The sequence below is a fragment of the Acidovorax sp. GW821-FHT09B03 genome, from assembly GCF_059418305.1.
In genome coordinates, this window is record NZ_JBWKPP010000001.1 from 224285 (window position 1) to 280330 (window position 56046).

Sequence of the window (56046 nt, forward strand, 5' to 3'; positions counted from 1 at the left end):
GGCATCGTCCCTGAACCCCTCCCCCAAATGGGTCAATTGTCCTTGAAGTGTTTCCCGGTGCTCCTCAGGAGGCCCGCCGCGACATTTTTGTCGTGCCACGAACGTCACCAACTGCAACACAGTGGTCAGAACACGAACTCGTCCCCGGCCTTGAGCCAATAAATGTCATGCGGAGCGGCGCCCAGCGGCCCTGCGCTTTGGTCGAAGCGGCGGATCTCCTCCATGATGAGTTCGGTCTCTGAGGGCTTGGTGTGGGTGATGTAGATGGGGCAGCGCTTGCCAGGGGTCAGTTGCGCCAGTTCCTGGGCCAGGGTGTGGGGTGACAGGTGCAGGCTGCGCTGGGCCAGGGAGGTTTCGCGGTTGCTGAAGGCCGTCTCGATGACGAGCATGGCGACGGGCAGGGAGTTGACGCGCGTCCAGAAATCCGGGTTGCGGCCAGTGTCACCGCTGAACACCCACCATCCCGTGCTGCCGGCCACTGCGTAGCCCACGGCTGGCACCGTGTGCACGGCGGGCAGGACCTCCAGGTGCATGCCTTCGACCTGTAGACGTTCGCCCACCGCGATGGTCTGGTACTGCAGGAAGGGCTGGTCAGACGTGGGGATGCTGCTGAAATCCGGCCAGATGACGTTGTTGAACACATGCGCCTGCAGGGCGGCGATGGTGCCGGGCAGCGCATGGACCTGCACCGGGCTGCTGCGCAGGGAAGAGACCGCATCGAGCATCAACGGCAGCGCCGCGATATGGTCCAGGTGCGAATGCGTGAGGAACACGTGGTCGATGCGGCGCATTTCGTCCAGTGTCAGGTCGCCCACCCCCGTCCCAGCATCGATGAGGATGTTGTCGTTGACCAGGAACGAGGTGGTCCGGCAGTCTTTGGCAATGGCCCCGGAGCACCCCAGTACGCGAACCTTCATGTCATGCAGTCCTGTTTGCTGTCGTCTCTTGGTTTTTTGTCGGTGCAGGTTGCGGCCATTGTCCTACTTGGTGTCGAACTGGGTGGCACCGTCCCAATCCGGCTGGAAGGGTAACACCCGCAGGGCCTGAATGCGGCCCGCATACAGCGAATACAGGATGTTTCCAGGTTCCGATGCGTGCAAATTCCGCAAAAGCAGGGCAGATGCATCCCATTCCTGGGCCCGGTAGGCGCCAAGGAACTGGTGCCACAGGGCCAGTTGCTGCTCCCGCTCGGGCGACAGCGGCTCGGCCACCGTGCCCACGGGCGTGTAGATGGCGACGGCCTGGGCCTTGCCCTTGACGCGCACCCGGTCCAGTTCCTGCCAGATGAAGCCCGGGGCCATGGCCCGCGTGCTGTCGCTGACCACCATGGTCACGCCATAGGTCTTGGACAGCCCCTCCAGCCGGGAGCCCAGGTTCACCGCATCGCCGATCACGGTGTAGCTGCGCCGGATGTTCGAGCCCATGTCGCCCACGCACATGGTGCCGGTGTTCAGGCCGATGCCCACGCCGATCTCCGGCAGCCCCTTGCGGCGGTGCTCCTCGTTGAGCTGGGCAACCGCCCGGGTCATGTCCAGCGCCGCCGCCACGGCGGACTCGGCGTGCCCGGGTGTGGCCACGGGAGCCCCCCAGAAGGCCATCACACAGTCCCCCATGTACTTGTCGATGGTGCCCTGGCGACGGCCGCGGATGATCTGGGTCAGGCGGCTGAACACGCCATTGAGCAGGGCCTGCAGTTGCAGGGGCTCCATGCGCTCGGACAATGCCGTGAAGCCGCGCATGTCGCAGAACATCACCGTCAGCTCCTGGTTGATGGCATCCATGGTGTAGCGCTCAGGCTCCTTGAGCATCTCATCCACCAACTCCGGGGGCACATAGGTGCCGAACAGGGCGGCAAGCTCCCGCTTGGAGCGGCTCTCCACAAAGTACCCATAGACCATGTTCAGCGTGAAAGCGGACAGCGCCAGCACCAGGGCCGTCGCCAGAGGCATCACCAGGCCATGCGACTGGTACAGCCAGAGGTTCAGCCCCACCAGCCCGGCAAACACCCCGGCGCTGAGCAGCACGGCCCAGCCCGCCGTCAGCAAGGGCAATGAGAATGCCAGCAGCAGCCCTGTCACCACCAACTGCAGCACATCGAAATCGGGGGCGTAGTCCGGTTGGAGCACGTTCGCGCCGTCCAGGAAGGCGGACAGCAGATTGGCATGCGTCTCCACACCAGGGTAGGTGCGCCCCACGGGTGTCACCCGCAGGTCGACCAGGCCTGGCGCCGTGGACCCCACCAACACCAGCTGGCCTTTCAGGCTGCCCTGCGGCAAGCGCCCTTCCAGCACGTCGCTGGCGGAGATGTAGCGAAACGAGCCGCCGGCAACGTCACCCGGCCCGCGGTAGGGCACCAGGGTTGCCAGATTGGGATCGACCGGCAAGCGGATCCCGCGCTGGCCTTGGCGCAACAGGATGCCCTGCAACACGTCGTGGTCGAATTCCGACGAGGCATAGAGGGGCTCCACGTCCTTCACCCCCGTCGCCACACGCAGCATCGCCAAAGCCAGCGACTCGTAGTAGCGGCCCTGGAACTCGGCCAGCAGCGGCAGGGAGCGCACGACCCCATCGGGATCGGTGATGGAATTGAAAAACCCCGCCGCAGGCGCCGCCTGTGCCAGCACCCCGATATTGCTGCCATGGCCCTGCCAAGAGGTGGCCCTCAAGGGCTTGCCACGCAGCCGGTCCAGGGGCAGGGCAGGCTCGGGCAGGACGCCCCGGGCCTGTCCGTCCCGGTCGCTCGTGAAATAGTAGCCCAGCACCACGGGCCGACCCTGCAGCGACTGGGCAAACAAGGCGTCGTAGTCCAGCTCCGGTGACAGCCGTGCCAGCTGTTCGGCAAAACCGGGATTCCCATTCAGCGGGCCCTGCGCCAGCCGCTGCAGGCTGGCCAGGCCCGAACTGCCGTCGGGCTCGGCAAAGACCACGTCGAAGCCGAGCACGGACACCTGTTGGCGCTCCAGCAACTCGCCCGCGAAGCGGGCCATCTTGTCGCGGCCCCAGGGCCACTGCCCGATGCGTTCCAGGCTGCGCTCGTCGATGTCGACGATGGTGATGCGCTCGTCCGTCGTCCCCGGCATGGTGGCGCGCAGGCGGGTGTCGTAGATGATGTTTTCCAGCCGCTCGAGCACCTGCAGGTGCAGGACTCCGCCCACGTGCAGCAGGGCGAACAGCAGTGGCAACAGGGTGACGGCGATGCGGCGCCAGCGGCGCGTCAACCAGGAGCCAGTCCGTGGCCGCATCAGAATGGCTCAGTGTGGTGGCGCCCGGCGCGGGGCAGACAGGGGGCCGAGCCAGGCTAGCGGCACGGCGCGCCCCCGTCCGTCAGGTCTGCTCGAACTGCATCTCGGTGCCGGCCAGCTCCAGCTTGTCGCCGTGCTTGAGCGGTACCGGCGACAAGCCGATGGCCGAGCCGTTGAGCAGCGGCATGTCCGGGCCTTCCACATGCGCCAGCACGAAACCGTGGTGGCGCTTGGTGATCGAGGCCACGGCCACGCCCGGCTTGCCGATGGTGGTCACCACCTTGAGCAGCGAGACCTCGCGCCCGGCGGCGGCGCCGGACATCACCTTGATCACGGCCGTGATCGGTGCGGGCGCGGGCGCTGCCGGCAGACCGGCAGGGCGCGACGCCGTGCCCAGCGGCGGCACCATGCCGGGCTTGAAGATCATGGTCTTCTCGAAGTTCTCGCCCTCGGCCTCGTGCAGGAAGCGGATCTTGTACTTGCCCACTTCCACCGTATCGCCATTGCGCAGTTCCTGGCGCTTGACGGCCTTGGCATTCACATAGGTGCCATTGGTGCTACCCAGGTCCTCGATCTCGACGTCATGCCCGACCATGTGGAAGATCGCGTGCTCGCCGCTCACCGCCAGGTTGTCGATCACGATATCGTTGTACGGCCTGCGTCCAAGGGTGGTGCGGTCCTTGGTCAACTGAACTTCCTTGATGACGACGCCGTCGATCGAAACGATCATTCTGGGCATGATCCACTCCTGATTTGAGATTTGTTATGGGGTCGGCACCGTCAGGCAGCGCCCAGCAGGCGGGACATGAGGCCGCGTTTCTTGCCCCCCGCGCCAGCCTGTACCAGCAGTACGCTAACGTTATCACGACCACCGTGTGCATTGGCGGTATCAATAAGCAATGTGGTTTTTTCCTCCAGCGGGAGGGCTGCACGCACCATCTCCGCCAGATCGGCATCCGACACCATGTCCGTGAGCCCGTCCGAGCACATCAGGAACAGGTCGTGCGGCGCCACCTGGAATTCATTGACTTCCATGAGCACGTTGGGCTCCACGCCCAGGGCGCGGGTGACCAGGTTGCGGTTGGAAGAGATCGCCGCCTGGTGCGGCGTGAGGATGCCGGCATCCACCTGTTCCTGCAGCCAGGAGTGGTCGCGCGTGATCTGCTGCAGCACCCCGCCACGCAGGCGGTAGCAGCGTGAATCTCCGATGTGCCCCAGGATCAGCCGTGATCCCTGGAAGATGCCAGCCACCAGCGTGGTGCCCATGCCGGCATACTGGGGGTTCGACAGCGATGCCCCCAGAATGGCGTGATTGGCGTTTTCCACGCAGATTTCCAGCGCCCGGCGCACATCCGTCGACTGTGGCGTGCTTCCAGCCTGGGCCAGCCAGCGGGCCATTTCCGTGCGGATGAAGGTCGTGGCCATGCCGCTGGCCACTTCACCCGCGTTGTAGCCCCCCATGCCATCGGCCAGGATGGCCAGCTGGGCATCCCGGTCGATCGCGACGGCGTCTTCATTGTTGCTGCGCACCCGCCCCCGATCGGTGCGCGCAAAAAAATCGTAATTCATGGATAAAGCGGCACAGGCCTCATCGGGCGCTGGATGGCGGCAGTGAAGGATCCTTCTCTACAGGATATTCCATCACCGTTTCCTGAAAATCCGCCATGTCGTGCCCTGTTGCCTTGCGAGCCGCATCATAGACGACTGTCCGCTGCTTTGTGGCGCTTTCAGCGCCCACCAGCGCCGCCAGCGCACGCCGTATCTCGGCCGCAAACTGGCGCCCGGTCTGGTAACGGGCCTCGGGGCGCTTCATCATCGACAGCGCCACCACCTCGGCCACCTCGGCCGACAGCTCGGGCCGCAGCGTGCGCACATCGGGGGCCTGCACGCTGGCGATCTTGTGCATCAGCTCGGGCATGGAAGCCCCGCGCAAGGGCAGCGAGCCGGTGAGCATCTGGAACAGGGTCACGCCCAGCGAGTACAGATCCGAGCGCCCGTCCACCTTCTTGCCGGCCAGCTGTTCGGGCGACATGAAGCTCGGCGTGCCCAGCACCAGCCCCGTGCGGGTCTTGCTGGAGTCGGTGATGCGCGCGATGCCGAAGTCGGTCACCTTGACCGCGTCGGTCGCCGCGTCGAACATGACGTTGGCCGGCTTGATATCACGGTGCACCACCTGGTTGGCGTGGGCATAGTCCAGCGCCTCGGCCACGCGGGCCGCCACCGACAGCGCCAGCGGCACCGGCAGCAGGTTGCCTTCCTTGCAGAAAGGCGACAGATCGGTGCCCTTGAGGAACTCCATGGAGATGTAGGCCAGGTCATGCTCCTCGCCCGCGTCAAAGATGGTCACGATATAGGGGTGCTGCAGCCGCCCCGCCGTCTCGGCCTCACGGAAGAAGCGCGAGCGCGCGTCGATCAGCCCATCGCCCTCGAACTCCTGGCCCAGGGCCAGCGTCTTGATGGCGACCATGCGGCCGATCTTGGGATCGCGCCCCAGGTACACCACACCCATGGAGCCCTTGCCGATCTCCTTGGTGATCTCGTAGCGGCCCAGCATCGGCAGGCCGATGGTCGCGTCGCCCGGCAGGCGCGGCTTGGCGGACCCGCTGGGCATGGGCATCGGTGCCGAACTGGGCGGTGCCGTGTCAGGCTGACCCGAAACGGACTTGGCCCGGGCACGCATCTTCCGGTAGCGCAGCTTGGCATCCTTGTACTGGCGGTCATGGCGCAGGATGCGTTCGTACACCAGCTTGGCCATGGCGTAGTTGCGTTTGCGCTCGAAATCCTGGGCCAGGTGGTAGAGGTTGTCCTTGAGTGCCTCGGTCATCGGCAGGCGGCGAAAGTGCTCGAACGCCTGCTCCAGCTTGCCCTGGCCATGCAGCGCCAGGCCCAGCATGCGCCGGGACTCGGCGGCCTCGGCCGACTTCGCGCGCGAAGCACCGCCGCTGCCGCGCAACTTCAGCGCCAGCATGACAAGCTGCCCCACGGCCACGGCCAAAGCGGCTCCCAGCAGCGAGAACGACAGCAGCGCATGCTCCAGCGCCAGCCACTGGGCACCGGCCAGCGCTAGCAGCAAGGCCACGCTCACGGCCAGGCCGGCCAAGGCGCTCACCTGGGGCAGGGCCAATGCCAGGTAAACCAGGGCGACCACGATGGCCAGCCATGCCGCCGGAGCCGCCCAGTCAGGGGCCGTCACGGCATGGCCCTGCCGGATGGCCGACACCATCTGCGCCAGCACCTCCACCGGGTACAGCGACTGGCCGCCCGGCGTCACCATGGGCGCCGCCTGCGCGGCCGAGGTGAAACCCACCAGCACCGTCTTGCCCTGGAAACCGGGGGCGCCGGGCGCCGCAGAGAGCGCCTGCGCGAAGGCCGTTCGGGCAAACACCGGCTGCCCTCCTTCCGGCGCATGGAACAGGGGCCGCAGCACCGAGGTGCTGTCGGTGGCAATGCCCAGACTGCCCAGGCGCAACCAGGGCGCGCTGGCCTGCAGGCGCAGATCGGTCTGCCCCAACTGCAGGCTGCGCAGCGCCGTCAGCAGGGCGACCGATGGCACGGCGGCCTTGTCATGGGCCAGCAGCAGGGGCATGTGGCGCAGCACGCCATCCGGGTCGGGGGTCAACTGCAGGTGGCCAATCGCGGATGCCGCGGCCCCCAGCACGGCAGGAGGATGCCGCCCGGAGGCGGCAGGCACGGCATGCTCGCCCGGGTCCGCCAGCACACTGCGGCGCACGTACGACGGCAGCGCGGCAGCCGGGCCAGAGGCCGCGTACTGCGACACCAACACCACATTGCCCGCGCGCTGCAGGCTCAGGGCCAGCCGGGCATCGCCGGTCGGTGCAGCGACTTCCGCGCCGGGCACGCCTCCAGCCGCCGGTGGCTCGCCAGGCACGGCGGGGACGGGCAGGGGGCGGGCTGGCGTTTCCGGCAGCGGCATGGTGTAGACGATGGCCCGGGCGCCAGCCGCAGTGAGCTGGTCCACAAAGCGCGCGTGTACCTCGGGTTGCCAGGGCCAGGGGCCCAGGGTCTTGAAGCTGCGGTCATCGATGCCCACGACCACCAGGTCCGCCGCAGGCTCGGCCGACGCACTGCCGACGGCCGCGTCGTACATGGCCAGATCCAGCCGGTGCACCCAGCCCATCGTGCTGGCAAGGGCCACCACGACGGCGGCCACCAGTGCGCAGACAAAGCCATCGGTACGCCACCAAACCAGCTGCTGTGCCGATGTTGTTCTGCCCACTTGCGATCGATCCACGGAGGTAATGAGATACCTTTAGAAGCAATTTCCAAGCCCGGCGTCCACCAGCCCCGATCAGCCCCTTGCAGTGGTCCCAAACCCTGTGGTGGCGGGTCTTGCCTGCCGTTCTTGTCGTTGGCCTGCAGCGCCTGGCGCTGCAAATGCCATTTTTGTCAGGTCGATGCGGCGGCGCGGCTGGCGCGGCGCTGCCAGAGCTTGCCACCACCCACCACCAGGATGGCACCCAGTGCCGCAGCCACGTAGTGCAGCGACGGATGGGCGGCCACCAGGCCTTGCAGTGCCGTGTCGCCGGCGATGGTCTCGCCCGCCACCCAACCGATGAGGGCCGCGCCCAGCACCACGATCACGGGGAAACGCTCCATCAGCTTGATCATCATCGTGCTGCCGAACACCACCAGCGGAATGCTGATGGCCAGGCCCAGGACCAGCAGCGTGGTGCTGCCCTGCGCCGCCGCGGCCACGGCGATCACGTTGTCCAGGCTCATGACCAGGTCGGCCATGAGGATGGTGCGCACCGCCGCCATCAGGCTGCCATAGGTCTTGGATTCGCCCTCGTCCTCGTCGCTGTCGCTGAGCAGCTGGAAGCCGATCCACAGCAGCAGGCAGCCGCCCACGACCTGCAGGAAGGACAGCGCCAGCAGCTTGGCCGCCACCACCGTGAGCAGAACGCGCAGCACCACGGCCGCGCCCGAGCCCCAGAACACCGCCTTGCGCTGCTGCTCAGGAGGCAGCGAGCGGGCGGCCAGGGCGATCACCACCGCGTTGTCACCCGAGAGGATGATGTTGATCCAGACGATCTTGACCAGGCCGATCCAGAAATCGGCCGCTTGCAGAAATTCCATTGTCGATGACTCCACTGTTATGAATGCAAGAAGCGCCCGGAACCGGGGTTCCGGGCGCTTCTCTTTTTTGGAGCGGCCAGTGTATCGGGCGCTTGCGCCCGAAGCGTCCGTAATTGTGCTTACGAACGGATGCGCGTGGCTTACTTCAGCTGGGCCTTGAGCAGCTTGCCCAGTTCCGAGGGGTTGCGCGTGATGATGAAGCCGGACTCTTCCATGATGGCCAGCTTGGCATCGGCCGTGTCGGCACCACCGGAGATCAGCGCGCCGGCATGGCCCATGCGCTTGCCGGGAGGCGCCGTCACGCCAGCGATGAAGCCCACGATAGGCTTCCTCATGTTGGCCTTGCACCACTGGGCGGCCTCGGCTTCATCGGGTCCGCCGATTTCGCCGATCATGATCACGGCGTCGGTGTCCGGATCGTCGTTGAACGCCTTCATCACATCGATGTGCTTGAGGCCATTGATGGGGTCGCCACCAATGCCCACGGCGCTCGACTGGCCCAGGCCCACTTCGGTCAGCATGGCCACGGCTTCGTAGGTCAGAGTGCCGGAACGGCTCACCACGCCGATGCGGCCCTTGCGGTGGATATGACCGGGCATGATGCCGATCTTGATCTCGTCGGGCGTGATCAGGCCGGGGCAGTTGGGGCCCAGCAGCAGGGTCTTCTTGCCACCGGCGGCTTCCTTGGCCTTCATCTTGTTGCGCACTTCGAGCATGTCGCGCACGGGGATGCCTTCGGTGATGCAGATGGCCAGGTCCAGGTCGGCTTCGACGGCTTCCCAGATCGCGGCAGCAGCGCCTGCGGGCGGCACGTAGATCACCGACACGGTGGCGCCGGTCTGCGTCGCAGCTTCCTTGACGGAGGCGTAGATCGGGATGTTGAAGATCGACTCGCCGGCCTTCTTGGGGTTCACGCCTGCCACGAAGGCGTTCTTGCCGTTCGCGTATTCCTGGCACTTTTCAGTGTGGAACTGGCCCGTCTTGCCCGTGATGCCCTGGGTGATGACCTTGGTGTCTTTGTTGATGTAGATCGACATGTGTGTTCTCCGGGCTTACTTGACGGCAGCAACGATCTTGGTCGCAGCTTCGGCCATGGTGTCTGCGGCGATGATGGGCAGGCCGGACTCGGCCAGCATCTTCTTGCCCAGCTCTTCGTTGGTGCCCTTCATGCGCACGACCAGCGGCACGTTCAGGTTCACGGCCTTGCAGGCGGTGATCACGCCGGTGGCGATGGTGTCGCACTTCATGATGCCGCCGAAGATGTTGACCAGGATGCCTTCGACCTTGGGGTTCTTGAGCATGATCTTGAAGGCTTCGGTGACCTTCTCGGGGGTGGCACCGCCGCCCACATCCAGGAAGTTGGCCGGCTCGCCGCCGAACAGCTTGATGGTGTCCATGGTGGCCATGGCCAGGCCGGCACCGTTCACCAGGCAGCCGATGTTGCCGTCCAGGCTGATGTAGGCCAGGTCGAACTTGGAAGCTTCCACTTCGGCCGGATCTTCTTCGTCCAGGTCACGGAAGGCCACGATCTCGGGGTGGCGGAACAGCGCGTTGGCGTCGAAGTTGAACTTCGCGTCCAGGGCCATCAGGTCACCCTTGGAGTCGCAGTTCAGCGGGTTGATTTCCACCAGCGACGCATCGGTTTCCATGTAGCACTTGTAGATCTTCGCGAAGATGTCCAGGGCCTGGTCAACTGAAGCACCGGTCAGGCCGATGGCTGCAGCCACCTTCTTGCCTTGCTCGGGGGTGATGCCGGTCAGGGGATCGATCATCTCGGTGATGATCTTCTCGGGCGTGGAGTGGGCCACTTCCTCGATGTCCATGCCGCCTTCGCTCGAAGCGATCAGGGCGACCTTCTGCGTGGCGCGGTCGGTGACCAGCGAGACGTACAGTTCGTTCTTGATGTCGGCGCCGTCTTCGATGTACAGGCGGCGGACCTTCTGGCCTTCGGGGCCGGTCTGGTGCGTCTTGAGCTGCATGCCCAGGATCTCACCGGAGATGCGCTTGACGTCTTCAATGGTCTTGGCGACCTTGACGCCGCCGCCCTTGCCACGGCCACCGGCGTGGATCTGGGCCTTGACGACCCACACGGGGCCGCCGAGTTTCTGGGCTGCTTCGACGGCTTCTTGCACCGTGAACGCGGGAATGCCACGCGGAACGGGCACACCAAAATTGCGCAAGATTTCCTTGCCTTGGTATTCGTGAATCTTCATGAGGTCTCTCTCAGGGAAGGGTGGTATTTACCCGTTTACCATGAACAGGTGTCTGGCCGCGGGCTTGGGGCATGGCAACCTTCGACTGTATCATGCTGCGACGCACCATCCCTTGTGCCTAACACGTACAGCGTTTACGTCCATCCATTCTTACCCGGCAGTCCACGCTGCCAGACCAGCAGGAGCAACCCATGTCCAGAGTCTTTATTGATGGCGAAGCCGGCACCACGGGCCTGCAGATCCGCGAGCGCCTGCAGGCCACGCCCGAGGTCGAGCTGGTCAGCATCGCGCCCGAGCTGCGCAAGGACCCCGCCGCCAAGCGCGAGCTGATCGCCGGCGTGGACCTGGTGGTGTTGTGCCTGCACGACGACGCCGCGCGCGAGACCGTGGCCATGGTGGACGGTATCGAGCAGGCCGGCGGCCGCAAGATCAAGATCATCGACGCCAGCACCGCGCACCGCATCGCGCCCGGCTGGGTGTTCGGCTTTCCCGAACTCACCGCCGGCCAGCCCGAGGCCGTGGCCGCCGCCACGCGCGTGGCCAACCCCGGCTGCTATGCCACGGGCGCCATCGCCCTGTTGCGCCCCCTGGTCGACGCCGGCCTCATCCCTGCGGACTTCCCGCTGGCCCTGCCCTCGGTCAGTGGCTATTCGGGCGGCGGGCGCACCATGATCGAGGCCTACCAGAAAGGCGAGGCCCCGCTGTTCGAGCTGTATGCCCTGGGCCTGGCGCACAAGCACCTGCCCGAGATCATGCGCTACACCGGCATCACGCGCCGGCCCATCTTCGTGCCCTCGGTGGGGAATTTCGAGCAGGGCATGCTGGTGCAATTGCCCCTGCACCTCGACACCCTGCCTGGCGCCCCCAAGGCCAGCGACCTGCACGACGCGCTGGCCGCCCACTACGCCAAGAGCAACACGCCCGAGCAGTGGGTCAGCGTGCTGCCGGCCACGGCCGACGGCAAGCTCGATGCCCTGGCGCTCAACGACACCAACAAGCTGGAGCTGCGCGTGTTCGCCAACGAGACCTACCGCCACGCGGTGCTGGTGGCGCGCCTCGATAACCTGGGCAAGGGCGCCAGCGGCGCCGCGGTGCAGAACCTCAAGCTGATGCTGGGCATCTAAACTTCATCATCCCCCACGCCGCGCACCACGCGGCGCACCACATCGCTGGAAAAACCGCGCGCCATCAGGAACCTGACCTGCTTGGCGCGCCCCTGGGGATCGGCAGCCGGCTCGCCGAAGCGGCGCCGCCACACCTCGCGGGCGCGGGCCAGCTCCGTGTCCTGCAGCTGTGCCAGGGCCTGCTGCACGGCCTCGCCGCCGATGCCCTTGGACTGCAGCTCCTGGCGGATGCGCGCCGCGCCCATGCGGCCTGCGCGCTGGTGCACCACCGAGGCCACCACACGCTCCTCGCTGATGAAGTCCCTGGCCTCCAGCTCGTTCAGCACGGCCTCGAGGTCCTCGCCCTCCTGCACATGCGGGCGCAGCTTGCGCAGCAGCTCGGCGCGCGAGTGCTCGCGCTGGCCCAGCAGCCGCAGCGCACGGCCCTTCAGGGAAACGGTGTCAAAGCCCATGGGTTTGGTTGGCAGGCAGCCAGGCAATGGTCCAATGCACAGCGGCCATTGCCGCAATACTGCGCAATGGCCGCCCAGGTGTGTTGCGGTGGCGCCCAATGCGCCGCCGCATCACTCGTCCGAATCGCCTGCCGGGGCAGCCGCTTGCAGCCCGTCGGGCAGCAGCGCAATGCCCAGCCCTTCGCGCACCTTGTTCTCGATCTCGCGGGCGAGGTCGGGGTTCTCGCGCAGGAACTCGCGCGCGTTGTCACGGCCCTGGCCGATCTTCTCGCCGTTGTAGGCGTACCAGGCGCCCGACTTCTCGACGATCTTGGCCGTCACGCCCATGTCGATGATCTCGCCCTCGCGGCTGATGCCCTCACCGAACAGGATGTCGAACTCGGCCGTCTTGAAGGGCGGGCTCACCTTGTTCTTGACCACCTTGACCTTGGTCTCGTTGCCGATGGCTTCGTCGCCCTTCTTGATGGTGCCGGTGCGGCGGATGTCCAGGCGCACCGAGGCGTAGAACTTGAGCGCATTGCCGCCGGTGGTGGTTTCGGGGCTGCCGAACATCACGCCGATCTTCATGCGGATCTGGTTGATGAAGATGACCGTGCAGTTGGTCTTCTTGATCGTGGCCGTGAGCTTGCGCAGCGCCTGGCTCATCAGGCGGGCCTGCAGGCCCGGCAGGGCATCGCCCATCTCGCCTTCGATTTCGGCCTTGGGCGTGAGCGCGGCGACCGAGTCGATGACGATCAGGTCCACGGCGCCCGAGCGCACCAGGCTGTCCACGATTTCCAGGGCCTGCTCACCCGTGTCGGGCTGGCTGATCAGCATGTCGGACAGCTGCACGCCGAGCTTCTGGGCGTACTGCACGTCCAGCGCGTGCTCGGCGTCCACGAAGGCGCAGGTACCACCCAGTTTTTGCATCTCGGCAATCACCTGCAGGGTGAGCGTGGTCTTGCCCGAGGATTCCGGGCCGTAGATCTCGACCACACGGCCACGTGGCAGTCCGCCCACGCCCAGGGCGATGTCCAGACCCAGCGAGCCGGTGGAGACGACCTGGATGTCCTCGATCACCTCGCCTTCGCCCAGGCGCATGATGGTGCCCTTGCCGAATTGCTTCTCGATCTGGGCGAGCGCAGCCGCCAGCGCCTTGGCCTTTTCGGTGTTGACGGGGAGGGGGGGATTGGTGCCTTTGACTGCGACGTCCATGAAAAAACTCCTTGAGAAACAACGGGTTGGGTGTTTGCACTTCGTCTGCAATTAACTACAGGCTGGATGCTTGAACAGTAGTTTATGCGAGTCGTTGCACGGCAGCAATGCACTATTTAGTCAGTTTGCCTGACAATATTACATGCCTGATTTCTTGCCTGCGGCACCGCCGCCCACCCCCGCCGAGGACGGCTGGCGCCAGACCCACCTGGGTCGCCTGCTCGGCCATGCCATGCGCCGCTTCGACGCCCGGGTGCTGCAGCTCATGGCGCACAACGTGGAGGTGCCGCTGGCGCTGTCCAATCTGGCCGCGCGCGACCAGGTGAGTGCGGCGCACGTGCACATCACGCGCCATCTGGCGCTGCAGGGCGACCGTCTGACCGATCTGGCCCAGCGCGCCGGCATGACCAAGCAGGCCATGGCCACCCTGGTGGACCAGTGCGAGGCCTGGGGCCTGGTCACGCGCGCGGCGGACCCGCTGGACGCGCGCGCGCGCCGCGTGTGCTTCACCTCCACAGGCCTGGCGTGGCTGCAGGCCTTTCGCGATGCGGTGGCCCAGGCCGAGGCGGAGTTCCGCAGCGAGGTGGGCAAGGACGTGGCCACGGTGGTGGCCATCGGGCTGGAGGCCTATGCAGGCGGCGATGCCGCCGGCATGCAGGCGCCGTGAACCCCGCTCAGGCGGCCGACGGCACCTGGGCCCGGGCGGCAGCCACCAGCCTCGCGGCATCGATCCCCAGGGCCCGCAGCGTGCGCGCGGCCACGCCCTGCGGCATGGCCGCGATGGCGGCCACCACATGCGCCCCCAGCAAGGGGCCCGTCTGCTCCTTGCTCGAACGGGCGAGGGCCTGCACCAGTTCCTGGCCCGAGGGCTGGGCGCGGTAGAGGCCGGCCGCCGCAGGGGCGTCCAGAGCGGCCGCGGGCGCCAAAGGGCCTTGCACGCCCACGGCCTGCAAGGCCTCACGGTACTGGCGCTCGATGGCCTCACCCACGGCCGCCGGATCGGCACCGACACTCTCGAAGGCACGCCGCGCCGAGCCGTCGGGCAGGTCCATGGCAGCGAGCAGAAAGTGCTCGGCGCCCGGCGCGGGCTGGCCACGCGAACGGGCATGGGCCTCGGCATCCGTGCACAGCCGGCTCAAGGTGCGCATGCTCTGGAAACGGTGCTGCAGCTTGCGGAACATGGTGGAACTCCTTTGTCTCAGGATCGGGGAACATGGGCGGACAGCCGCTTGTGCGCGGCCTGCTTGCTGACACCCAGCGCCTGCGCGATCTGCGCCCAGGACCAGCCCTGCCGCAGCGCCGCAGCGACGGCATTGGCTTCGAGCCGGTCGGCCATCTGGCGCAAGGCCACCACGGAAGCGAGCGCGGCTTCGGGATCTTCGGGCGAAGGAAGGGAAGGGGGTGCCTGCATGACGTCAACTGTAGTTGACGATTCGAAATCCGTCAACAACAGTTGACGTCGGGCCAGCCAAGGTGCCTATGCAGGCGGCAGCAGTGCAGCGGCGGACGCAGGCTCGGCACAGGCCAGCAGCCACTGGCGGAACTGCTGCAGGGTCTGCAGCTGGTTGCGCCCCTCGGGATAGCAGAACCAGTAGCCCACCTCGCTCTGGTAGCCGCAGCCGGGCAGGGGCTCGCGCACCAGGCCGCTGGTGATCTCGTCCTGCACCAGGCAGCGCGGCACCAGTGCCAGGCCCATGCCGGCCATCACCGCACGGATCATCGACTGGAACTGGTCGAACTGCGGGCCGGCCAGCGGGTTGAGCCCCTGCACCCCATGCGTTTCGCTCCAGCGCAGCCAGGCCTCGGGCACCGTGACATGGCGCAGCAAGGTGTGGCGCGCCACATCGCGCGGGTGGTCGATGGCCCAGTCCGCCACGCGGGTGCGCGGTGCGATCAGCGCCACGTCCTGACCCGTGAGGTAGTGGGCATGGGCTCCAGGCCAGTGGCCGTCGCCGAAGAGGATGGCGCAATCGAGCTCGGGCCGCTCGAAGTTGTAGCTGTGCACATAGGGCACGAAGTGCAGCGTGACCTGCGGGTGCTGCTGCTGGAACTGCGGCAGCCGCGGGATGAGCCACTTGGCCGCGAAGGTCGGCAGGCTCGACAGGTGCAGCGCGCCACCCCCATCGTCGCTGGTGATCAGCTCCAGCGTGGCCGCTTCGAGCTGCGCGAGCACGGCGCGCACGGCCTTTTCATAGCGCTCGCCCGCCGGGGTCAGGGCCAGGCGCTTGCGGCTGCGCTCGAACAGCGGCACACCCACCCAGCCCTCCAGCTCCTTGACCTGCTTGCTCACAGCGCTCTGGGTCAGGTGCAGCGCTTCGGCTGCGCGCGAGACGCCCCCGAACCGGGTCACGGTGGAGAACGCACGCAGCAGGTGCAGGGGTGGAGACAGGCGGCGAAGAGACGACATAGTAAGTTCTCAAATCATTCCATATTGGAATGTTATCAGGCACATCCATTGCTTGGTAGAGGGTACCGGATCCATTAACCTCAAAGCCCCTCCATAGGAAAACCGCCCATGAAACGCCGTCATCTGCTCACCACCCTGGCTGCCGCATCTTTCGTTCCTGGAATATCCCTGGCGCAAGATGCCAAGCCCCTGCGCATCGTCGTGCCCTTTCCGCCCGGGGGTGCCACCGACATCACCGTGCGCGCACTGCAGGAGTCGCTGGTGCGCATCCTCAAGCAACCCGTGGTGCTGGACAACCGCGCCGGCGCAGGCGGATCCATTGGCATGGCCGAGGTGGCGCGCGCCCCGGCCGACGGCCTCACGCTGGGCGTGGCCACCTTGTCCACCCATGGCGTGAACCCGGCCGTGTACAGCAAGCTGCCCTACAACCCGATCAAGGATTTCGTGGGCGTGACCGAGATCGTCAAGGCCCCCGGCGTGGTCGTGGTGAATCCGACCGCACTGCCCGTCAAGGACTTCGCCGACCTGGTGAAGTACCTCAAGGCCAACCCCGGCCGCGTGTCGTTCGCGACGCCCGGCAACGGCACCATCGGCCATATGTGGGGCGAGCTGTTCAAGAGCAGCACGGGCACCTCCATGGTGCACATCCCCTACCGTGGTGCAGGCCCGGCCATCAACGACGTGCTGGCCGGACAAGTGGCCGTGTACTTCGACCAGGTGGCCTCCTCGCTGCCGCACATCAAGGCCGGCAAGCTCAAGGCGCTGGCGGTCTCGTGGCCCACGCGGCTTGACGTGCTGCCCGACGTCCCCACCTATGCACAGCTGGGTTTTGCCAACAACAACGACCCGTCGTGGTTCGGCCTGGTGGCCCCTGCGGGCACGCCCGCGGCCGCCGTGGACCGCATCCAGCAGGCCGTGGCCCAGGCATTGCAGGAACCTGCGGTGCGCGAGCGCCTGGCCGGCCAGGGCCTGTACCCCTCGGGCACCACGCCCAAGGACTTCTCGGCCCAGCTGGTGCGCGAGATCGAGAAGATGAAGCGCGTGGCGGCCTACGCCAGGATCGCGCTGGACTGATTTTCCCCAGGTCCCCGACAGGGGGCCTGCAAAGGCCCTAGCTGGTGAGGCCCATGGCATCCCTTCAGGGATAACCATAGTCTCCAACCGGTCCGGGCGGCTAGGCCAGCCGCCCCTTATTGCGCACACTCTGCCTATGCATGCCGCTTTGAAACTGATCAACCGACGATTCCAGCAGGCCCAGCCCGGTGCCACCGGTTCCCCCGGCACCCCGCTGGCGCCTGCGACAACCTTCACCTACCTGCCCGGCACCACCGCCCTGGTGCTCGACTCGCCGCACAGCGGCACCCGCTACCCCGACGATTTCGGCTCCGCCTGCGAGCTGCCCACGCTGCGCCGCGCCGAAGACACCCACGTCGAAAAGATCTACGACTTCGCCCCGCCGCTGGGCGTGGCCTGGGTCGAAGCCCACTTCCCGCGCATCTACCTCGATGCCAACCGCGACACCACCGAACTCGACACCACGCTGCTCGACGGTGAGTGGCCCGACCCCATCTCCACCGACCCGCGCGTGCTCTCCAAGGTGCGTCTGGGCAAGGGCCTGATCTGGAAGTTCACCGACGAAGGCGAACCCATCTACCAGCGCCTGCTCACGGTGGACGAGGTGCGCGCGCGCATCGAGCGCTGCTGGCGCCCCTACCACGGCGCGGTGCAGCAGGCCATCGATGCCGCGCACGCACGCCACGGCTACAGCATCCACATCAACTGCCACTCCATGCCCGCCGTGGCCGCCAGCCACGCCACCGACTTCCCGGGCCTGGTGCATGCCGACTTCGTGGTCGGGGACCGCGACGGCACCACCGCCAGCCCCGCCCTCTCGGCCCTGGTCTGCGAACACCTGCGCGGCTGCGGCTACAGCGTGGAGCACAACCACCCCTACAAGGGCGTGGAGCTGGTGCGCCGCTACAGCGACCCGGCTGCGCACCGCCACAGCATCCAGCTCGAGATCAACCGCCGGCTGTACATGGACGAGACCACCCTGGCCCAGCACCCAGAGGGCATGGCACGGCTGCGCACCGACCTGCGGGCGCTGGTGGACAAGCTGCTGGCCCACGACCCGCGCTGACCCCTTCAGGAAAGCAGCCCGGTGACCGCCTGGAACAGCCGCGGCAGGCCATCCCCGGCGACGGCGTTGGAATGGGCCAGGCCGGCACGGGATCCGTCCAGGGCCACGACGGAGACGGCCTGGAATCCCAGCGTCTGCCCGGTGTGCACCAGCCACCCCGAACCCTGCTCGGTCTGCGCCACCCAGCCCAGCACATAGTTGTCGGCCGGTGTGCGGCCCAGCCCCTGCAGCGCCTGCACATAGCTTCGGGGCAGGGGTGTGGCCTCGCCGCGCAGGGCCCGCAGGTGCCACTGCAGCCACAGGGCATCGTCGCGCACGGCCAGGCTCACCGCTCCGGCGGGTTCCAGGATCTCGAACCAGGCCCGCTCCGGCGCCTCGGGCAGGGCCTGGGGCTGCAGGCGCCCACCCACGACCTCGTGGCCCTGGGGCTGGTGGCCCCCATGGCGCAGGGGGGCACCCACGAACAGGGCCAGGCCCAGGGGTTGGGCAACGCGCTGGCGCAGCAGGTCTGCCCAGCCGAGGCCCGTGGCAGCGCGCAGCATCCGGGCCGCCAGTGCATAGCCGGCGTTGGAGTAGGCATAGCCCGGCAACGCCCCCGTGGCAGGGATGGGCGGCTGCTGCAGCAGCCAGCGCAGAAAGAACGCCTCGACCTCGGCAGGCTGCTGCAGCCCCACCAGCACCGGCTCCCCGGCCTGCTGCTCGAACAGGCCAATGTCCGCCGGGGCCGTGAAGGCCATGACACCGGCACGGTGGTCCAGCAGAGCCCGCAGCGTGATGTGGCGGTAGGCGGGTAGCGCGTCGCGGGCCAGTTCAGGCAGCACCTGCGCCAGCGTGCTGTCCCAGCGCAGCAGCCCCTGGTCCACCACGCTGGCCGCCACGCAGGCCGTCATGGCCTTGGTGTTGGAGCCGATGGCCATCAGGTCGCCTGGCTCCAGCAGTGCACGGCCCCCCAGGCGGCGCAGGCCGGCCACCGCCGTGCGGACCTCACGGACATCGGCCCAGCCCACGGCGGTGCCGACCAGCCCCTCGGTCACCAGATCGCTGGCGCGGGACTGCAGGCCCGCCTGTTCCGGATCGAGAAGGAGGGGCTCACCCCCACTGCCCCCACAGGCGGTGAGCAGGGTACCCAGCCCCACGAAGGCCAGCCACTGGCGGCGAGGGAGGGCGGCACGGGGCGCCGCGGGAAGGATCGGAAGCTGCATGGCATCTCGTACAAAAAAAGAAGATGCCCGATTGTTGGAACCCGAACCTTGGGCTCAGCCAAAGGCCGTGGGCCAGCGCAGCGTGAACCCCACGCCGCGCCCGTGCAGGCCCGGCCCCAGGGTGACGCTGCCGCCCAGGTGGGCCACGGCCTGCTGCGCGATGGTGAGCCCCAGGCCCGATCCGCTGCTGCGCGCGCGCGGCGAGCGCCAGAAGCGCTCGAACACCTGCGCCTGTTCGTCCACACCGATGCCCGGCCCGTCGTCCGCAATCCAGACCACCACCTCCGCGCCCTCCTGCGTGGCCCGCACCAGCACCTCGCGCCCGGCGCCTGGCCCGCATCCATGCCGCAGGGCGTTGTCCAGCACATTGCCCAGCGCCGACCACAGCAGCTGGCGGTCAAGCGGCAGCACCCAGCGTTCCGGTGCCTCCAGGGACAGTTCCACGCCCAGGCCGTCGGCCCAGGGGCTGCGCTGCACCACGCAATCCTGGAGCAGGGCCACCAGGTCCAGTGGGCCCGCCCGCAGGCTGGGGGACTCCTCCAGTGCCGCCAGGGTGAGCAATTGCTCGCTCAGGTGTGCTGCACGCTGCAGGGCCTGCACCAGGGCGTCGGCGGCCTGCGCGCGCACCGGCCCCTCCGGTGCCTGCAGCAGGACATGGGCCTGGGCGGCGATCACCGCCATCGGCGTGCGCAATTCGTGGGCAGCGTCGTGCACCAGGGCTTTCTCACGCGCCAGGTGCCCGCGCAGCCGGCCCAGCAAGGCGTCGAAGGCCTGGGCCAGCCCCCGCAACTCCCGCTCGACCGGCAGGTTCTGCAAGGGCCGCAGGTCCTGCGCCGAGCGCGCGGCAATCTGCGCCCCCAGCCTTTCCAGCGGGCGCAGGCCGGTGCGCACGGCCAGCCACAAGGGCAGGCCCACCAGGGGCAGCGCCAGCAGCACCGACATCGCCAGGTCTTCGCCCATGAAGCCCAGCAGGCGCGCATCGGACAGGCGCGGCTCGGCCACCAGCACGCGCCAGGCGCCGGCGGATTCCCAGGCCGCCCAGTAGGTTCGGCCGGCAATCTCCATGGGCGCATGGCCCGACGGCCCGGCCAGGGCCACCCCGGGCACGTCGGCAGCGCTGCTGTGCACCAGCCGTCCCTGCGCGTCCTGCAGTTGCAGCACGACTGTATCGCCCTGCAGCAGGGCCACGTCGGTGCGCATGGCATTCAGGGCCTGGGCCATGCCGCGCACGAGCGCCCGCGCCTCGACCACATCGGGCATGGCCTTCAGAGGGACCGCCAGGCCCTGGGCCAGCTGGCGCACCCCCGGGTTGCTGTCCATCGCTGCGTAGTGGTTGCGAGCCTCCTGGGCCAGCAGCACCAGCCATACCAGCGCCATGGCCGCCAGCAGGGCCTGCAAGGTCCGGCGCGTGAGGCTGGGGCCCCACCAACGTGGCCGCAGCGCCGGCGCCGTCATGGCTGTTGCAGCCGGTAGCCGACGCCGCGCACGGTGGCGATGCGCTCCGCGCCGATCTTCTTGCGCAGGTTGGAGACATGCACCTCCAGCGTGGCGGCGTCCAGGGCATCGCCCAGCGGTTCGAGCCGCTGGGCCAGCACGTTCTTGGCGATCACCGTGCCGGGCTCGCGCGCCAGCTCCAGCAGCAGCCGGAATTCGCGCGGCGACAGCGCCAGGGGTACCTCGTCGAGCCAGGCTTCGTGCCGCCGCGGTGCGATCCGCAGGGCGCCCAGCATCCACTCGTCGCTGGTCTGCCGGGCGCTGCGCCGCAGCACGGCATGCAGCCGGGACAGCAGCTCGGGCACATGGAAGGGCTTGAGCACATAGTCATCGGCCCCGCCGTCCAGGCCGTCGATCCGGTCCTGCAGCGCCGTGCGGGCGGTGATGACGATCACGGGCAGCGCCAGGCCAGCGCGGCGCCAGCGGCGCAGCAGCGCCATGCCCTGGCCGTCGGGCAAGGTCAGGTCGAGCAGCACCGCGGCCACCTCGTCGGCATCGGGCACGGGCGGCGTCGCCGCCGCGCTGCGCAGCCATTGCACGGTGAAGCCATCGAGCTGCAGGGCCTGCAGCAGCGCCTGCCCCAGGTCCAGGTCGTCCTCGATGAGCAGGATGTGCATGGCGCGCATTGTCCATGCGCCAGGCTTGCACCCAGCCAAAGGCCGCGCGCTTTCGGCGCCAACCGGCGAGGGCCGGCACTGAACCGATGGCACGCCCTAGAATCCAACCCAAGAACCTGCCCTACAGGCCGCCCACCAGGAGACACCCGCATGCGCATCCTCATTGCCGAAGACGACCAGGTGCTGGCCGATGGCCTGCTGCGCACCTTGCGCAGCTCCGGTGCCGTGGTGGACCACGTGGCCAGCGGCAGCGAGGCCGATGCCGCGCTGCTGACCAACAACGAGTTCGACCTCCTGATCCTGGACCTGGGCCTGCCGCGCATGCACGGGCTGGAGGTGCTCAAGAAGCTGCGCAGCCGGGGTTCGGCCCTGCCGGTGCTGATCCTCACCGCGGCCGACAGCGTGGAAGAGCGCGTCAAGGGCCTGGATTTCGGCGCCGACGACTACATGGCCAAGCCCTTCAGCCTGCAGGAGCTCGAAGCGCGCGTGCGCGCCCTCACGCGCCGCGGCATGGGCGGCACCAGCAGCGCCATCAAGCATGGCCCGCTGGTCTACGACCAGGCCGGCCGGGTGGCCACCATCGACGGCAAGATGGTGGAGCTGTCCGCGCGCGAGCTCGGCCTGCTGGAGGTGCTGCTGCAGCGCGCCGGGCGCCTGGTGAGCAAGGAGCAACTGGTCGAGCGCCTGTGCGAATGGGGCGAGGAGGTGAGCAACAACGCCATCGAGGTCTACATCCACCGCCTGCGCAAGAAGATCGAGCGCGGCCCGATCCGCATTGCCACTGTGCGCGGCCTGGGTTACTGCCTCGAAAAGATCCCGGGCTAGTCCTTGAAAATCTTCCAGCGCGAGCAGCGCTCCCTGTTCGGCGAGATCCTGGACTGGATGCTCACCCCGCTGCTGCTGCTGTGGCCCGTGAGCCTGGCGCTGACCTGGCTGGTGGCCCAGGGCCTGGCCAACAAGCCGTTCGACCGGGCGCTGGAGTACAACGCCCATGCCCTGGCCCAGCTCGTGGGCGTGCAAAAAGGGGCCGTGCAGTTCAACCTGCCCCAGCCGGCCAGCGAAATCCTGCGTGCCGACGATTCCGACGTGGTGTACTACCAGGTCAAGGGCGTGGGCGGCGAGTTCCTCTCGGGCGAGCGCGAACTGCCGGCACCCCCTTCCGACGAAGTGCCCATGCCCGGCGAGGTGCGGTTGCGCGATGCCGAGCTGCGCGGCATCGACATCCGCGTGGCCTACATCTGGGTGCGCCTGCCCCTGAAGGACAGCCCCCTGGCGCTGGTGCAGGTGGCCGAGACGCGCGAGAAGCGCAGCGTGCTGGCCACCGAGATCATCAAGGGCGTGATGCTGCCGCAGTTCGTGATCCTGCCGCTGGCGGTGCTGCTGGTGTGGCTGGCGCTGGCGCGCGGCATCCAGCCGCTGAACCAGCTCGAGCAGCGCATCCGCGCGCGCAACCCCGACGACCTGTCACCGCTGGACGACCGCACCGTGCCGCTGGAGGTGGCGCCCCTGGTCTCCTCGGTGAACGACCTGCTCACGCGCCTGCACGATTCGCTGGCCACGCAAAAGCGCTTCCTGGCCGATGCGGCGCACCAGCTCAAGACCCCGCTGGCAGGCCTGCGCATGCAGGCCGACCTGGCCCAGCGCGAGGGCACCAGCACCGAGGAGCTCAAGCGCTCGCTGCAGCAGATCGGGCGCTCCAGCATCCGCGCCACGCACACCGTCAACCAGCTGCTGGCCCTGGCGCGCGCCGAGGGCAGCGGCGTGGGCTTTGCACGCCAGCCCTGCGACCTGGCGCGCCTGGCCATCGAGGTGGTGCGCGACTCGGTGCCGCGCGCGCTCGAAAAACGCATCGACCTGGGCTACGACGGGGCCGAGCCCGGCTCGCCCGGCGTCTGGGTGGACGGCAACCCCACGCTGCTCAAGGAACTGGTGCGCAACCTGGTGGACAACGCGCTCAACTACACCCCGTCGGCACCCGACCGGCCCGGCGTGGTGACCGCGCGCGTGCTGGCCGACACCTTCGGCCGGGTGCTGCTGCTGCAGGTGGAGGACTCGGGCCCGGGCGTGCCCGAATCCGAGCGCGATCTGGTCTTCCAGCCCTTCTACCGCGCGCTCGGCAGCGACGCCGACGGCTCGGGCCTGGGCCTGCCCATCGTGCTGGAGATCGCGCGCAAGCACGGGGCCGAGGTGCAGCTCGAAGACGCCCACCCAGGCATGCAGCCGCCAGGGGCACGTTTCAGCGTGCGCTTTGCAGCCAGCGAGCACGCCCCCACCTGAGCAAGCACCGGGAACGCCAGTCCAAGGCACCATGCAACCCCCTTCCGCCAGAGACCCCATGCCCCCTTCCGCTTCGCCGCCGCGCCGCTTTCGCAACACCGATGCCCAGGTCGTGATCGGCAACTTCCCCTGGTACGAGATGGCCTGGCGCTCGCTGCGCGGTGATTTCAAGCCGCGCACCGAGCCCGCCGGGGGTTACGCACGCTTCGTGCGCGACTGGACCCAGCCCGTGGACCATGCGCTGCTGGCGCAGCGGCACGGGGCGCCGGTGGTGACCTGGCTGGGCCATGTCTCCATGCTGCTGCAGGTGGCGGGCCTGAATGTGCTGATCGACCCCACGCTGGCCAGCCATGCCGGGCCGCTGGGCCGTTTTGGCGCGCCGCGGCGCGTACCGCCACCGCTCACGCCCGAGCAGCTGCCGCGCATCGACGCGGTGCTGGTCTCGCACAACCACTACGACCACCTGTGCAGCGCCACCTTGAAGCGTTTGCGCGCAGCGGGGCAAAACCCGCGCTTCATCGTGCCCCTGGGGCTCAGGGACTGGTTCCTGCGCCGCGGGATGGACAACACCACGGAGCTCGGCTGGTGGGACAGCGTGGAGCTGGCGCCCGGTGTGCGCGTGCACTTCACCCCGGCCCAGCACTGGAGCCGGCGCAGCCTGAACGACACCAATGCCTCGCTGTGGGGCGGCTACCTGCTGGAATGGAACCGGCCCGGTGCGGCGCAGCCCTGGCGCTTCCTGTTCCCGGGCGACACGGGCTACAGCGGCGATTTCAAGGCCATCCGCCAGCGCCTGGGCGCCGTGGACTTCCTGGCCCTGCCGATCGGCGCCTACCTGCCGCGCGACTTCATGAAGCCCATGCACGTGAACCCCGAGGATGCCGTGCAGCTGATGCTGGACGTCGAGGCGCGCCAGGCCATGGGCGTGCACTGGGGCACCTTTGCACTCACCCAGGAGGCCTTCGACCACCCGCCGCGCGACCTGGCCGCGGCGCTGGCCGAGCGCGGCGTGCCGGCCGAGCGCGTCTGGCTGCTGCGGCACGGGGAGACGCGGGCGATCCCGCTGTAGCCAGGGCGCCGCACCAGGCGGCCCTCAGAGCCTGTTCAAAGTCTTTTTGAAACCGCGCAAGTCCCTTTTCGGGATGGGATGCTAGGCGCGGTGCGCAGCCGATAGCCGTGCTATCGGCAAGCGCCGCAACGCCGCAAACCGCCCGAAAAGGCACTTGCCCGAAGGGTTGGGGCGAAATCGGACGATTGGACGCCCCGGCTGCTTGTATGGGCATGAGCCCATGCAGCGCATCCAAAGCATCCACTCATCCCGATTGCGCCCCAACGCGGCTGCAAAAAGACTTTGAACAGGCTCTTACCCCACCGCACGCACCGACATCAGCGCCATGAAGAGGTAGCCATTGTCGGAGGGCGCGCGGTACACCCCGCGCGCACCCAGCACCTGCGCGGCAACGCCCGAGAGCTCCCAGCCGTCCGTCACGTCCGCATCCCAGCGCGGCACGGTCAATGGCAGAAAGCCCTGCACCTCGCCCCATTCGCGCACGGCCGGTATGCGGGTGCTCACCTTGGCATGGTTGCCGAAGTTCGCCCAGGCCCAGAGCCAGGTGCCGCTGGCCTTGGAGACCGAGCCGATGAACTCGATGTCCGCCACGACCTTGGGGACCCCCTCGTGCGAGAAGGTCAGCGTGCCCTGCGCCTGGTCGTAATCCCAGCGCTCGAAGCGCGAGATGCCGTGGTCCGCTTCGAGCGCCTGCTGCTTGTGGACCAGCGCATGGTGGGCGTCGACCACGGCATCTTCCCAGGCGTGCTGCTGCGGCTCGGCCATGGCGCCAACACTCTGGGCCATGGCCTTCTGGTAGCAGTGGTGGCAGAGGATCTTCAGGTCCAGGCAGCCTTCGTTGCGCTCGTTCCACTCGCCACCTTCCTTCATCAGCTCGGCATTGCAACTGGCGCACCAGGCGTCGGGAAAGGGGTAGTCGGCCTCGGGGGCGTCGCAGAACCAGCGCTGCGCAGGGTTGCCGTGCAGGTGGCCGCAGACATAGGTGGGGGTGGCTTCGCCGTGCTCGCCGCACTGGATGGAAGAGGCTTCTTCGGTCATGGGATCAGGTTTGCAAGGAAAAAGGGGGCGGCATCGGACGCCTGTGCGCGCACGGCCCGCATGCGCCGGCAGCTCAGCTGCAGCTGCGCAGCGCCTTACCGGCCAGCGCGCCGCGCAGCGTGTCGAGTTGTGGGCGCAGCGCCTCGGTCACGGCCGGCAGGCGCAGCGTGAAGCCCGTGGACTCGGGCCGCTCCTGGATCACGCGGGCGGTGCGCACACCTTTCTCGCCCAGGGCCACCAGCTCGCGCTTGGCGGCCTCCTCGGTCGCAAAGCGGCCCAGGGACAGGCCGATCTCGAGCGTGCCGCCCGGCCGGTCGAAATCCACCTTGCGCGCACGCAGCTCGGCGCGCTTCTTGTCCAGGGCCTCCTGGTCTTCGAAGCGGCCCATGTAAACCATCCAGCGGCCGGGCAGGGGCGTGGACTCCAGCGCCCAGCTGCCCTGCGGCAGGCCACCGGCAGCGCTGCGCAGTGCATCGGCCTGGCGCTCGTCGAACACACCGGCCTGCAGGCACTCGGTGGCCGTTGAGGCAGGTGCGGCTTCGGCCACGGGGGGCGGGGGAGTCGGGCTGTTGGAGCGGGCCCGCAGGATCTGCAGCGTCTCCGGGCGCAGCTGCTGGCCCATGCGCTGGGGCTCGCCTTCCTGCACGGGCGCCAGGCCCCATTCGCGCAGATGCCCATGCGACCAGGCGAAATAGCCGCCATTGGCCAGCAGCAGGATCAGGATGAGCAGGCGCAGCATGCAGCTCCCTCTTTCATGACGGCAGCACGGGGCTGGGCCGCACGCTGATTTCCGAGCTCGTGACGGCCTGCATGCCGCTGGCGGTCTGTACCAGCAGGGCACCATCCTCGCCCACGCCGTGGGCCGTGCCCGCCTGCCCATCGCTGAGCGCCACGGCGCGGCCCTGCAGGATGTCGCGCTGCGCGAAGCGGGCCTGCATCGGGGAGAAGCCGTAGCCCTCGAAGGACTGCAGCATGGCCACCAGGGGCGGCACGATGCGCAGCAAGGCCTCGGGGGCCGTGAGGCCAGGTTCCAGCTCCTGCAGACTGGCCGGCGGCATGCTCATGCCCTCGCCGCTGCGCGGCAGCACATTGATGCCGATGCCCACGACCACATAGCGGATCGCCGGGGCGCGCTCCGCCGGGGCATCCTGCGGCGCCACGAAGCTCGCGGTTTCGACCAGGATGCCGCCGAGCTTGCGGTCGCCGGTGATCCACAGGTCATTGGGCCACTTGAGTCCGACACGGGGCGCCTGCCCGGCGGCAGGCAGCACGGGCTGCAGGCTCTCGGCCACGCTGACCCCCACGGCCAGCGACAGGCCCGACCAGTCGGCCGGAGCCAGGGGCAGGCCCAGGCTCATCATGAGCGAGGCGCCCACGTCGCTTTGCCAGGCCCGGCCCAGGCGCCCACGCCCGGCCGTCTGCTGCTCGGCCACGAGCAGGGTGGGGTCGCACAGGCCCGCGCGCGCACGGCGCATGAGTTCCGTGTTGGTGGAGTCGATGCTGGGCAGCACCTCGACGGAAAAGCCGGGCAACTGGGGCACCACGGCTTCCCAGAGGGCTTCGGCAGGCCAGCGCAGGGAGAGTGCGGTCATGGCCTGGCGCCCTGCGCGGGCTGCGCCGTCTGGAGGGCCTCGGCGCCGCCGTCGCTCTTTTTGTTACTCTTTTTACGCGCCGGTGCGGCAGGCTCGGGCGGCATCGGGGGACGCCAGCCGCGCTTGGGCGCCAGCAGGGTACCCCGGCAGTTGTCGCTGCCGCACCAGCAGGGGTACTCGGCCTTGAGCTTCTTGGTGTAGGGTTCGTCGATGATCAGGCCATAGTCGTAGTTGAGCTCTTCACCGGCAGCGATGTTGCGCAGCGCGGTGATGAAGATGCGGCCATCGCGCTCGTCGGCGTAGCAGTTGGGGTTGCAGCTGTGGTTGATCCAGCGCGAGGAGTTGCCGCCGAACTTCGCGTCGATCACGCGGTCTTCATCCACATGGAAATAGAAGGTATGGTTGGGCTGCAGGGGATCGTGGGGGTGGCGGTCCTGCGCCTCCTCCCAGCCGATCACTTCGCCCGTGTACTCGACAAGGACTTCGCCCTCTGCAATATCCTGCACGGCAAAAACGCCGTTGCCGTGCACGCCCGAGCGCCTGGTCTGGATGCGGCGGCCCGATGGATGGGAAGGGGCGGCGGTCGATGCGGTGCGGGGCATGGCAAAAACTCTGTTAACTTGAATATGCACACATGCGCGTGCGCGTGTACGCGTGAGGCAACGAATTGTAGAAGCGACCGGCCGGATGCCGGACAGCCAGACTGGCGAGAAACCAAAAAATGACCAAGACCCTGGTAATTGCAGAAAAACCTTCGGTGGCGCAGGACATCGTGCGCGCACTGACCCCGGTGGCGGGCAAGTTCGACAAGCACGACGACCACTTCGAGAACGACCGCTATGTGGTCACCAGCGCCGTGGGCCACCTGGTGGAGATCCAGGCGCCCGAGGAATTCGACGTGAAGCGCGGCAAGTGGAGCTTTGCCCACCTGCCGGTGATCCCGCCGTACTTCGACCTCAAGCCCGTGGACAAGACCAAGACGCGCCTGAACGCGGTGGTCAAGCAGGCCAAGCGCAAGGACGTGACGCAGCTCATCAACGCCTGTGACGCGGGCCGCGAAGGGGAGCTGATCTTTCGCCTGATCGAGCAGTACGCCGGCGGCGCCAAGCCCCTGGGCAAGCCCGTCAAGCGGCTGTGGCTGCAGTCCATGACGCCCCAGGCCATCCGCGATGGCTTCGACGCCCTGCGCAGCGAGCAGCAGATGGCGGGCCTGGCGCATGCCGCGCGCAGCCGCAGCGAGGCCGACTGGCTGGTGGGCATCAACGGCACGCGGGCCATGACGGCCTTCAATTCACGTGACGGGGGCTTCTTCCTGACCACCGTGGGCCGGGTGCAGACGCCCACGCTGTCGCTGGTGGTGGAACGCGAGGAGAAGATCCGCAAGTTCGTGAGCCGCGACTACTGGGAAGTGCACGCCAGCTTCGCCGCCGAGGCGGGCGAGTACCCCGCCAAGTGGTTCGACCCGAAGTGGAAGAAAAGCGAGGACGTGGAGCTGCGCGCCGACCGCGTCTGGTCGCAGCGCGAGGCCCAGGCGATTGCCGATGCCGTGCGCGGCCAGAAGGCCACCGTCACCGAGGAAAGCAAGCCCACGACCCAGGCATCGCCCCTGCTGTTCGACCTGACCAGCCTGCAGCGCGAGGCCAACGGCAAGTTCGGCTACTCGGCCAAGACCACGCTGGCGCTGGCACAAAGCCTGTACGAGCGCCACAAGGCCCTGACCTACCCGCGTACCGATTCGCGCGCGCTGCCCGAGGACTACCTGCCCGTGGCGCGCCAGACCTTCGAGATGCTGGCCGACAGCAGCATGCGCCACCTGGCGCCGCATGCACGCACGGCGCTGACCAACAACTACGTGCGCCCCTCCAAGCGCATCTTCGACAACGCCAAGGTGAGCGATCACTTTGCCATCATCCCCACGCTGCAGGCGCCGAGCGGCCTGTCCGAGGCCGAGCAGAAGCTCTACGACCTGGTGGTGCGCCGCTTTATGGCGGTGTTCTTCCCGAGCGCCGAGTACACCGTGACCACGCGCATCAGCACCGCCGTGGGCCACAGCTTCAAGACCGAGGGCAAGGTCCTGGTCAAGCCGGGCTGGCTGGCCATCTACGGCAAGGAAGCGGCCGACGAGGTCGAGGGTGGTAAGGACGGCGACAAGGGCCAGAACCTGGTGCCCGTGAAGCCCGGCGAGACCGTGCGCACCGAGCAGGTAGACCCCAAGGGCCTCAAGACCAAGCCCCCGGCGCGCTACTCCGAAGCCACGCTGCTGGGCGCCATGGAAAGCGCCGGCAAGCAGATCGACGACGACGAGCTGCGCGAGGCCATGCAGGAAAAGGGCCTGGGCACGCCTGCGACGCGCGCGGCCATCATCGAAGGCCTGCTGACCGAGAAGTACATGCTGCGCGAAGGCCGCGAGATCATCCCCACGGCCAAGGCCTTCCAGCTCATGACGCTGCTGCGCGGGCTGGAGGTCGAGGAGCTGTGCCGCGCCGACCTGACGGGCGAATGGGAATTCAAGCTCTCGCAGATGGAAAAGGGGCAACTGAGCCGCGAGTCCTTCATGGCCGATATCGCCGCCATGACCGAGCGCATGGTCAAGAAGGCCAAGGAATACGACCGCGACACCATCCCGGGCGACTACGCCACACTGGAAACCCCGTGCCCCAACTGCGGCGGCGTGGTCAAGGAAAACTACCGCCGCTTCGCCTGCGTGGGCAAGCCCGGTGCCGAGCCCTGCGGCTTCAGCTTCGGCAAGTCGCCTGCGGGCCGCACCTTCGAGACCGCCGAGGCCGAGGCCCTGCTGCGCGACAAGAAGATCGGACCACTCGAAGGATTCCGCTCCAAGGCGGGCTGGCCGTTCACCTCCGAGATCGTCATCAAGTACGACGACGAGGCGCACAACTACAAGCTCGAGTTCGATTTCGGCGACGACAAGAACGCCGAGGAATCGGGCGAGCTGGTGGAGTTTGCCGATGCGTCCCTGGGCCCCTGCCCGATCTGCGGTGCCGGCGTGCACGAGCACGGCGCCAACTACGTGTGCAGCAAGGCCGTGCCCACCGCCGCCCAGCCCACGCCGAGCTGCACCTTCAAGAGCGGCAAGATCATCCTGCAGCAGCCGGTGGAGCGCGAGCAGATGCACAAGCTGCTGGAGACGGGCAAGACCGACCTCCTGGACAAGTTCGTCTCCATGCGCACGCGCCGCGCGTTCAAGGCCTTCCTGGCCTGGGACAAGGAAGCCGGCAAGGTGAACTTCGAGTTCGCGCCGAGCAAGTTCCCGCCGCGCAAGCCCGCCGCTGGCGCCTTTGCCGGCAAGACGGCCGCAGCCAAGGCCCCGGCCAAGGCGGCTGCCGCGAAGAAAGCGCCGGCCAAGAAGGCCGCGGCCACCAAGACCGCCGCCGCCAAGGCGCCGCGCAAGGCCGCCGCAGGCGCTGCCCCCAGTGCCGCGCTGGCGGCCGTCATCGGCACCGAGCCGGTGGCCCGGCCCGAGGCCGTGAAAAAGCTCTGGGAGTACATCAAGGCGAACAACCTGCAGGACCCCAAGGACAAGCGCACCATCGTCGCCGACGACAAGCTGCGTGCGGTGTTCGGCAAGGACTCGGCCGGCATGTTCGAGCTGGCCGGCATCCTGGGCCAGCACCTGGGCTGATGGGAGGGGGCCACGGCCATGCGCAACCCCTGGAAACCCACGCTCTGGACACTGGCCCTGCTGGCGGCCGCCGGGACGGCCTGGTGGACGGCCGACCAGTGGCTGCCCCAGGTCCGGCCCTGGGTCGACAAGGCCTGGAGCAAGATGAACCGGCCCGGCGCGGACAGCCTGCCGCCGGAAAAGAAGGCCGCGCAAGGTGCGGCCGCGGGTGCGCGTGGGGCAGCCTCGGCCCCAGCGCCCCAGCTGCGCAAATGCACCCAGGACGGCCGCACGGTCTATACCGACGAGGCCTGCCCGCCGGGCAGCCAGGAACAGAAGGTGGAAGGTTCGGTCACCTCCTTCCCGCGCGCACAGTGAGCACGGAGCCGGCACGCAGCGCGCCGGCCATGTCGCATTTTTCCTATCGCCAGAGGGCTTGCAAGCCTAGTCTCAGGGGTCCTTGATCCACCCAACGCCTGCCACGGTGCGGGCCCCTGACACATGCAGCAAAAACACCTGCGCGGTTTTCTTTTCCTCCTGGCCATTGCCGGCATGGCCGTCCCCTGGTACTTCAACCTGGTGTATTTCCAGGGCGGGGGCAGCGTCGCGCCCGACGTGTACTGGCGCGATGCCGCCGCCAACGCGTTGACCACCGGCATCACCGTGGACGTGTACCTCGCAGCCGTGGCGTTCTCGGCCTGGGTGGCCAGTGACCGCCGCCTCGGGGCGTGGCGCTGGGCCTACGTGGCGGCCTGCTTCGGCATCGGCCTGGCGTTCGCGCTGCCCCTGTACCTGGCTCAGCGCCTGCGCGGCGAATCTGCCGCCTGATGCGCCTGCGCGCCGACCTGCAAGGGCCAATGCGCGCTGGGTGAACTCCGGGCCGCCTCCTGCACCAGCCCCTGCAGGGGCTGGCCTGCCAGCCTGCGCATGTCACGCGCCATGTGCGATTGGTCGTAGTAGCCCTGGTCGGCCGCGAGGTGCGCACCGGGCTCCGTCGGTACGGCCATCGCGTGCTGCAGCGTGGCGCTGAACCGGGCGATGACCTGGAACTGCTTGGGCGTCATGCCCCACTCGGCGACAAAGCGCCGCTCGAACTGGCGCGGCCCCACGCCCGAAAACGACGCTGTGCCCTGCGCGCTCGCGCCTGCGTGCTCCAGCAAGGCCCTGGCCTGCACCAGGCGCTCTTCGCACTGCGCTTGTGAGGCCCGCTCCTGGCGCACGAACTGCCACAGCGCGCCGATGCGGCCCTCGTCATCGGGCGCCGCACGGATGGCCTGCTCGGCAAGGGCCCAGGACGCTGCGGCCATTGTCGCCATGGGCCGCACCGCGTTCACGACGCCCCGCCCGGCGGCCAGCAGCGACGGCACCGCCTCGGGCCGCAGCATCAGCCCCACGGCGCGCACACGGCCCTGGTGCACATAGGCCGTGGCCACCGTGCTGGCACTGATCCAGGCCGCGGCAGGCAGCACCGTGCCGTCACGCAGCACCTCGCCTTCGAGGCGCACGACCAGCATGCTGCCCACCATGGCCGGGAACTGCGAGCCCTGCAGTTCGGCCGGGCTGTCCACGGCCACCGCCCCCTCCAGCCAGGGCTGCAAATCGCAAGGGGAAGGGACAAAGCGCTGCACCGCCCAATTTTGCACAATTTGGCACAACTTCGGCAGCACCGACGGGGGGTGGCAGGCCCGGGGCCTGGGCCAGAATGGCGGCTCCTTCGCCGCCCCTCCTGCATGAACCGCTCTCTGCTCCGCACCTTTGCGCTCCTGACCATGTCTGCCATGCTGCCCCTGGCCGCCGGCGCCAGGCCGTCGGCACCGCCTCCCGACTACCCGCGCCTGTCCGACAACACCGCGGCATCGCAGAACCTGGAAGTGCGCAAGGTGCTGCACGGCCAGGTGGAGGGCCTGTTCGCGCTGCCGCGCACACGCCAGCTGGTGGCCGTGGCCGGTGGCTACCTGTGGAAATTCGGCCCGCAAGGGGAACTGCTGGACAGCCTGCGCGTGCCCAGCGGAATCCACACCTCGGGCATCGTCTTCACGCCGCAGTACTACACCGACTGGGTGTACAGCGGCGAGCGGCAGCGCAAAGCGTACGCCCCCACCGTGGACGGCAACCGGCTGTCGCAGGGCGAGCTGTTTGCCGAGCTGGACCGCGCCGAACACGTGGAATTCGGCCGCAACGAAACCAGCGCCTGGGCCTACCTGCTGTCGGGCGGCAAGGCATGGGTCCTGGACATCACCCGCTGGCGCGACAAGGTGGACACCTACTGCCGCCAGCGCAGCCATTCGGACGAGAAACTGGGCTGGAACGCCACCTGCCTCGATGGCTACCGCCCCGCCCGCAAGGGCTGGCAGGAGATCGAGCCCGAGGACTTCTACCGCTCGCCGCCAGATGCCTCGCACGCCCGGGTGGTGGACTTCCAGCGCCGCCGTCTGCACCTGGAGGAGGGCATCAGCGGGCAATTGCTCGGTGCCACCGTAGGCGTGGCCCTCAAGGCCCTGGGCGTGCCTGGCAACCTGCCCAGCCGCTACTGGTTCGGCGATGCCTCCACGGAGCTGCGCGTGGGCGGCGAGGTGCTCAGGTTCAAGGCTTTCATCCCCCGCGAGGATGGCAAGTACCACTTTCCCAACATGGCCTGGTGGGACCTGTCACCGGCACTGCCGGGCGCGAACCCCTGGTTCACGGTGCACCCGCGCAGCTACCTGCACCACCCGGGCGAGGAGGCCTTGCTGCGCCACTACGAGAAGGACATCGGCCTGTACGTGGTGCGCCCCCGCGGGGCCGTGCCGGCGCCTGCCACGGACCGCGAGGCCGGCACCTGGCGCCCGGTGTTCAACGGACCCACGACCCACTCGTACGCGGTGAGCGGCAACGTGGAGTTTGCGGCCGCGCCTGCCGCACACACCTGGCTGCGCAAGCCCGAGGCACGCCAGCGCATCGCCGGCCTGGGACCGCAGATCCCGATGGAAGCGCTGTGGCCTGCGCTGCGCGAACCACCGGTTGCGCTGACGCTGCAGTGGACCGCCTCGTCCGAGGAAGAAGAGACCCGGCTGCGCATCGACCTGCCCGCGGCGCCAACCCGAGCGGCCTTCGAGCGGCTCGCTGGCGGCAAAGGCCCCGTGGAGCTGGTGGTGCAGGTGCCCGACCTGCAAGGCCCGGTGTCGGGCATATCGGTGCTGCTGCGCAGCGGCAGCCTGCAGCAGGCCCTGCCAGGCGCCCGCATCGCCTACCTGGGCCAGCCGCCACGCCCCGCGTCCACGCGCGCCGAGACGCTCCGCGTGCTCAGGGAAGCGAACAGCGCCGCGCAGCGCTCGCCCGGTGCACTGCCCGCCTTCCTGCAGGCCGCCCAGGACCTGGCGCAGGACCTGCAGCGCGCGCAGGACCTGTCCTCGGACATCACCCACGCCTATGCGCAGCTGGTCAACCACTTCAACGGCCAGCGGGATTTCGCCTCGTCCTCGCGCCTGGTGCGCCACTACCTGGCCCAGGTCTACCCGCATGTGGGCAAGTACCGCCGCGACGACAAGGAGGTCTACAACGTCGGGGTGATCGCCAGCCAGACCCTGGCCTTTGCCCTGCACACCAACGAGCCCGACCTGGCCCAGGCCGTGATGGCGACCCTGATCGGTTCCGGCTTCGACCCGGCGGTGCAGACCAACGCAACGCTGATGTACAACCTGGCCTGCTACTACGCCCTCACGGGCGACAAGGCGCGCATGCTGCAGGCGGCAGCCAGGGCGCGCAGCCTGGGCAAGCCTCCCTCGCAGTTCCTGCAGGACACGGACTTCGACCGCTACCGGCAGGACGCCGACTTCCTGCAGGTCGTCAACGCCAGCTAGCCCTCAGTGGGCTGTGCCTGCAGCGGGGCGGGCGGCCTCCACCTGGGCGTTCACACGCTCGGCCAGGGCCATGTCGCCCGGGGTCTCGGGCGTGAACTTGTCCACCGCACGGGGTGCACCGTCCTCGTCCAGTGCTGCGTAGACGGCTGCGCAATGGGTGACCTGGCGCAGCTCCTTTTCCCGGATGCCGCCGCTGCGCACCTCGATCAGCATGTTCATGCTGGTCTCGCCCGTGTGGGCCAGGCTGGCCTGCACCTCCACCAGGTCACCGGGGTGGATGGGCCGGTCGAAACTGGCGTTGCCCATGAAGGCCGTCACGCAGTTGTCCCCGGCCCAGGCGCTGGCACAGGCAAAGCCGGCCTCGTCCATCCAGCGCAGCACCGTGCCGCCGTAGATGCGGCCGGACGCCGACGGGGCGGTGTGCGACGCCAGAAAGCGCAGGGTGATGGAATGCATGCGGTGGTCTCCTCGGAAGCTGCTGTCGGTATATCCGATTAAGCGCCCTGCACCCTGTAGGAACGCACCGCCACCCACCGAACGGGCGTGTTGGGGCGACCTGCGGCGCAGCACCGGCGCATCTGGCATGTCGCTTGCTGAAAGGCCGGGGACCCCCCCTGCCCCCGACCCGGCGCCGCGCCGGGGCCGCAACCCCGCGCATGCAACGGCTGCCGCTCTTCGCCATGTCCTCCTTGCACCGCCTGCCTCTGGCCCGCAAATTCCTGGTTCTCGGGCTGATCGCCCTGGGGATGATCGCCTTGCCGACCTCCATGCACGTGCGCGATGCGCTGCTGGACATGGCCGCCGCACGCCAGGAAGCGCGCGGCGCCCCTGCGCTGCTGGCGCTCAACAAGCTGGTGCAGGGCATGCAGGTGCACCGGGGTCTCTCGGCCAGCATGCTGGGCGGCAACGAGGCCCTGGCCGCGCGCCGGCCCGCCGCGCGCGAGGCGGTGGACAAGGCCCTGGCAGAGGCGAGCACCCGGCTGGCACAGGCCGGCGCGCCCGCTGCCGAAGACAGCACCTTGAAGCAGCTGCACCAGACCTGGCAGGCCCTGGAGCAGGCTGTGGCGGCGCGCAACCTGCAGCCGGCCCAGAGCACAGCGCAGCACACCCAGCTCATCGCCGGGGTGATGCGCCTGAACGAGACCCTGCTCCACCACTACGGACTGGCGCTCGACCCCGGCCAGGACACGAATGCCCTGGTCCAGGCCTCGCTGGTGCACGTGCCCATGCTCGGCGAAAAGCTCGGCGTGATGCGCGCGCAAGGCTCTGCCGCACTGAGCAGCAAGGCCCTGGCCCCCGAAGGCAAGGGTGGGCTGGTGGCGCTGCAGCAGCGCGTGGTGGAGCTGCAGGGCGACACGCTGCGCAGCCTGGAACGCGCCATGGGCCACAACCCGGCCTTTCGCCTGGCCCTGGGCGGCGCGGCCCAGGCGGTGGACACGCAGGTCCAGCAGGCGCTGCAGCGCGCCGGCAGGGACATCCTCCAGGCCACCGAGCTCTCGGCGCCGGCCTCGGACTATTTCGACGAGTTCACGCGCACCATCGACGCACTCTATGCCCTCAATGCCCAGGCCATGGACCTGCTCTACGGCGCCTTGCAGGAGCGCGTCGCAGGCCTGCAGCGGCAGTTGCTGTGGCAGCTCGGCCTGCTGGCGCTGGCCCTGGTGGCGGCCATCGTGCTGGCACGCGGCTTCGCACGCTCCATCACCGTGCCGCTGGCACAGGCGGTGCAGCTGTCCAATGCCGTGGCCCAGGGCGACCTGCGCGCCACGGCCACGGCAGAGCCCCATGGCAGCGATGAAGTGGGCCAGCTCATGGCGGCCCTGGTGCAGATGCGCCGCCAACTGACCGACGTGGTGGGCCAGGTGCGCGCGGGCTCCGAGGGCGTGGCCACGGCCAGCGCCCAGATCGCGCAGGGCAACCACGACCTGTCGGCACGCACCGAGAGCCAGGCCAGCGCTCTGGAAGAAACCGCCGCCTCGATGGAGGAACTGGGCTCCACCGTGCGCCAGAATGCGGACAGCGCGCGCCAGGCCAGTGCATTGGCCGGCGAAGCGCGCACCGTTGCAGTGCAAAGCGGCGAGGTCGTCACCCAGGTGGTGCAGACCATGCAGGGCATCAGCGCCGCGTCGCAGAAGATCGCCGACATCATCGGCGTGATCGACTCCATCGCCTTCCAGACCAACATCCTGGCGCTCAATGCCGCCGTCGAGGCGGCCCGCGCCGGCGAGCAGGGCCGGGGCTTTGCCGTGGTGGCCAGCGAGGTGCGCAGCCTGGCCGGGCGCAGTGCCGAGGCCGCGCGCGAGATCCGCACGCTGATCCATGCCAGCGTGGAGCGTGTGCAGCAGGGCAACCAGCTGGTGGAGCGCGCCGGCAGCACCATGCACGAGGTGGTGACGGCCATCGGCCGGGTGAACGACCTCATGGGCGAGATCAGTGCCGCCAGCCACGAGCAGTCGCTGGGCGTGGCCCAGGTGGGCGAGGCCGTGACGCAGATGGACCAGGCCACGCAGCAGAACGCCGCCCTGGTCGAGGAGATGGCGGCGGCCGCGGGCAGCCTGCAAAGCCAGGCCGAGGAACTGGTGCAGGTGGTTTCGGTGTTCCGCATCGGCGATACGGTCCCCACGGCACCCTCCATGCCGCGCCTGCGCTGAGGCTGAGCAGGCCTCGGGACCTGTTCCAGAGCTCAGGCCGACCGCGGCAGCACCAGCCGGGCGCGCACGCCGGCGCCCGCGGCGCTGTGCAGCTCCAGCGTGCCGCCATGGGCGCGCGCCACCCTTTCCGCGATGGCCAGGCCCAGGCCGGCCCCTGGAGTGCCCGAACGCGCCGCCCCGCCCCCACGGGCAAAGGGCTGGCGCAGGCGCTCCAGCTCGTCCGGGGCCATGCCGGCACCATGGTCTGCCACCTCGATCCATGCATGCTGCGCGCTGGCGCCGGTGCGCAGCACCACGGGCGCGGCGCCATGGCGCCATGCGTTCTCGACCAGGTTGTCCACCGCGCGCCGCAGCGCTTGCGCGTGCACAGGAACAGTGGGCGTTGGGCCCGCTTCCAGTTGCAGCGCGCGGCCATGGTCGGCCTGCGCCTCGGCCACGGCCTGGGCCAGTTCATCGAGCAATGCCGCAGTGGCCGCTTCACCATCGCCCAGGCGCGCGAAATCGAGGAACTGGCCGACGATGGCGTCCATCTCCTCGATGCTGCGCGCCATGCTGGCCGCCAGCGGGGCGTCCACCTGGGCCTGGGCGATCTCCACCCCCAGGCGCAGCTTGGTGAGCGGGGTGCGCAGGTCGTGCGAGACACCGGCCAGCATCAGCGCGCGCTCGCGATCGGCCTCGGCCAGGCTGCGCGCCATCAGGTTGAAGCTGCGCGCCACGGTGGCAATCTCCTGTGGCCCATCCTCGGGCAAGGCCTTGGGTGGCTGCCCGCGGGACAGTTGCTGCGCGGCGGCCACCACGCGTGCCAATGGCCGGTTGAGGTGGCGCTGCAGCCACCAGGCGCCGAGCAGCGCGAGCAGCCCACCGGCCACCGTGGCCATGAGCCAGGCCCCCGTGAATTCGCGCGCAGGAAAGACATGGGGCAGCGTGAGCCAGTAATCGGTGCCGCCATGCGCCACGCGCAGCGCCAGCAGGCCCGTGCCATCGCGGCGCCAGCGCGGCCCGGCATCGCCGCCGGGCTCGGCCTGCTGTTCCAGCCGCCGCACGACGGCCTGCACGAAGCGCCGCTCCAGCGGGGAGAGCAGGGCGCGCTGGCGCGGGGAGGGCGGCTCGCCGGTCTGCATGGCGGCATGGCTCGCCTGGCGGTTGAAGGCCTCGACGAAGGCGGCACGCTGTGCGGGCGGCAGCACCCCCAGCCCGGCGCGCACGGCCACCACATTGCGCGCCACGCCGTCGGCCGCCTGGGCCACGCGCGGCTGCAAGACCATCTGGCGCACCAGCACCACGGCACACAGCTGGCTCAGCACCACCAGCGCGGCAATGAGCAACAGGTTGCGCCCCAGCAGGCTGCGCGGCCACCCGCTGTGCACGGGCGCAGCGGCGGTCATCCCGCGCCCCCGGCAGGCGCGGAGCCGTCCGGCATGAAGACATAGCCCACGCCCCAGACGGTGCGGATGTGGCGCGGCTGCGCCGGGTCGGCCTCGATCAGCTTGCGCAGGCGCATCACCTGCACGTCGATGCTGCGGTCCGTGGCCTCGTGGTCGGGCCCGTAGGCCAGGGCCATCAGCCGGTCGCGGCCCAGGGGGCGGCGCGGCTGCCGGGCCAGGGCCTGCAGCAGGGCGAATTCGCCGCTGGTCAGCGGCAGGTCCTGCCCATCGCGGGACAGCCGGCGCTCGTCCACCCACAGGGTGAAGTCGCCGAAGCGGATACAGCCACCGGCCTGTACCGGGCCGGTGTGTGCGCCCAGCATGCGCTGGCGCCGCACCATGGCCTGCACGCGCGCCAGCAGCTCGCGCGGGTTGAAGGGCTTGGGCAGGTAGTCGTCGGCCCCCATCTCCAGGCCGACGATGCGGTCCACCGGGTCGCCTCGCGCGGTGAGCATGAGGATGGGAATGGTCTCGCCCTGGGCGCGCAGGCGCCGGCAGATGGACAGGCCGTCCTCTCCCGGCATCATCACATCGAGCACCAGCACGTCGAAGCGCTCGCGCGCCAGCAGCGCGTCGAGCGGGCCGGCACCGTCCACCGTGCGCACGGCGTAGCCCTGGTCGCCCAGGTAGCGCTGCAGCAGGGCGCGCAGGTCGGGCTCGTCATCGGCCACCAGGATACGGGCCAGGGCATCGGTCATGGGGAGGGTGCATGCAAACGGGATGGGGCAATGGTAGGGCGCAAAGCCCTGCGGCAGGCCGCTTCGTCATGCTTTGTCATACATCGGGCCGCCCACGCCACAAACGGCTCACACCTGGGCGCGAAAGTCGGGCCATCCCAACCCAGGAGCCCCCCATGACCCCTTTTTCCATCCGCGCACTGGCCGTCGCCGGCTGGCTTGCCATCGGCCTCATGGCCGGCGCCTGCGCGCAGGCCGCGCCCCCGGGCCAGCGCGCCCAGCAGGTACAGCAGGCGCGCGACCAGCTGCACCAGCGCTTCGTGGCCGCCGACAGGGACGGCAACGGCCAGCTCACCCGCGCCGAGGCCCAGGCCGGCATGCCGCGCGTGCACCGCGCCTTCGACCAGATCGATACCGCGCGCAAGGGCCATGTGACCGAGGCCGAGATCACGGCCGCCATCGCAGCCCGCCTGGCCAGCCGCCGGGCCCTGCAGCAGTAACCACCTTTCACTAACATTGCAGGAGAAAACGACCATGGCCTTCCATCCCTTTGCCCACCTTCGCTCCTGGGCCTGCCGGGCCGCACTGCCCCTGGCCCTGGCCTCGCTCGCCGCCGTGGCACCGGCCCAGGCGCAGCTGGCCGACCCGGGCATCTTCCTCGAGGATGGCAGCGGCGCCCTCGCCACCCTGCCGGCCGGCGTGCAGCGCATTGCCGACGTGCCCTACGGCGCCGACCCGCTGCAGCGCATGGACGTCTACCTGCCCAGCACTCCACGCAGCGGCGTGGACGGACCGGCCCCGGTCATCTTCATGGTGCACGGCGGCGGCTGGCGCACGGGCGACAAGGCCATGTCCCGCGTGGTGCAGGAAAAGGCCGCGCGCTGGGTGCCGCGTGGCTTCATCTTCATCTCCGTCAACTACCGGCTGCACCCGGCCGTCGACGTGCTGCAGGAGGCCATCGACGTGGCCCTGGCGCTCGACACCGCGCAGAAGCAGGCCGCGCAATGGGGGGCCGACCCTACGAAGTTCATCCTCATGGGCCACTCGGCGGGGGCGCACCTGGTGTCCTTCGTCAACGCGCATGCGCCGCTGCTGCGCCAACTGGGCGTCACGCCCTGGCTGGGCACGGTGTCGCTGGACAGCGCGCTGCTCAACGCGCCGGTGGTGATGTCGCTGCCGCACTACCCGCTGTACGACGAGGTGCTGGGCAGCGACCCCGCCTACTGGCTCGCGATCTCGCCCTACCAGGCCGTGAGCGGGGCCCAGCCGCCCTGGCAGTTCGTGTGCTCCACCCGCCGGCCCGACCGCCCCTGCCTGCAGGCCCAGGGCATGGCCGCCCATGTGCAGGCCCTGGGCGGCCGCGCCGAGGTGCTGCCGCAGGACCTCACGCACGGCGAGATCAATGCCGACCTGGGGCTGGAGGGCAGCTACACGCGCGCCGTCGAAGCGTTCTTGGGATCGCTCGATCCCACCGTCGCCCAGCGCCTGCGCTAGGCCAAGTAGCGCGCGAGGTACTTGCCCGTATGGCTGGCGGGATTGGCCGCCAGGTCCTCGGGCGTGCCCACACCCACCACGGTGCCGCCACCGGCACCGCCCTCGGGCCCCATGTCGATGAGCCAGTCGGCGGTCTTGATGACGTCCAGGTTGTGCTCGATGATGACGATGGTGTTGCCCGCGTCGCGCAGCTGGTGCAGCACCTTGAGCAGGAGGTCGATGTCGGCGAAGTGCAGGCCGGTGGTCGGCTCGTCCAGGATGTAGAGCGTGCGGCCGGTGTCGCGCTTGGACAGCTCCTGCGCCAGTTTCACGCGCTGCGCCTCGCCGCCCGAGAGCGTGGTCGCCGCCTGGCCCAGGCGGATGTAGGACAGGCCCACGTCCAGCAGGGTCTGCAGCTTGCGCGCCAGGGCCGGCACGTCCTTGAAGAAGGCGAAGGCATCCTCCACCGTGAGCTCCAGGATCTGCGCGATGTTGCGGCCCTTCCAGAGCACTTCCAGCGTCTCGCGGTTGTAGCGCTGGCCGTGGCAAACGTCGCAGGGCACGTAGACGTCGGGCAGGAAGTGCATTTCCACCTTCACCACGCCGTCGCCCTGGCAGGCCTCGCAGCGGCCGCCGGCGACGTTGAAGGAGAAGCGCCCTGGCCCGTAGCCGCGTTCCTTGGCCGTGTTGACCTCGGCCATGAGCTCGCGGATGGGCGTGAACAGACCGGTGTAGGTCGCCGGGTTGCTGCGCGGCGTGCGGCCGATGGGCGACTGGTCGACGTTGATGACCTTGTCGAAGTACTCGATGCCCACGATCTCGTCGTGCGCGGCCGGCTCTTCGTGGGCGCGGTAGATCTGGCGCGCCACGGCGGCATACAGCGTGTCGTTGACCAGCGTGCTCTTGCCCGAACCCGAGACCCCCGTCACGCAGGTCAGCAGGCCCACGGGGAAGTCCACCGTCACGTTCTTGAGGTTGTTGCCCGTGGCGCCGGCCACGCGCAGCGCCTGCACGGCGCCCTGGCGCGCATGGTGGGCGGCCATGCGCTCGGCGCGGCGCTTGCTGGCCTCGGTCTCCGGGAAGCGCGACTTGCCCTTGGCCGGCGCGGGGGCCGGCGCGGCCGCCTCCACCACCGGCAGCCAGGGCGTGCGGCGCCTGGGCACGGCGATGGACAGCGTGCCCGACAGGTACTTGCCGGTGAGCGATTCGGGGTGGCTGCGCACCGTGTCGTAGCTGCCCTGGGCCATGACGCGGCCGCCGTGCACACCGGCGCCAGGGCCCATGTCGATCACGTGGTCGGCGGCGCGCATCATGTCCTCATCGTGCTCGACCACGATCACGCTGTTGCCGATGTCGCGCAGGTGCTGCAGGGTGGCGATGAGGCGGTCGTTGTCGCGCTGGTGCAGGCCGATGCTGGGCTCGTCGAGCACGTACATCACGCCCGTGAGGCCCGAGCCGATCTGGCTGGCCAGGCGGATGCGCTGCGCCTCGCCGCCCGACAGCGTCTCGGCGCTGCGGTCCAGGCTCAGGTAGTTCAGGCCCACGTCGTTGAGGAACTGCAGCCGCGTGGTGATCTCGCGCACCACCTTGTCGGCGATCTCGGCCTTGGCGCCGCTGAGCCGGAGCCCGCGGAACCAGCCATGCGCGTCGTTGAGCGTGGCGTGGCTCACCTCGAAGATGGCGCGCGCCTGCTCGCCTTCGCCCACCTTCACGTGGCGCGCTTCGCGGCGCAGTCGCGTGCCATGGCATTCGGGGCAGGGCTGGGTGCTGCGGTAGCGTGCCAGGTCCTCGCGCACCACCACCGAATCGGTCTCGCGGTAGCGCCGCGCCATGTTCGGCAGGATGCCCTCGAAGGTGTGCTTGCGGCTCAGCACCTTGCCCTTGGAGGGGCCGCTGTCCATGATGTAGCTGAAGGCGATCTCTTCCTCGCCCGAGCCGTGCAGCACCGCGTTCTGCACCTTGGCGGGCAGCGACTCGAAGGGCGCCTCGACATCAAAGCCATAGTGCCGGCCCAGGCTTTCGAGCATGGCGAAGTAATAGCCGTTGCGCCGGTCCCAGCCCTTGATGGCGCCGCTGGCCAGGCTCAGCGTGGGGAAGGCCACCACGCGCAGCGGGTCGAACACCTCGCGCTGGCCGATGCCGTCGCAGGCCGGGCAGGCGCCCATGGGCGAGTTGAAGGAGAAAAGCCGCGGCTCCAGCTCGGCCAGCGAATAGCTGCACACCGGGCACGAGAACTTGGAGCTGAACAGGTGCTCCTGGCCCGAATCCATCTCGAGAGCGAGCACGCGGCCATTGCCTTCGTTGCCACCCACGCGCAGCACGGCCTCGATGCTCTCGGCCAGGCGCTGCTGCATCTCGGGGCGCACCTTGAGGCGGTCGATCACCACGTCGATGCTGTGCTTCTCGGTCTTCTTCAAGGCCGGCAGGCTCTCGTACTCGTAGATGGCGCCGTCCACCCGGAAGCGGATGTAGCCCAGGGCCTGCATCTGCGCGAAGAGCTCGGTGAACTCGCCCTTCTTCTCGCGTGCCATGGGGGCCAGCAGCATCAGGCGCGTGTCCTCGGGCAGGGCCAGCACGGCATCCACCATCTGGCTCACGGTCTGGGCCGCCAGCGGCAGGCCGTGGTCGGGGCAGAACGGCGTGCCGGCGCGCGCGTACAACAGGCGCAGGTAGTCGTGGATCTCGGTGACGGTGCCCACGGTGGAGCGCGGGTTGTGGCTGGTGGCCTTCTGCTCGATGCTGATGGCGGGCGACAGGCCCTCGATCAGGTCGACGTCGGGCTTGTCCAGCCGGCCGAGGAACTGGCGCGCATAGGCCGACAGGCTTTCCACGTAGCGGCGCTGGCCTTCGGCATAGAGCGTGTCGAAGGCCAGGCTGGACTTGCCCGAGCCCGACAGCCCGGTGATCACCACGAGCTGGTTGCGCGGGATGTCGAGGTCGATGTTCTTGAGGTTGTGCGTGCGCGCCCCGCGGATGCTGATGCGCTGCTCCCGCAGCACGCGGGCCAGGTAGGCGCCGTCGGAAGATCGGCCGTCGTCGGCAACAGGGTCGTTTTTCACGGGGGCGGGCTCAATGCAGGACAACCCACCATGATAGGCCACCGGCCTGCCCCGTACCTGCCACCCTGCTGCCAGGGCACAGGCGGTTGCCGATGCAACCGGAAATTACGCCAGAGGCCGACCTGGCGCCACGGGAATGCAGACACCCATAGAATGACAATCATTCTCATTTAAGTAGTTTGTCGCCAGAGCATGTCCCATGCCCCGGCGGTGGACCGCGCCCCCCCGCCACGCAACATGGCCAGCGAACGCACCCTTTCCGCCGCATCCACTGCGGCCACCACCGACACCGCCGTGCCCGTCTCCAGCCCCGGCACGCAGCCCCGCGGCCGCTGGCGCCTGCCGGCCCTGCCCACCCTGCGCCAGGCCTGGTTCCAGGTGCACTGGTTCATCGGCATCACGGCCGGCACGGTGCTGGTGGTCATCGGGCTCACGGGGGCGCTGCTGGCCTTCCACGAAGAGATCCTGGACCTGATGAACCCCGGGGTGCGCCATGTGGCTCCCTCGGCCGGGCCCATGCTCACGCCCCAGCAGACCGTGGACGCCGTGCTGCGCGCCGGCCGCACCGAGCGCATCAGCAGCGTGGCCGTGCAGGCCGAGCCGGGCAGCTCGGCGCGCGTGACCTTCGTGCCGCGCCCGGGAGAGCGGCGCGGCGATGTGGTCTATGTGCACCCCTACAGCGGCAGCGTGCTGGGCGAACTGCAGGGGCACGGCTTCTTCGAATGGATTGAATCGCTGCACCGCTGGCTGCTGCTGCCGCGCGAGCCCGGCCGCGTGGTGGCCGGCGTGCTGGCCATCTGCCTGCTGGGCCTGTCGCTCTCGGGCCTGTACCTGCGCTGGCCGCGCAACCCGCTGCGCTGGCGCATCTGGCTGACCTTCGACCCGGCGCTCAAGGGCCGCTCCTTCCTGTGGGGCCTGCACTCGGTCGTCGGCACCTGGGCGCTGGTGCTCTACGTGGCGCTCACAGCCACGGGCATCTACTGGTGCTTCGACGCGGTGCGCGACACGGTGGACGGCTGGGCCGGCCAGAAGCGTCCGCCGCGCGTGGCGGCACCCGCCCGGCCACCCGCATCCGCCAGTGCGGAACCCAAGGCCGCCGAGCCGGCACCGCCCGACCTGGCCCGCACCTGGGCCGTGTTCCAGCAACAGGCCGGCGACTGGGCCGAGGCCAGCCTGCGCATGCCCGCCAAGGCCGGGCAGCCGGTGCAGGTCACCTGGCTGGATGCCAAGGCGCCGCATGAACGCGCGCGCAGCCGCATGTCCATCGAGCCCCTGACCGGCAAGCTCAGCGCCGAGGACCGCTATGCCGACCGCAGCCTGGGCGCCCGCGCGCTGAGCACCATCTACCCGGTGCACATGGGCACCTATTTTGGCCTGCCGGGGCGCGTCGCGATGCTGCTGGCCAGCCTGGGCCTGCCGCTCTTCGCCATCACCGGCTGGATGCTCTACCTGGACCGCCGGCGCCAGCGCCGCGCCACCGCAGCCGCGCGCGCCGCCCACGGCCAGGGCGTGCCCGGCGCGGTGGCCGGCACCCTTGCCGCCGACACCCTGCTGGTGGCCTACGCCAGCCAGGCCGGGCAGGCCGAGCGCATCGCCCTGCAAAGCGCCACCGCCTTGCAGCAGGCCGGGCTGCGCGTGGCCGTGCAGTCGGTGGCGCAGCTCACGCCCGAGGCGCTGCGCGCGCACCGCCGCGTGCTGCTGGTGGCCAGCAGCTTCGGCGAAGGGGAGCCGCCCGACAGCGCCCGGCGCTTTACGCGCCTGCTGGAGCAGCAGGGCGCCGGCGGCCTGGCCGGCCTGCGCTACGGCCTGCTGGCCCTGGGCGATCGCAACTACGCACGCTTCTGTGGCTACGGCCATGCACTGGACGAGGCCCTGCGCAAAGGCAGTGCCGAGCCCCTGTTCCCGATGATCGAGGTGGACAGCGGCGATACGGCTGCCCTGGCACGCTGGATGCAGACCCTGGCCACGCTGGAAGGCGCCGAGCACCTGGCGCTGGATACTCCGCTGGCCGATGCCGGTCCCGAATTGCCCTACGCCCCCTGGCGCCTGGCGGGCCGCGAACGCCTGAACCCCGGCAGCGAGGGTGGGCCGCTGTTCGAGCTGTCGCTGACCGCCGACCCCCCCGCCACCTGGCACCCCGGCGCCCTGGTCGAGGTGCAAGCCCGCCACGCCGCCGAGGCGGTGGATGCCTGGCTGGCGGCGGCCGGACTGGCAGGTGCCCATGCCGTGCGCCTGGCTGACCAGCCCTGCACCCTGGCCGAGGCCCTGGCGCAGTGCGTGCTGCCGGTGCCGCCGCTGCACTTTGCCGATGCCCAGGCCTGCGCCGACGCCCTGGTGCCCCTGGCGCCGCGCACCTATTCGGTGGCCTCGTTGCCGCAGGACGGCGCGCTGCAGCTGCTGGTGCGCCAGGAGCGGCATGCGGGCGGCCTGGGCCTGGCTTCGGGCTGGCTCACGGCCCACGCCCCCCTGGACACGCGGGTGCCCCTGCGCCTGGTGGCCAACCCGCGCTTCGACACTGCCGCGGGCGATGTGCCCTGCCTGTTCATCGGCAATGGCTCGGGGCTGGCAGGCCTGCGCGCTCACCTGCGCGAGCGCGTGCGCACAGGCCAGCGGCGCAACTGGCTGCTGTTCGGCGAGCGCCATGGCGCCCACGACACCCTGTGCGCCGCCGAGATCGGCGGCTGGCAGGCCGGGGGCTTCCTGGCCCGGCTGGACCGCGTGTTCTCGCGCGACGGCGGCGAGCACCGCTATGTGCAGGACCGCCTGCGCGCCGCGGCGGTCGACTTGCGCGCCTGGGTGGCCGATGGCGCCATCCTCTATGTCTGCGGCAGTGCCCAGGGCATGGGCTCAGGGGTGGATGCCGTGCTGGCCGAGGTGCTGGGCGCCGATGCGCTCGACGCGCTGATCGCTGATGGGCGCTACCGAAGGGACGTGTACTGAGCCGGGCCGGATGGCCGGTTTGTTCTTGATCAAAGTCAATGGACGGGGCGATGGGCGAGAATCGGGGTTTGCGCCAGCCGTCCACCGAGCCCCTTTCCTTGTTCATGCCTTCCCCGGCCCCGAGTGCCGCCCCATCCCCCTCTGCCCCCCTGCCGACCTCGGCCGCGCACGCCATGACGCCGCTGGAGCGCCGCGCCAGCGTGAGCCTGGCGCTGATCTTCGCGCTGCGCATGCTCGGCCTGTTCCTGGTGCTGCCGGTGTTCGCGTTGGAGGCGCGCAAGTACCCCGGGGGGGATGACCCGGCCCTGGTGGGCCTGGCCATGGGCATCTACGGGCTCACGCAGGCACTGCTGCAGCTGCCGCTGGGCATGGCCTCGGACCGTTTCGGGCGCAAGCGCGTGATCGTGCTCGGCCTGCTGGTGTTCGCGGGCGGCAGCCTGCTGGCGGCCCTGGCCGATTCGCTCACCGGGCTGCTGCTGGGCCGGGCGCTGCAGGGCGCGGGCGCCGTGTCGGCCGCGGTCACTGCCCTGCTGGCCGACCAGACGCGCGATGCGGTGCGCACCAAGGCCATGGCCCTGGTGGGCGGCAGCATCGGCCTGATGTTCGCCGTGGCCCTGGTGGCCGCGCCGCTGCTCACGGCCCACATCGGCCTGTCGGGCCTGTTCGGGCTGACCTGCGCGCTGGCGCTGGCCGGCGTGGCCGTGGTGCTGTGGCTGGTTCCGCCCGAGCCCACGGAGCACCGCAATGCCCCGCGCGGCCGCCTGGCCGACGTCTGGGCCCACCCCGACCTGCTGCGCCTGAACCTGGGCGTCTTCGTGCTGCACACGGTGCAACTGTCCATGTGGGTGGCCGTGCCCGCCATGCTGGTGCAGGCCGGCCTGCCCAAGGACCACCACTGGCAGGCCTACCTGCCGGCCGTGGTGCTGTCCTTCGTGGCCATGGGCGGGCTGTTCGCGCTGGAGCGCGCCGGGCACCTGCGCACGGCCCTGCTGGGTTCCATCGCCCTGGTGCTGGTGGTGCAACTGGGCCTGGGTGGCCTGACGGCCAGCGGCGCCACGCCCACGCTGTGGGTGCTGGGGCCGCTGCTGTTCGTGTTCTTCTGCGGTTTCAACGCGCTGGAGGCCAGCCAGCCCAGCCTGGTCTCGCGCATGGCTCCCGCCGCGCTGCGTGGCGCGGCCCTGGGCAGCTACAACACCCTGCAGTCGCTGGGGCTGTTCGCCGGCGGCGCACTGGGCGGCGCACTGGTCAAGTGGGCGGGAGCCCCGGGCCTGTTTGCCACCACGGCGGTGCTCACGGCCCTGTGGCTGGCGCTGACCTGGCCGCTGCGGCCCACCGGACGCGGTCAGGGACACTGAGCCTGCCCAGGGCGCCCGGCTTGCGGCACAATGGTACGTTTGGCGCGCAGCCTCTCCACCGGCCGGAGAGGGCACCGACGCCCCCCAACATCAAGTAGGTAGAGCAGCACATGGCATCCGTGAACAAAGTCATCATCGTCGGCAACCTCGGCCGCGACCCTGAAATGCGCACTTTCCCCAGTGGCGACCAGGTGGCGAACGTGACGATTGCCACCACCGACAAGTGGAAAGACAAGCAAAGCGGCGAAATGAAGGAAGCCACCGAGTGGCACCGCGTGGTCTTCAACGGCCGCCTGGCCGAGATCGCCGGCCAGTACCTGCGCAAGGGCTCGCAGGTCTATGTGGAAGGCAGCCTGCGCACGCGCAAATGGACCGACCAGGCGGGCGTGGAAAAGTACAGCACCGAAATCCGTGCCGACCAGATGCAGATGCTGGGCAGCCGCCAGGGCATGGGCGGTGGCGGCCAGGGTGGCGGTGGCCAGCAGGGCGGCGGCTATGACGATGGCGGCGGCTACGGCGGCGACCAGGGCGGTGGTGGCGGCTACGACGCACCCCCCCAGCGCCGCGCCGCCCCGCCCCAGCAGCAACGCCCTGCGGCACCTGCCGCGCGCCCGGCACCCGCGCCGGCACCGCGTGCGGCCTCGGGCTTCGACGACATGGACGACGATATTCCGTTCTGATCCCCGACAGGACAGGCATTCCGGGCACACCAGGCCCGCGCTCCCCGGGGCGCGGGCCTTTTTCTTGGCGCTGGCGGCTCAGGCCGCGGGCTGCTTCATGCGCCGCGCGGTCTCCACCACCACGCCGCGCAGCGACCGCACCGTGGGGTGCGCTTCGAGTTCCTTGGTTGTGAAGAAGCTCACCGGCGGCAGGTTCCAGTTGAGCTTGTAGGGCAGTGCGGCCCAGTGGCCGGCGCGCTCCATCTCGGCCACCACGTCGCGCGCGAAGATGGTGATCGCGTTGGGTTCCTGGCGCAGCACCATCTCCATGCTGCGGATCGCCGTGGTCTCCAGGATGGGCAGCGGCGGCTGCACGCCCGCGCCGACGAAGATCGCGTTGTAGGTGCGGCGCATGGGCGTGTTGGGCGGCGGCAGGATCCAGTCGAGCTGCGCCAGCCGCGCCCAGTCCAGCGGGCCGCGCGAGAGGCGCTCGACATTCTTCGCGCCGACCACGAGGCAGGGCTCCTGCTCGTAGATGGCCTCCTGCACCAGCCCGCTGGCGTCGCCGTCGTACGAGCGGCCGATGGCGCAGTCGAGCTCGCGCGCCAGCAGGCCGGCGACCAGCTCGTCCGTGGTGCCTTCGCGCGCCATCACCGAAATGCGCGGCGAGCGGTCCAGCAGGTGCGTGAGCGCGGCCGACATGAGCTGCTGCGGCACCTGCTGCGTCAGGCCCAGCCGCAGCCGGCCGCTGCGGCCCGCCCCGAGCGAAGTGAGCACGCGCGTGGTCGCATCGAGCTCGGCCAGCCAGCGCTTGGCATAGAGCAGCACCGCCTCGCCCGCCGCCGTCGGCACCAGCCCCCGGCTGGAGCGGTCGAACAGCCGGCTGCCGAAGATGTCCTCCACCTCGTGCAGCGCCTTGGTGATCGCCGGCTGGCTGAGCTGCATTTCGGCCGCCACCCGGCCCAGCGTGCGGTGCCGGTCGATGGCCTGCAGCAGCGACAGCTGCCGGAGCTTGAGGCGCGACAGCAGCGCGTGCTGCAGTTCGGCGGCGGGATCGCGGGCGGTGGGCAAAGTCATAACTCCTGAGTTATCGGACCATCAGCAATTATTTCACTTTGGTGAATTGCCAGTCCTAGAATTTTTCCCATGCACTCGAATCACGACACGCCGATGACCCATCCCCTCAGCGCCGGGTTTCTGGACGCGCTGGCCGATGCCGCCAACACCGGCGAGGCCCTGCAGCAGATCAACCGCCGCCGCCTGGAGATCGCCCCCGGCAGCATCTTCAGCATCCAGCAGAACGTGACCACCGCCGGCGACGGCGCCGACCAGGTCCTGCTGCGCCGCTTCTATTCCTCCGAAGCGACGAGCTTTCCCATCAACGGCGCCAAGCGCAAGACGATGACCCCCTGGACCGATTGCCTGTTCGTGCAGGGCCGGGTGTTCGTCGGCGAAGGCGAGCAGGTGCTGGCGCAGCACTTCGACGACTTCGGGCAGATGCGCGCCTACGGCCTGTGCAGCGTGGTCAACGTGCCGCTGCTGCAGGGCCGGGTCTGCTACGCCACCTTCAACGTCTTCGGCACCCGCGCCCGCTGGCAGCCGCAGGAGCTGCTAGGCCTGCGGCTGCTGGCGCTGGCCGCCGCGCGCTGGGTGCCGGCCATTCCCGGGCTCGCCTACCGCTTCACGGGCGCTGCCGCCGCCCTGCCTTCGGCAGCCTGATTGAAAAAAGAAGGAATCCGCCATGCCTGTGACCGCCTTGCACCACTTCACCATCCGCTGTGCGCCCGAGGAGCTGCCGCTGCTGGTGGACTTCTACGTGCGCGTGATGCGCCTCACGGTGGGCGCGCGGCCGGACATCCCGGCACCCGGTGCCTGGCTGTATGCCCAAGGGCAGCCCATCGTGCACCTCTACGCCCACCTGTCGACGCCGGACGCGCCAGCGCAGCCTGCCACGGGCCATGTGGACCATATCTCGTTCCGCTCGCACGGCCTGGCCGAGGTGCGCGAACACCTGCACAGCCAGGGCATTGCCTTCGAGGAAGCGCCGATCCCCGGCTGGGCGATCCACCAGCTGTTCTTCAAGGACCCGCGCGGCCTGAAGATCGAGATGACCTTCTGGATGGACCAGGAAAACGCAGGGGCTGCGGCATGACGGCGACGCACGTCCTCGGCACCGGCGAGGTGCGCACCGCCTTCGACCGCGAAGGCGAAGGCCCGCCGCTGCTGCTGATGCACGGCGCCGAAGCCTCGCGCCAGATGTTCGCGGCGCTGGTGCCGCTGCTGGCACGGCACTTCACCGTGATCGCCTACGACCAGCGCGACTGCGGCCAGACCGAAGGACCGGAACACGCGTCGACGCTCACCGACCTGGCGAACGATGCGCAGCAGCTCATCAAGGCCCTGGGCTTCAAGCGCGCGCATGTGTTCGGCTCTTCCTTCGGCGGCCGGGTGGCCCAGGCGCTGGCGCTGCTGCACCCGCGCTCGGTCGACCGCCTGGTGCTGGGCAGCACCTGGCCGCTGCCCAGGCCCTATGAAGAGCTGTGCCCGGACGCCCAGCGCCTGGACGCGCTGCGGCGCGGCCTGCCGGCCACCGCCGAGGAACTGGCCACCTGGTTCTTCCCCGGGGACTTCCTGGCGCAGCGGCCCGAGCTGCGGCGCGTGTTCGCCACCGCGCGGCCGGCGTCGGAGCGCTCTGCCCGGCGCATGGCCACGGTGCAGACCCTGCTGGCGCAGGGCGTGGCCGACATCGTCGCCCCCACGCTGGTGCTGGCCGGCGAGCTCGACCGGGTGGTGCCGCCCAGCGTGACCCTGGCGATGGCCGGCCGCATCCGCGGTGCCGACGCCGTGCTGCTGCCGGCCATTGGCCATGTCGCTGCCGTGCAGGCGCCCGAGGTGCTCGCGCACCACATCGTCCGTTTCCTGAAACCCGAAGGAGCCAATCCATGACCACGATCACCGCAGAGCGCCCGCGCGGGCGGGCCGACTACATCCGCTTCGAAGGGCTGTCCAAGCACTTCGGCGATGGCGATGCGGGCGTGCTCGCGCTCAAGGACATCGATTTCTGCATCGAGGAAGGCAGCTTCGTGACCATCGTCGGGCCGAGCGGCTGCGGCAAGAGCACGCTGCTGCGCATCCTCGCGGGCCTGCTCGACTACAGCACCGGCCGCGTGCTGCTCGACGGCCAGCCGATCCGCGGCACGCGGCGCGATGTGGGCGTGGTGTTCCAGGGCTCGATCCTGCTGCCCTGGCGCACCATTCTCGAGAACGTGATGCTGCCTGCCGAGGTGATCGGCCTGCCGATGAAACAGGCGCGCGAGCGCGCCATGGAGCTGCTGCACATGGTGCGGCTCGATGGCTTCGAGCACAAGCTGCCGCGCCAGCTGAGCGGCGGCATGCAGCAGCGCGCATCGATCGCCCGGGCGCTGCTGCACGACCCGAAGTTCCTCTTGATGGACGAGCCCTTCGGCGCCCTGGACGCCATGACGCGCGAGCGCATGAACGTGGAGCTGCAGCGCATCTGGATGGAAAGCGGCAAGACCGTGGTGCTGATCACCCACTCGATCCCCGAGGCGGTGTTCCTCGGTGACAAGGTCTTCGTGATGTCGCCGCGCCCCGGCACGCTGGAACGCGTGCTGCCCATCGACCTGCCGCGCCCGCGGGCCATGGAGGTGATGTCGCACCCGGCCTTCGCGGCCGCTTCGGCATCGATCCGCGAACGCTTCTCCCACGCCGCTTCGTTCGACTGACACAAACAAAAAGAGGCTCCCCATGACCACCGCCATGCTCGACAAGACCGATTCCATCGCCGCGCCAAGGGACCCGGCACCGCCTGCCGTGCCGGCGAACCCGCGGCGTCGCCGCCACCCCCTGGCCTCGGCGCGGGTGCAATCCGTGCTGCTGCTCGTCACGCTGCTGGGTTCGTGGGAGGCCGCCGTGCGGCTCTTCAAGGTGCCCCGGCACCTGGTGCCGCCGGTCAGCGACATCGCCGTCGCCCTGTGGCGCGGCCTGGCGACCCACCCGCTGGCCAAGGACGGCTTCTGGTACCACGGCGGGGTGACGGTGACCGAGATCCTGCTGGGCTTCGTGATCGGCAGCGGCGTGGGCCTGGCCATCGGCATCGCGGTATCGCAGATGCCGCGGGTCGAAGCGCTGCTGGAGCCCTACGTCGCCGCGCTGCAGAGCGTGCCCAAGGTGGCCATCGCGCCCATCATCGTGGTCTGGCTGGGCTTCGGCATCAGCTCCAAGGTGGTGATCATCTGCCTGCTCACCTTCTTCCCGGTGCTGGTCACCAGCATCGCCGGCTTCAAGGCGGTGGACCCGGACCGCATCGACCTGCTGCGCTCACTCTCGGCAACGCCCTGGCAGATCTTTCGCAAGGCCAAGTTCCCGAGTGCCATGCCCTACATCTTCGCGGGGCTGAACATGGCCGCGGCCTTCAGCGTGGTCGGCGCGGTGGTCGGCGAGTTCGTCGGCGCACAGGCCGGCCTCGGCGTGCTCATCCTGCAGATGGAGGCCCAGGCCGACAGCGGCGGCAGCTTCGCGGTGTGCGTGGTGCTGTCGGTGATCGGCATCGTGCTGACCGGCCTCTTGCGCCGCCTGGAGGGCCGCGTGCTCCATTGGATGCCCGCCGATACCTCCCAGCGTGCGGTGAACGCCTGAGCAGACCCGATTCCCCCCATTCTTTGTCAAGGAGTGAACACCATGGTGACGCGACGTGATTTCGGCCTGGGCCTCGGTGCCCTGGGCTTCGCTGCCGGCCTGCCGGCGCTGGCGCAGAGTGTGCGCATGATGAAGGTGGCCAACACCGCGGCGGTGAACGACCCGCAGCAGTGCTTCTGCACCGCGGGCCAGCACCCCCGGCTCAACTTCTACAAGCCGAGCGGCGTGGACGTGGAATACGTCAACATGTCGAGCATGACGCAGGCGCTGCAGAGCCTGCGCGCCGGGCATGTGGACTTCGGGCCGGCGGTGCCGGGCATCCTGCTGCCGGCAATGGCCAAAGACCCGTCGCTCGACCTGGTGAGCGTCTACAAATGGCTGCCGCGCAACAGCAACGTGATCGTGGTCAAGCCCGGCAGCCCGATCCGGTCGGCAGCCGACCTGGCGGGCAAGCGCATCGGCGTGCGCAGCCAGGGCGACACCGGTATCGTCGTCACCCGGACCCTGCTGGCCGAGCTCGGCCTCAAGGACGACCGATGCGAGTACATCGCCATCGGCGACGGCGCACCGGCCGGCGCCGCGATCGACAACGACCGGGTGGACGCGATGGTGGCCTTCGACACGGCCGCCGCCCGCATCGAGCTGGTGGGCACGAAACTGCGCTATGTGCCGCTCACGCCGAAGTTCGCGCAGGTGGGCTCGGGCTGGCTGTGCGTGCCGCGCAAGCTGCTCAAGGAAGAGCGCAAGGCGCTGGTCGCGCTGTTCCAGTGCGTCGCCAAGTCGACTCTTTTTTCCAACGCGAACCTCGACGCCGCCATCGACGCCCACTGGGCGGTCTACCCTGAAAGCCGGCCCAAGGGCCGCAGCGAGGACGAGGCGCGCAAGGAGCTGGGCTTCATCCTCAAGGACCGCAAGAACAGCTGGATGCGCCGGCCCGACGACCCGGACCAGCGCATGGGCGCATCGACGCTGGCCGAATGGAAGGCCAACATCGAGATGGCCGCCGAGGGCAGCAAGAACCCCAGGCTCGCCGAGGAGCTGGGCGACCCGAACCGCCTGTTCACCAACGAGCTGATCGACGACATCAACGCCTTCGACAAGCAGGCCGTGGTGCAGATGGCCCGGACCTTCAAGGCCTGAGCCTTGCCATCCCAGAGGAGTTTCCCCATGGACGTTCTCATTTCCGGTGCCAGCATGGCAGGCCTGTCGGCCGCCTGGTGGTTCGCACACCACGGCCACCGGGTCACCGTGGTCGAGCGCTCCGAGGGCCTCAGGCCCGGTGGCGCACCCATCGACGTGCGCGGGCGCGCGCTCGCAAGCGCGCAGCGCATGGGCCTGCTCGCGCAGATCGAGCGCGAGAAGGTGCGCCTGCTGGAACCCTCGCCCGTGCTCGACGGCACAGGCGCGCAGGTGGCGACGCTGGACCTGCGCTGGTTCGCCAACGAGACCGATGAGGACATCGAGATCACGCGCGACCGGCTCAACCGCATCCTGCGGGACGCCGTTCCGCCCGAGGTGGAGTTCCGCTTCCAGGCCTCCATCGCCTCGCTCGCCGACAGTGCGCAGGGCGTGGACATCAGTTTCGCGGACGGCCGGCAGAAACGCTACGACCTGGTGGTCGGTGCCGACGGCCTGCACTCCAGCGTGCGCCGGCTCGCCTTCGGGCCCGAGAAGGACTATGTGCGGCACTTCGGCCACTACGTCGCACTGGTCGACCTGCCCGCCGGCCGGGACTGGCAGCGCGCCATGCTCAACGTGCCCGGCCTCACGGTCGCCGTGCGCGACGCGGGCGATGGCCCGCAGGCCATGGTGCTCGCCGCCAGTCCCGTGATCGACTACGACTACCGCGACCCGGCGGCGCATCGCCGATTGCTCGACCAGTTCCTGGCGCGCGTCGATGCCTGGCAGGTGCCCGCCATCCGCGCCGCCTTCGCCGACCCGGCGGCCCGGGGCTTCTACTTCGACTCGGTGAGCCAGACCCACATGCCGGCCTGGATTCACGGCCATGTCGCGGTCATCGGTGACGCAGGCCACTGCGCGGCGCTGCTGTCGGGCATGGGCACCACGCTGGCCATGGTGTCCGCCGAGAGCCTGGCCACGGCGTGGACCGAGCATGGCGGCGACATGCAGGCCACGGCCGCCGCGCACGAAGCGCGCCTGCGCCCCTACGTGGAACAGTGCCAGGCCTTCGCCAACCACGGTGCGCCCATCATGGTGCCGGCCACGCAGCAGGCGCTGGATGAACGCAATGCGATGTTCCGCGCGACCGCCGCCCGGTTCGCGCAGTGATGCGTACTGGCACGGGTGGTAAGCTTTCGCTGCCCATGCCAAGCCCCGAGTTCGACGACACCCGCCCCGACGAGGCCCTGCGCCGCTGGCGCCTGATCCTGGGCCGCTATGCCGCGCAGCCACTGTCGCATGCGCAGTTCGATGCGGGCGACTGGAAGCTCGACCAGGCCCTCGAATACCTCTACGGCCGTGAGTACGATGGCCGCGGCCTGGCACGGCCCCCGGGCGGCCTGGGCGGTGCCGG

At 69.3% G+C, this 56046-nt stretch carries 51 protein-coding genes (1 of these 51 running past the window's edge); 25 read left to right on the forward strand and 26 right to left on the reverse strand.

What is annotated here, in order from left to right; all coding sequences use genetic code 11:
• Positions 1-125 precede the first annotated feature (125 nt).
• From AC07PA_RS01055 to sucC, 8 genes are all read right to left on the reverse strand, one after another.
• Positions 126-917: an MBL fold metallo-hydrolase gene (locus AC07PA_RS01055; RefSeq protein WP_494603853.1), complete on the reverse strand. Its 792-nt coding sequence runs from the start codon at positions 915-917 to the stop codon at positions 126-128.
• Positions 918-980: 63 nt separating this feature from the next.
• Entirely contained in the window at positions 981-3242 is a 2262-nt protein-coding gene (locus AC07PA_RS01060; RefSeq protein WP_494603851.1) for a CHASE2 domain-containing protein, read from the reverse strand.
• A gap of 82 nt (positions 3243-3324) precedes the next feature.
• A complete protein-coding gene (locus AC07PA_RS01065) occupies positions 3325-3981 on the reverse strand; it encodes an FHA domain-containing protein (RefSeq protein WP_007860725.1) in 657 nt (218 codons plus the stop codon).
• A 41-nt stretch (positions 3982-4022) separates the two neighbouring features.
• Positions 4023-4811: a Stp1/IreP family PP2C-type Ser/Thr phosphatase gene (locus AC07PA_RS01070; RefSeq protein ID WP_494603849.1), complete on the reverse strand. Its 789-nt coding sequence runs from the start codon at positions 4809-4811 to the stop codon at positions 4023-4025.
• A 19-nt stretch (positions 4812-4830) separates the two neighbouring features.
• On the reverse strand, positions 4831-7494 hold the full coding sequence (locus tag AC07PA_RS01075; RefSeq protein ID WP_494603847.1) for a CHASE2 domain-containing serine/threonine-protein kinase: 2664 nt from the start codon (positions 7492-7494) through the stop codon (positions 4831-4833).
• A 155-nt stretch (positions 7495-7649) separates the two neighbouring features.
• The gene (locus AC07PA_RS01080; RefSeq protein ID WP_007860713.1) at positions 7650-8339 is read right to left on the reverse strand and encodes a TerC family protein; all 690 of its coding nucleotides are present in this window, start codon (positions 8337-8339) and stop codon (positions 7650-7652) included.
• Positions 8340-8479: 140 nt separating this feature from the next.
• A complete protein-coding gene (gene sucD / locus AC07PA_RS01085) occupies positions 8480-9376 on the reverse strand; it encodes a succinate--CoA ligase subunit alpha (protein ID WP_494603844.1) in 897 nt (298 codons plus the stop codon).
• 15 nt (positions 9377-9391) lie between these two features.
• Positions 9392-10552 (reverse strand): ADP-forming succinate--CoA ligase subunit beta, encoded by a 1161-nt coding sequence (gene sucC, locus AC07PA_RS01090; protein ID WP_007860710.1) that lies wholly within the window; start codon positions 10550-10552, stop codon positions 9392-9394.
• A 191-nt stretch (positions 10553-10743) separates the two neighbouring features.
• On the opposite strand from sucC, the gene argC reads away from it, so the two are divergent.
• Positions 10744-11676, forward strand: a complete 933-nt coding sequence (gene argC, locus AC07PA_RS01095; RefSeq protein WP_494603842.1) for an N-acetyl-gamma-glutamyl-phosphate reductase — start codon at positions 10744-10746, stop codon at positions 11674-11676.
• On the opposite strand, the gene recX is transcribed toward argC, so the two are convergent.
• Both recX and recA read right to left on the reverse strand, forming a co-directional pair.
• Positions 11673-12128, reverse strand: coding sequence for a recombination regulator RecX (recX, locus tag AC07PA_RS01100; RefSeq protein ID WP_007860708.1), 456 nt, complete (start codon positions 12126-12128; stop codon positions 11673-11675). The two genes, argC and recX, sit on opposite strands and share 4 nt — an antisense overlap.
• A gap of 111 nt (positions 12129-12239) precedes the next feature.
• Positions 12240-13322, reverse strand: a complete 1083-nt coding sequence (gene recA, locus AC07PA_RS01105) for a recombinase RecA (protein ID WP_007860707.1) — start codon at positions 13320-13322, stop codon at positions 12240-12242.
• A 142-nt stretch (positions 13323-13464) separates the two neighbouring features.
• On the opposite strand from recA, the gene AC07PA_RS01110 reads away from it, so the two are divergent.
• Complete coding sequence (locus AC07PA_RS01110; RefSeq protein ID WP_007860706.1) at positions 13465-13989, forward strand: MarR family winged helix-turn-helix transcriptional regulator; 525 nt, start codon at positions 13465-13467, stop codon at positions 13987-13989.
• Between the two features lie 7 nt (positions 13990-13996).
• On the opposite strand, the gene AC07PA_RS01115 is transcribed toward AC07PA_RS01110, so the two are convergent.
• The 3 genes from AC07PA_RS01115 to AC07PA_RS01125 form a co-directional block, all read right to left on the reverse strand.
• Entirely contained in the window at positions 13997-14503 is a 507-nt protein-coding gene (locus AC07PA_RS01115; protein ID WP_494603839.1) for a Clp protease N-terminal domain-containing protein, read from the reverse strand.
• 17 nt (positions 14504-14520) lie between these two features.
• Positions 14521-14733: a helix-turn-helix domain-containing protein gene (locus tag AC07PA_RS01120; protein WP_145693985.1), complete on the reverse strand. Its 213-nt coding sequence runs from the start codon at positions 14731-14733 to the stop codon at positions 14521-14523.
• Positions 14734-14799: 66 nt separating this feature from the next.
• A complete protein-coding gene (locus AC07PA_RS01125; protein WP_007860700.1) occupies positions 14800-15729 on the reverse strand; it encodes a LysR substrate-binding domain-containing protein in 930 nt (309 codons plus the stop codon).
• A 108-nt stretch (positions 15730-15837) separates the two neighbouring features.
• On the opposite strand from AC07PA_RS01125, the gene AC07PA_RS01130 reads away from it, so the two are divergent.
• Positions 15838-16803, forward strand: coding sequence for a tripartite tricarboxylate transporter substrate binding protein BugE (locus AC07PA_RS01130; RefSeq protein WP_007860698.1), 966 nt, complete (start codon positions 15838-15840; stop codon positions 16801-16803).
• 136 nt (positions 16804-16939) lie between these two features.
• A complete protein-coding gene (locus AC07PA_RS01135) occupies positions 16940-17869 on the forward strand; it encodes an N-formylglutamate amidohydrolase (RefSeq protein WP_494603835.1) in 930 nt (309 codons plus the stop codon).
• Between the two features lie 5 nt (positions 17870-17874).
• Here the strand turns inward: AC07PA_RS01135 and AC07PA_RS01140 are convergent, their stop codons facing one another.
• The 3 genes from AC07PA_RS01140 to AC07PA_RS01150 are packed head-to-tail and all read right to left on the reverse strand — an operon-like array spanning position 17875 to position 21182.
• The gene (locus tag AC07PA_RS01140; RefSeq protein WP_494603833.1) at positions 17875-19071 is read right to left on the reverse strand and encodes a serine hydrolase domain-containing protein; all 1197 of its coding nucleotides are present in this window, start codon (positions 19069-19071) and stop codon (positions 17875-17877) included.
• A 54-nt stretch (positions 19072-19125) separates the two neighbouring features.
• Positions 19126-20526 carry a sensor histidine kinase gene (locus AC07PA_RS01145; protein ID WP_494603831.1) on the reverse strand — a complete coding sequence of 467 codons (1401 nt, stop codon included), beginning with the start codon at positions 20524-20526 and terminating at the stop codon, positions 19126-19128.
• Positions 20523-21182: a response regulator gene (locus AC07PA_RS01150; RefSeq protein WP_494603829.1), complete on the reverse strand. Its 660-nt coding sequence runs from the start codon at positions 21180-21182 to the stop codon at positions 20523-20525. Before AC07PA_RS01150 ends, AC07PA_RS01145 begins: the two co-directional genes overlap by 4 nt.
• Positions 21183-21332: 150 nt before the next feature.
• Here AC07PA_RS01150 and AC07PA_RS01155 point away from each other — a divergent pair, with 150 nt between their 5' ends.
• The 3 genes from AC07PA_RS01155 to AC07PA_RS01165 are packed head-to-tail and all read left to right on the forward strand — an operon-like array spanning position 21333 to position 24528.
• Positions 21333-22007 carry a response regulator gene (locus tag AC07PA_RS01155; protein WP_007860685.1) on the forward strand — a complete coding sequence of 225 codons (675 nt, stop codon included), beginning with the start codon at positions 21333-21335 and terminating at the stop codon, positions 22005-22007.
• Positions 22008-22010: 3 nt separating this feature from the next.
• Positions 22011-23459: a sensor histidine kinase gene (locus tag AC07PA_RS01160; protein ID WP_145693991.1), complete on the forward strand. Its 1449-nt coding sequence runs from the start codon at positions 22011-22013 to the stop codon at positions 23457-23459.
• A gap of 58 nt (positions 23460-23517) precedes the next feature.
• On the forward strand, positions 23518-24528 hold the full coding sequence (locus tag AC07PA_RS01165) for an MBL fold metallo-hydrolase (protein WP_494603826.1): 1011 nt from the start codon (positions 23518-23520) through the stop codon (positions 24526-24528).
• Positions 24529-24822: 294 nt separating this feature from the next.
• On the opposite strand, the gene AC07PA_RS01170 is transcribed toward AC07PA_RS01165, so the two are convergent.
• The 4 genes from AC07PA_RS01170 to AC07PA_RS01185 all read right to left on the reverse strand — a co-directional run bounded on the left by AC07PA_RS01170 (position 24823) and on the right by AC07PA_RS01185 (position 27760).
• Complete coding sequence (locus tag AC07PA_RS01170) at positions 24823-25566, reverse strand: DUF6882 domain-containing protein (protein WP_494603824.1); 744 nt, start codon at positions 25564-25566, stop codon at positions 24823-24825.
• A gap of 73 nt (positions 25567-25639) precedes the next feature.
• Positions 25640-26305: an SPOR domain-containing protein gene (locus AC07PA_RS01175; RefSeq protein WP_494603822.1), complete on the reverse strand. Its 666-nt coding sequence runs from the start codon at positions 26303-26305 to the stop codon at positions 25640-25642.
• A gap of 13 nt (positions 26306-26318) precedes the next feature.
• The gene (locus AC07PA_RS01180) at positions 26319-27158 is read right to left on the reverse strand and encodes a biotin--[acetyl-CoA-carboxylase] ligase (protein WP_007856131.1); all 840 of its coding nucleotides are present in this window, start codon (positions 27156-27158) and stop codon (positions 26319-26321) included.
• Complete coding sequence (locus AC07PA_RS01185; RefSeq protein ID WP_007856132.1) at positions 27155-27760, reverse strand: SET domain-containing protein; 606 nt, start codon at positions 27758-27760, stop codon at positions 27155-27157. The genes AC07PA_RS01180 and AC07PA_RS01185 overlap by 4 nt, the downstream gene beginning before the upstream one ends.
• A 119-nt stretch (positions 27761-27879) precedes the next feature.
• On the opposite strand from AC07PA_RS01185, the gene AC07PA_RS01190 reads away from it, so the two are divergent.
• The 3 genes from AC07PA_RS01190 to AC07PA_RS01200 all read left to right on the forward strand — a co-directional run bounded on the left by AC07PA_RS01190 (position 27880) and on the right by AC07PA_RS01200 (position 31605).
• Positions 27880-30798 (forward strand): DNA topoisomerase III, encoded by a 2919-nt coding sequence (locus AC07PA_RS01190; RefSeq protein ID WP_494603819.1) that lies wholly within the window; start codon positions 27880-27882, stop codon positions 30796-30798.
• 18 nt (positions 30799-30816) lie between these two features.
• Positions 30817-31155: a DUF4124 domain-containing protein gene (locus AC07PA_RS01195; protein ID WP_494603817.1), complete on the forward strand. Its 339-nt coding sequence runs from the start codon at positions 30817-30819 to the stop codon at positions 31153-31155.
• A gap of 123 nt (positions 31156-31278) precedes the next feature.
• Positions 31279-31605 carry a DUF2834 domain-containing protein gene (locus AC07PA_RS01200; protein ID WP_145693999.1) on the forward strand — a complete coding sequence of 109 codons (327 nt, stop codon included), beginning with the start codon at positions 31279-31281 and terminating at the stop codon, positions 31603-31605.
• Here AC07PA_RS01200 and AC07PA_RS01205 read toward each other — a convergent pair.
• Positions 31575-32375 carry an AraC family transcriptional regulator gene (locus AC07PA_RS01205; protein ID WP_494603815.1) on the reverse strand — a complete coding sequence of 267 codons (801 nt, stop codon included), beginning with the start codon at positions 32373-32375 and terminating at the stop codon, positions 31575-31577. The genes AC07PA_RS01200 and AC07PA_RS01205 overlap by 31 nt on opposite strands.
• A gap of 171 nt (positions 32376-32546) precedes the next feature.
• Between AC07PA_RS01205 and AC07PA_RS01210 the strand changes: the two genes are divergently transcribed.
• The gene (locus tag AC07PA_RS01210; protein ID WP_494611126.1) at positions 32547-34616 is read left to right on the forward strand and encodes a TPR end-of-group domain-containing protein; all 2070 of its coding nucleotides are present in this window, start codon (positions 32547-32549) and stop codon (positions 34614-34616) included.
• Between the two features lie 3 nt (positions 34617-34619).
• Here the strand turns inward: AC07PA_RS01210 and AC07PA_RS01215 are convergent, their stop codons facing one another.
• The gene (locus AC07PA_RS01215) at positions 34620-35072 is read right to left on the reverse strand and encodes an acyl-CoA thioesterase (RefSeq protein ID WP_007860216.1); all 453 of its coding nucleotides are present in this window, start codon (positions 35070-35072) and stop codon (positions 34620-34622) included.
• A gap of 224 nt (positions 35073-35296) precedes the next feature.
• Here AC07PA_RS01215 and AC07PA_RS01220 point away from each other — a divergent pair, with 224 nt between their 5' ends.
• Positions 35297-37267 carry a methyl-accepting chemotaxis protein gene (locus AC07PA_RS01220; protein WP_494603811.1) on the forward strand — a complete coding sequence of 657 codons (1971 nt, stop codon included), beginning with the start codon at positions 35297-35299 and terminating at the stop codon, positions 37265-37267.
• Positions 37268-37299: 32 nt separating this feature from the next.
• Here the strand turns inward: AC07PA_RS01220 and AC07PA_RS01225 are convergent, their stop codons facing one another.
• Both AC07PA_RS01225 and ompR read right to left on the reverse strand, forming a co-directional pair.
• A complete protein-coding gene (locus tag AC07PA_RS01225) occupies positions 37300-38652 on the reverse strand; it encodes an ATP-binding protein (protein ID WP_494603809.1) in 1353 nt (450 codons plus the stop codon).
• Positions 38649-39389, reverse strand: a complete 741-nt coding sequence (gene ompR, locus AC07PA_RS01230) for an osmolarity response regulator transcription factor OmpR (protein ID WP_007852940.1) — start codon at positions 39387-39389, stop codon at positions 38649-38651. The genes AC07PA_RS01225 and ompR overlap by 4 nt, the downstream gene beginning before the upstream one ends.
• A gap of 155 nt (positions 39390-39544) precedes the next feature.
• Between ompR and AC07PA_RS01235 the strand changes: the two genes are divergently transcribed.
• Together AC07PA_RS01235 and AC07PA_RS01240 are read left to right on the forward strand one after the other, a co-directional pair.
• Complete coding sequence (locus AC07PA_RS01235; RefSeq protein ID WP_494603807.1) at positions 39545-39868, forward strand: hypothetical protein; 324 nt, start codon at positions 39545-39547, stop codon at positions 39866-39868.
• A gap of 34 nt (positions 39869-39902) precedes the next feature.
• On the forward strand, positions 39903-40862 hold the full coding sequence (locus tag AC07PA_RS01240) for an alpha/beta hydrolase (RefSeq protein WP_494603805.1): 960 nt from the start codon (positions 39903-39905) through the stop codon (positions 40860-40862).
• On the opposite strand, the gene uvrA is transcribed toward AC07PA_RS01240, so the two are convergent.
• Entirely contained in the window at positions 40859-43840 is a 2982-nt protein-coding gene (gene uvrA / locus AC07PA_RS01245; RefSeq protein ID WP_494604132.1) for an excinuclease ABC subunit UvrA, read from the reverse strand. The two genes, AC07PA_RS01240 and uvrA, sit on opposite strands and share 4 nt — an antisense overlap.
• 252 nt (positions 43841-44092) lie before the next feature.
• Between uvrA and AC07PA_RS01250 the strand changes: the two genes are divergently transcribed.
• The 3 genes from AC07PA_RS01250 (at position 44093) to ssb (ending at position 48875) form a co-directional block, all read left to right on the forward strand.
• Entirely contained in the window at positions 44093-46840 is a 2748-nt protein-coding gene (locus tag AC07PA_RS01250; RefSeq protein WP_494603803.1) for a PepSY domain-containing protein, read from the forward strand.
• A gap of 173 nt (positions 46841-47013) precedes the next feature.
• Entirely contained in the window at positions 47014-48195 is a 1182-nt protein-coding gene (locus AC07PA_RS01255; protein ID WP_494604130.1) for an MFS transporter, read from the forward strand.
• Between the two features lie 110 nt (positions 48196-48305).
• A complete protein-coding gene (ssb, locus tag AC07PA_RS01260) occupies positions 48306-48875 on the forward strand; it encodes a single-stranded DNA-binding protein (RefSeq protein WP_007852929.1) in 570 nt (189 codons plus the stop codon).
• A 78-nt stretch (positions 48876-48953) separates the two neighbouring features.
• Here ssb and AC07PA_RS01265 read toward each other — a convergent pair whose 3' ends face one another.
• Positions 48954-49925 (reverse strand): LysR family transcriptional regulator, encoded by a 972-nt coding sequence (locus AC07PA_RS01265; RefSeq protein WP_494655358.1) that lies wholly within the window; start codon positions 49923-49925, stop codon positions 48954-48956.
• A 99-nt stretch (positions 49926-50024) separates the two neighbouring features.
• Here AC07PA_RS01265 and AC07PA_RS01270 point away from each other — a divergent pair, with 99 nt between their 5' ends.
• The 8 genes in view from AC07PA_RS01270 to AC07PA_RS01305 are tightly spaced (at most 42 nt apart) and all read left to right on the forward strand, a layout consistent with a single transcriptional unit that may run on beyond the window.
• Positions 50025-50573, forward strand: a complete 549-nt coding sequence (locus tag AC07PA_RS01270) for a GAF domain-containing protein (RefSeq protein ID WP_494603799.1) — start codon at positions 50025-50027, stop codon at positions 50571-50573.
• A gap of 22 nt (positions 50574-50595) precedes the next feature.
• A complete protein-coding gene (locus AC07PA_RS01275; protein WP_494603797.1) occupies positions 50596-51006 on the forward strand; it encodes a VOC family protein in 411 nt (136 codons plus the stop codon).
• Positions 51003-51800, forward strand: coding sequence for an alpha/beta fold hydrolase (locus AC07PA_RS01280; protein ID WP_494603795.1), 798 nt, complete (start codon positions 51003-51005; stop codon positions 51798-51800). The genes AC07PA_RS01275 and AC07PA_RS01280 overlap by 4 nt, the downstream gene beginning before the upstream one ends.
• Positions 51797-52600, forward strand: coding sequence for an ABC transporter ATP-binding protein (locus AC07PA_RS01285; RefSeq protein ID WP_494603793.1), 804 nt, complete (start codon positions 51797-51799; stop codon positions 52598-52600). Before AC07PA_RS01280 ends, AC07PA_RS01285 begins: the two co-directional genes overlap by 4 nt.
• Before the next feature lie 22 nt (positions 52601-52622).
• Positions 52623-53513, forward strand: a complete 891-nt coding sequence (locus AC07PA_RS01290) for an ABC transporter permease (RefSeq protein WP_494603791.1) — start codon at positions 52623-52625, stop codon at positions 53511-53513.
• A 42-nt stretch (positions 53514-53555) separates the two neighbouring features.
• Positions 53556-54653, forward strand: coding sequence for an ABC transporter substrate-binding protein (locus AC07PA_RS01295; RefSeq protein WP_494603789.1), 1098 nt, complete (start codon positions 53556-53558; stop codon positions 54651-54653).
• A gap of 27 nt (positions 54654-54680) precedes the next feature.
• On the forward strand, positions 54681-55802 hold the full coding sequence (locus tag AC07PA_RS01300; protein ID WP_494603787.1) for an FAD-dependent monooxygenase: 1122 nt from the start codon (positions 54681-54683) through the stop codon (positions 55800-55802).
• Positions 55803-55837: 35 nt separating this feature from the next.
• Positions 55838-56046, forward strand: partial view of a VWA domain-containing protein gene (locus AC07PA_RS01305; protein WP_494603785.1) — the 5' portion only. Its footprint extends 952 nt past the window's final position; the window shows 209 of its 1161 coding nt (coding positions 1-209); its start codon is at positions 55838-55840; its stop codon lies beyond the right edge, outside the window.

Excerpts from the sequence above, each read along its gene's own strand:
- AC07PA_RS01055 (WP_494603853.1), bottom strand. The coding sequence starts at position 917 with ATGAAGGTTCGCGTACTGGGGTGCTCCGGGGCCATTGCCAAAGACTGC.
- AC07PA_RS01060 (WP_494603851.1), bottom strand. The coding sequence starts at position 3,242 with ATGCGGCCACGGACTGGCTCCTGGTTGACGCGCCGCTGGCGCCGCATC.
- AC07PA_RS01065 (WP_007860725.1), bottom strand. The coding sequence starts at position 3,981 with ATGCCCAGAATGATCGTTTCGATCGACGGCGTCGTCATCAAGGAAGTT.
- AC07PA_RS01070 (WP_494603849.1), bottom strand. The coding sequence starts at position 4,811 with ATGAATTACGATTTTTTTGCGCGCACCGATCGGGGGCGGGTGCGCAGC.
- AC07PA_RS01080 (WP_007860713.1), bottom strand. The coding sequence starts at position 8,339 with ATGGAATTTCTGCAAGCGGCCGATTTCTGGATCGGCCTGGTCAAGATC.
- sucD (WP_494603844.1), bottom strand. The coding sequence starts at position 9,376 with ATGTCGATCTACATCAACAAAGACACCAAGGTCATCACCCAGGGCATC.
- sucC (WP_007860710.1), bottom strand. The coding sequence starts at position 10,552 with ATGAAGATTCACGAATACCAAGGCAAGGAAATCTTGCGCAATTTTGGT.
- argC (WP_494603842.1), top strand. The coding sequence starts at position 10,744 with ATGTCCAGAGTCTTTATTGATGGCGAAGCCGGCACCACGGGCCTGCAG.
- recX (WP_007860708.1), bottom strand. The coding sequence starts at position 12,128 with ATGGGCTTTGACACCGTTTCCCTGAAGGGCCGTGCGCTGCGGCTGCTG.
- recA (WP_007860707.1), bottom strand. The coding sequence starts at position 13,322 with ATGGACGTCGCAGTCAAAGGCACCAATCCCCCCCTCCCCGTCAACACC.
- AC07PA_RS01110 (WP_007860706.1), top strand. The coding sequence starts at position 13,465 with ATGCCTGATTTCTTGCCTGCGGCACCGCCGCCCACCCCCGCCGAGGAC.
- AC07PA_RS01115 (WP_494603839.1), bottom strand. The coding sequence starts at position 14,503 with ATGTTCCGCAAGCTGCAGCACCGTTTCCAGAGCATGCGCACCTTGAGC.
- AC07PA_RS01120 (WP_145693985.1), bottom strand. The coding sequence starts at position 14,733 with ATGCAGGCACCCCCTTCCCTTCCTTCGCCCGAAGATCCCGAAGCCGCG.
- AC07PA_RS01125 (WP_007860700.1), bottom strand. The coding sequence starts at position 15,729 with ATGTCGTCTCTTCGCCGCCTGTCTCCACCCCTGCACCTGCTGCGTGCG.
- AC07PA_RS01130 (WP_007860698.1), top strand. The coding sequence starts at position 15,838 with ATGAAACGCCGTCATCTGCTCACCACCCTGGCTGCCGCATCTTTCGTT.
- AC07PA_RS01135 (WP_494603835.1), top strand. The coding sequence starts at position 16,940 with ATGCATGCCGCTTTGAAACTGATCAACCGACGATTCCAGCAGGCCCAG.
- AC07PA_RS01140 (WP_494603833.1), bottom strand. The coding sequence starts at position 19,071 with ATGCAGCTTCCGATCCTTCCCGCGGCGCCCCGTGCCGCCCTCCCTCGC.
- AC07PA_RS01145 (WP_494603831.1), bottom strand. The coding sequence starts at position 20,526 with ATGACGGCGCCGGCGCTGCGGCCACGTTGGTGGGGCCCCAGCCTCACG.
- AC07PA_RS01150 (WP_494603829.1), bottom strand. The coding sequence starts at position 21,182 with ATGCACATCCTGCTCATCGAGGACGACCTGGACCTGGGGCAGGCGCTG.
- AC07PA_RS01155 (WP_007860685.1), top strand. The coding sequence starts at position 21,333 with ATGCGCATCCTCATTGCCGAAGACGACCAGGTGCTGGCCGATGGCCTG.
- AC07PA_RS01165 (WP_494603826.1), top strand. The coding sequence starts at position 23,518 with ATGCCCCCTTCCGCTTCGCCGCCGCGCCGCTTTCGCAACACCGATGCC.
- AC07PA_RS01170 (WP_494603824.1), bottom strand. The coding sequence starts at position 25,566 with ATGACCGAAGAAGCCTCTTCCATCCAGTGCGGCGAGCACGGCGAAGCC.
- AC07PA_RS01175 (WP_494603822.1), bottom strand. The coding sequence starts at position 26,305 with ATGCTGCGCCTGCTCATCCTGATCCTGCTGCTGGCCAATGGCGGCTAT.
- AC07PA_RS01180 (WP_007856131.1), bottom strand. The coding sequence starts at position 27,158 with ATGACCGCACTCTCCCTGCGCTGGCCTGCCGAAGCCCTCTGGGAAGCC.
- AC07PA_RS01185 (WP_007856132.1), bottom strand. The coding sequence starts at position 27,760 with ATGCCCCGCACCGCATCGACCGCCGCCCCTTCCCATCCATCGGGCCGC.
- AC07PA_RS01190 (WP_494603819.1), top strand. The coding sequence starts at position 27,880 with ATGACCAAGACCCTGGTAATTGCAGAAAAACCTTCGGTGGCGCAGGAC.
- AC07PA_RS01195 (WP_494603817.1), top strand. The coding sequence starts at position 30,817 with ATGCGCAACCCCTGGAAACCCACGCTCTGGACACTGGCCCTGCTGGCG.
- AC07PA_RS01200 (WP_145693999.1), top strand. The coding sequence starts at position 31,279 with ATGCAGCAAAAACACCTGCGCGGTTTTCTTTTCCTCCTGGCCATTGCC.
- AC07PA_RS01210 (WP_494611126.1), top strand. The coding sequence starts at position 32,547 with ATGTCTGCCATGCTGCCCCTGGCCGCCGGCGCCAGGCCGTCGGCACCG.
- AC07PA_RS01215 (WP_007860216.1), bottom strand. The coding sequence starts at position 35,072 with ATGCATTCCATCACCCTGCGCTTTCTGGCGTCGCACACCGCCCCGTCG.
- AC07PA_RS01220 (WP_494603811.1), top strand. The coding sequence starts at position 35,297 with ATGTCCTCCTTGCACCGCCTGCCTCTGGCCCGCAAATTCCTGGTTCTC.
- AC07PA_RS01225 (WP_494603809.1), bottom strand. The coding sequence starts at position 38,652 with ATGACCGCCGCTGCGCCCGTGCACAGCGGGTGGCCGCGCAGCCTGCTG.
- ompR (WP_007852940.1), bottom strand. The coding sequence starts at position 39,389 with ATGACCGATGCCCTGGCCCGTATCCTGGTGGCCGATGACGAGCCCGAC.
- AC07PA_RS01235 (WP_494603807.1), top strand. The coding sequence starts at position 39,545 with ATGACCCCTTTTTCCATCCGCGCACTGGCCGTCGCCGGCTGGCTTGCC.
- AC07PA_RS01240 (WP_494603805.1), top strand. The coding sequence starts at position 39,903 with ATGGCCTTCCATCCCTTTGCCCACCTTCGCTCCTGGGCCTGCCGGGCC.
- AC07PA_RS01250 (WP_494603803.1), top strand. The coding sequence starts at position 44,093 with ATGTCCCATGCCCCGGCGGTGGACCGCGCCCCCCCGCCACGCAACATG.
- AC07PA_RS01255 (WP_494604130.1), top strand. The coding sequence starts at position 47,014 with ATGACGCCGCTGGAGCGCCGCGCCAGCGTGAGCCTGGCGCTGATCTTC.
- ssb (WP_007852929.1), top strand. The coding sequence starts at position 48,306 with ATGGCATCCGTGAACAAAGTCATCATCGTCGGCAACCTCGGCCGCGAC.
- AC07PA_RS01270 (WP_494603799.1), top strand. The coding sequence starts at position 50,025 with ATGACCCATCCCCTCAGCGCCGGGTTTCTGGACGCGCTGGCCGATGCC.
- AC07PA_RS01275 (WP_494603797.1), top strand. The coding sequence starts at position 50,596 with ATGCCTGTGACCGCCTTGCACCACTTCACCATCCGCTGTGCGCCCGAG.
- AC07PA_RS01280 (WP_494603795.1), top strand. The coding sequence starts at position 51,003 with ATGACGGCGACGCACGTCCTCGGCACCGGCGAGGTGCGCACCGCCTTC.
- AC07PA_RS01285 (WP_494603793.1), top strand. The coding sequence starts at position 51,797 with ATGACCACGATCACCGCAGAGCGCCCGCGCGGGCGGGCCGACTACATC.
- AC07PA_RS01290 (WP_494603791.1), top strand. The coding sequence starts at position 52,623 with ATGACCACCGCCATGCTCGACAAGACCGATTCCATCGCCGCGCCAAGG.
- AC07PA_RS01295 (WP_494603789.1), top strand. The coding sequence starts at position 53,556 with ATGGTGACGCGACGTGATTTCGGCCTGGGCCTCGGTGCCCTGGGCTTC.
- AC07PA_RS01300 (WP_494603787.1), top strand. The coding sequence starts at position 54,681 with ATGGACGTTCTCATTTCCGGTGCCAGCATGGCAGGCCTGTCGGCCGCC.